The following is a 55,071-nucleotide window of genomic DNA, read 5'->3' on the forward strand; positions in this document are numbered from 1 at the left end:
ACCGCCCGGCGGCCCGTCCCCCGGCCCGACCGCCCATCCGGCAGCACGACCGACGGGACGACCGATGGCACGACCGACGGGACGACCGACGCGGCAACCAGCCGACTCACCGCTCCGCCTTGAGCGGCAGCACGGCGTTGACCCGGAAGCCGCCGCCCGGCCGCGGCCCGGCGTCGAGGATCCCGCCGACCATGCCGACCCGCTCGCGCATACCGATCAGGCCGTGGCCGAGCCCGTCCGCACCGCCCGACTCGTACAGCTCGTGCTGCGCGCCCCGGCCGTCGTCCTCGACGAGCAGATCGAGGTCGTCGGCCCGGTAGGTGAGGCGGACGGTGGCGCTGACGTCGGGGCCGCCGTGCTTGCGGGTGTTGGTCAGTGCTTCCTGGACGATGCGGTACGCGGTCAGCTCGACGCTGCTGGGCAGCGGGCGCGACTCACCGACCACCCGGAAGTCGACCGGCAGCCCCGCGCCCCGGACCTGGTCGATGAGGTCGGCGAGCTGCTCGACGCCGGGCTGCGGCACGTACTCCCCGCCCTCGGCCTGCTCGCCGGTGCGCAGCACGCCCAGCAGCCGGCGCATCTCGGCCAGTGCCTGCCGGCCGGTGCCGGAGATCGTCTCCAGCGCCTGGCGGGCCTGCTCGGGCGCGGCGTCGAGGACGTAGGCGGCGCCGTCGGCCTGGACGACCATCACCGAGACGTTGTGCGCAACGACGTCGTGCAGCTCACGGGCGATCCGGGCACGCTCGGCCGCGACCGCGATCCGCGCCTGGGCCTCGCGCTCCTTCTCCAGGCGGCTGGCCTTCTCCTCCAGTTGGGCCCAGTAGGCACGGCGGGTGCGTACCGAGTCGCCGAGCACCCAGGCCAGCACGAACGGCACGGTGAGCAGCACCGTGAAGAAGACCACCGCCCACACCGGCAGGGCGACGGGGCCGTCCCGGAAGCGCAGCTGGGACAGGCCGGGGGCGATCAGGGCGCCGACCAGTGCGAAGCGTGAGGCCCAGCGGCGGGCCGAGGTCTCGGAGGCGACGGTGTAGATGATCACCAGCAGCGCGAAGTCGCCCGGGTTGGGCGGGATGTCGAAGATCAGCTGGCCGACGCCGAGGGCGGTGGCCAGCAGCAACATCTTGACCGGGTACTTCCGGCGCAGGGCGACGACCAGGCACAGGCCGGTGCTGAAGAACAGGCCGACGAGCTTGCCTTCAAGGCCCGACCGGGAGATGACCCACAACCCGTTGAACCCGAAGAGGAGGAAAGCCCAGAAGCTGTCCACCCCCGTCGGGTGCCTGCGGAAGAAGTCATAGAGGCGCTGCACGTAACCCAGCGTAGGCAGCCCGGACGGGCTGCGGAGTCAACCGGAGGGGCGATCCTCTTCAGTGGGGCCTACTCCCCTAGGTGGAGGCCCCATGCGCCAATTGTGTCGCCCCCGGGGTTGACCCGTGATCACGCGATGCGGAAGCCCGCGTACCGGGCCCCGGAAAACGCCCCCGAACAGGGCTTTTCATTCCCGCCCCGCCTCATACCGCAGGCCGACCGCCGCACCACGGGTCGCCCCCTCGCACCGCGAACCGTCCCCCGTACCGTGGTGCACGTGACGAGAGAGGGACGTGGGTACGTGGCGAACGAGCACCGGCACACCCGACGGGCCGCGGCCGACGACCACCGCCCCGCCGGACCGGCCGCGCCCGGCACCCCCGACCCCGGCCACCCCACCCGCCCCGAGCCTCCCGCCGACGCACCCCACGACACCCCCGGCGCCACCTGGCGCGGCTGGCGGGAGGCGACCGAGCGGGCGCTCTACGGACCCGACGGCTTCTACACCCGCCCCGGCGGCCCCGGCCCCGCCGGCCACTTCCGCACCTCCGTGCACGCCTCCCCGCGGTTCGCCGACGCCGTCGCCACCCTCCTCCGCCGGGTCGACACCGCACTCGGGCACCCCGGCGAGCTGGCCCTGATCGACGTCGGCGCGGGCCGCGGCGAGCTGCTGAGCGGCGTACTGGCCGCCCTGCCCGACGACGTGGCCGCGCGCACCCGCCCGTACGCCGTCGAACGCGCCGCGCGCCCCCAGGGCCTCGATCCCCGGGTCACCTGGCTCGCCGAACTCCCCGCAGCGGACTCGCTCACCGGCCTGCTCTTCGCCAACGAATGGCTGGACAACGTCCCGGTGGACATCGCCGAGACGGACGCCGACGGGGTGCCGCGCCGCGTCGAAGTACGGGCCGACGGCACGGAACGGCTGGGCGCACCGGTCGACGGCCCGGACGCGGAGTGGCTCGCCCGTTGGTGGCCGTCGGCCGCACCGGAGGCCGCCGACCCCGCCCCCGGACTGCGCGCCGAGATCGGCCGCCCCCGGGACGCCGCGTGGGCGCGCGCCGTCCGCACCCTGCGCGCCGGGCTGGCGGTCGCCGTCGACTACGCCCACGACCGCGCCGACCGCCCGCCCTTCGGCACCCTCACCGGCTTCCGGGCGGGCCGCGAGGTCCGCCCCGTCCCGGACGGCAGCTGCGACCTCACCGCACACGTCGCGCTGGACGCCTGCGCCGGACCCGGCGCCGAGACGCTGACCCAGCGTGCCGCGCTGCACGCCCTGGGTGTGGCCGGCCGGCGCCCGCCGCTGTCCCTGGCCACCACCGACCCGGCCGGCTACCTGCGGGCGCTCGGCGCGGCCGGTGCCGCCGCGGAACTGACCGATCCGGTCGGCCTGGGCGGTTTCGGCTGGCTGCTGGAGCCGGTCGGCGGCACCGCCTGTGCCGGTCTGCTCACCTCCGGCGGCACCGCCTGACCTCCCTGGCCCGCCCCTTGAGCGGGCCCGGTCCACACCACGGACCGCCCCCCTCCGCATCGTTCCGCCCTGCGACACTGTCTGCATGACGGAGACGACGGTCGGCATCGGCGGCGCGGCGGAGAGCACCGACATGGTGCTGAACATCGGCCCGCAGCACCCCTCCACGCACGGCGTGCTGCGGCTGCGCCTCGTCCTGGACGGCGAGCGCATCCGGCACGCCGAGCCGGTGATCGGCTACATGCACCGCGGCGCCGAGAAGCTCTTCGAGGCCCGCGACTACCGCCAGATCATCATGCTCGCCAACCGCCACGACTGGCTGTCGGCGTTCTCCAACGAGCTGGGCGTGGTGCTCGGCGTCGAGCGGATGCTCGGCATGGAGGTCCCCGAGCGCGCGGTGTGGACCCGGACGCTGCTCGCCGAGCTGAACCGCGTCCTGAACCACCTGATGTTCCTCGGCTCGTACCCGCTGGAGCTCGGCGGCATCACCCCCGTCTTCTACGCCTTCCGGGAGCGCGAGGAGCTCCAGACCGTCATGGAGGAGATCTCCGGCGGCCGGATGCACTACATGTTCAACCGCGTCGGCGGCCTCAAGGAGGACCTGCCCGCCGGTTGGCTCGGCCGGGCCCGGCAGGCCGTCGCCGACGTCCGCTCCCGTATGGACGTCTTCGACGACCTGGTCCTCGGCAACGAGATCTTCCGCGGCCGCACCCGCGGCATCGGCGTGCTGAGCCGTGCGGCGGTCCACGCCTACGGCGTCTCCGGGCCGCTCGCCCGCGCCTCCGGCGTCGACTTCGACCTGCGGCGCGACGAGCCGTACCTCGCGTACGGCGACCTCCAGGACACCCTCCAGGTGGTCACCCGGGAGGAGGGCGACTGCCTGGCCCGCTTCGAGTGCCTGCTGGCGCAGACCCACAACTCCCTGGACCTCGCCGACGCCTGCCTGGACCGGATCGCGGAACTCCCGCCCGGCCCGATCAACCAGCGGCTGCCCAAGGTCCTCAAGGCCCCCGAGGGCACGACCTACTCCTGGACCGAGAACCCGCTCGGCATCAACGGCTACTACCTGGTCTCCAAGGGCGAGAAGACCCCGTACCGCCTCAAGTTGCGCTCCGCGTCGTACAACAACATCCAGGCGCTGACGGAACTCCTGCCGGGGACCCTGGTGGCCGACATGGTCGCCATCCTGGGGTCGATGTTCTTCGTGGTGGGGGACATCGACAAGTAGCCGGGGCACCGCGGACGTCGGCGCGTCGATGTCCGCATCGACGTCCGCGTCAACGTCGCACCGGCACCGCATCGACGTCGCGCCGGGGGCGAATCGCAGGCGCACCGGCGGCGCGGAGCACGCACCGGCGGGCGCCCGCGCGCACAGCATGACGGCGGGGAGTCCCTCCACAGGTTGTGGACGAACTCCCCGCCGTTCGCTGTGTCCGCGGTCTTCCCGCGCTCAGGAGATGGCGCTGCGCAGTTCGGCGAGATCGAGCTGTTCGGTCTCGTCGTGCGCGGTCAGGTCGATGACCTCACCGGCGCCGTGCGTCGTCTCCCCGTCGGTGGTCGCGCCACCGGACGCCGCGCCGTGGGACGGCTCGTCGCCGTCCGCGGCGGCGGTCCCGTCGGCGGCCGGCGGAAGCGCCGCGCGGGCCTCCGCACGCGCCGACTGCTCGGCGACCGCCTCGTCGCCGACGACGTCCGCCAGGTCCTCCTCCAGCGGGGCGGCCAGCTGGTGGTGCGGCACGTTGGTGTTGCCGAAGAAGTCGAAGCCGCCCAGCGTGCGGGGCACGGCCGGGCGGGGCGGGGCGATCGCGGCGGCGGCCGGCACCGGGCGGAGCTCGGGTCCGCCCACCCCCTGCGCGACGGCCGCCCCGGTCTTCCCCTGGGCGTCGGCCTCGGGCTTCCCCTGGCCGGTCGCCTCGGACTTCCCCTGGGCGTGCGTGCCGTCCTGGCCGGAGCCCTGGGCGGCGGTGCGCTGCCGGGCGGCGTTGCGGGCCAGCTCGCGCAGGGCCCGGTCCGCCTGCGCGAACGTGGCGACCGGACGGGCCGCGGAAGGGTCGTCCGCGCCCTGGGCGGCCGGTGCGGGGCGGCCGCCGCCGGTCGCCGGCTCGCGCCGGGCCGGGACGAGCTCGCCGCCGGAGGACGACTGCCCGGCCTCGATGGCGAGCAGCCGACGGCCCTCCAGGGCACTGGCCCGCTCGGTCTCGGCGGTGGCGTAACGGCGCAGCAGGGCGGCGTGTTCGCTGCGCAGTCTGGCGAGTTCGGCGCGCTTGGCGCGGAGTTTGGCGTCCAGGGCGGCGCGGATCTCGCGCGACTCCTCGACGTCCGTCTCCAGTTCTGCGACCCGCTCCTCGGTGCGCCACTCGTCCCGCGCCCGGGCCCGGGTCAGCTCGGCGACCCGCTTGCCGGCCTTGCGGTCCCAAGTGCGCAGCAGGACGGCGCCGGTGACCGCGGCGGCCGCGGCACCGGCGGCGAGCACCCGTTGCACGAGGTCGTCGCCGACGAACCATGCGCCCGTGGCGCAGGCAAGTGACGCACCGGCGACCGTCGTGGGAGGAAGCAGCCGGTGGAGGGGTGGGGAATGGCGGTGGCGTCCTCGTGGCATGGCCAGAAACTTACCGTGCGTGCGAGACCTATGGGGCCCCGCATACGGATCCGTTTCCCGCTGGTTACTTCTTGACCAGTCCCTTGGACTCCAAATACGCCTGCGCCACATCGGCGGGCTTCAACCGCTCGGCATCGACCTTGCGGTTCAAGTTGATCAAGTCCTCGGTCGTGAGCACGCTCGTGATCTTGTTGAGAGCGGTCTCGATCTCCTTGCCGCCGGCCTTCTCTGCATTCAGCACCGGCACCACATTGTCGGCGTTCTGCAGCTTCTTGTCGTCCTGGAGAAGCACCAGTCCGAAGTTGTCGAGAGTGGCGTCCGTGGTCGTGGTGAGCACCAGTTGGTCGGTGCCGTCCTTGACCGCCTGCTTGGCCTGCGGGGTCCCCACGCCCTTGGGATCGATGCTCTCGACGGCGATGCCGTAGGTGTTCTCCAGGCCGGGCTTGCAGAACACCCGCGTCTCGCACTCCTCGCCCGCGGCGAGTTTGACCTTCTCCTTCGAACGCCCCAGGTCGGAGAGTGTCTTCAGCTTGTGCTCGGCGGCGAATTCCGCTGTGACCGCGAACGCGTTCTGGTCGGTGGCCGCGCCCGCCGTCAGCACCTTCAGACCGCGCGGCTCGGCGAGCTTCTTGAGCTCCGCCACCGTCTTGCCGATGTCGCTGGACGCCACGGGCTTCGCCTTGGCGCCGTTCTTCTTCGCGTTGAGGAATTCCGCGAGGGTGGAGGCATATTCCGGAACGACGTCGATCTGGCCCTTCTCCAGGGCCGGTTCATACAGCTCGCGATTGGTCAGCGTCTGCACCCGCGGCTGGTAACCGGCATCGGCGAGGACCCGCGAATAGATCTCGGCGAGCACCTTCGACTCGGTGAAACCGGCCGAGCCGATGACGATCTCGCCCTTCCCGCCGCCCTTGCTCCGGCCGCCCTTCTCCTCCAGGCTCTGCCCGCCGCACGCGGCCAGCCCGATCGCCAGCGCCACCACGGTCCCGGCGGCGAGCGCGGTACGCACCGCGCGTGCTGTGCTGCTCATGGAATTCCACTCCATCCGTTCGGATCAGGTCGGTTGAGACGTCTCGGTCCGGCTCCGGGCCGGGGCCGGGGTCTTCGCGGGCTGCCCGCGCCGCCGCCCCCGCATCGGGTCGAAGGCGCGGTCCACCAGCACCAGCGCCCCCTCCACCACCAGGGCCAGCAGCGCCACCAGCACCGCTCCGGCGACCACCTGCGCGGTGTCGTAATTGCCGAACCCGGCGGTGATGATCCGGCCCAGCCCCCCGCCACCGGCCAGCGCGGCCAGCGTCGCCGTGGCCACCACCTGGACCGCGGCCGACCGCAGGCCCGTCATGATCAGCGGATAGGCGAGCGGTATCTCCACCCGCCGCAGCAGCTGCGGGCCCGACATCCCCATCCCCCGGGCCGCCTCGACCACATCGCGGTCCGCCTCCCGGATACCCAGATAGACGTTGGTCAGCAGCGGCGGCACCGCGAACAGCACCAGCGCGATGACCGTCGGCCAGTCACCGTGCGTCCCCAGCGGGCTCAGCGTCAGCAGCACCAGGACCGCGAACGTCGGCACCGCGCGCCCCACATTGGAGACGTTGACCGCCAACGCCCCGCCCTTGCCGATGTGGCCCAGCCACAGCGCCACCGGCAGCGCTATCAGGCAGGACAGGAGCAGGCACAGCCCGCTCAGCCAGAGGTGCTCGCCGAGGCGGTGCCACACCCCTTTCTCCCCCGCCCAGTTGGCGGCCGTGGCCAGCCACTGCCAGGCCCCCGTGATCGCGTCCACGCTCACCCCACCGCCTTCGCCACGGCCGCCCCGCGCCGCATCCGGCGCCCCCCGGACCGCGCCCGCGTCCACGGCGTCAGCAGCCGCTGCAGCCCCAGCAGGAGTAGGTCCGCCACCAGCGCCAGCAGCACGCACAGCACCGACGCGGTCAGCACCTCCGCCTTGAAGAAGCCCTCCATGCCGCTGGCTATCAGATTGCCCAGCCCGCCGTAGCCGACGACCGAGCCGATCGTCGTCATCGCCACCGTCGAGACCGTGGCGATCCGCACGCCCGCCACCAACGCGGGCAGCGCGAGCGGGAGTTCCACCTCGAACAGCAGCCGCGCCGGGCCGTACCCCATCCCGCGGGCGGCCTCCCGCACCTCGGCGGGCACCCCCTCCAGGCCGGCGAGGATGTTGCGCACCAGGATCGTCAGCGAATACAGCACCAGGCCCGTGACGACCACCGCCGGAGAGACCCCGAAGACCGGGGTCAGCAGCGCGAACATCGCCAGCGACGGCACCGTGTACAGCACCGTCGTCAGCCCCAGGACCGGCCCCGCGACGCCCCGCCGGTGCCGGGCCAGCAGCGCCAGCGGAAAGGCGACCAGCAGCCCGAGCAGCACCGACACCACCGTGATGCCGACGTGCTGGAGCGTGGCGTCCACCAACTCCTGGCTCCGGGTGCGGAGGTACTCCCCGCAGATCCAGTCGTTGCGCTCCAGGCAGCCGGGCCCGCCGCCCTGCGCCATGGCCTGAGCGCTCGTCAGCACCTCCGCCGCACGCGTCGGCACCTCCACCGCCGTCACCTCCCCCGCTCGCCGATACCGTGGTGACTGTCTGCGACCCTAACCCCCACCACTGACAATCACCTCGGCCCGGCATCCACCCGCAACACCGCGTTCACGGCACCCGCGCACGGCACGTACACAATGGGGGCCGTCCACACAGGGGGAATTCATGATCCGCTTCGAGCACGTCACCAAGCGCTACGCCGACGGCACTACGGCCGTCGACGACCTCTCCTTCGAGGTCGCCAAGGGCGAACTCATCACCCTCGTCGGCCCGTCGGGCTGCGGCAAGACGACCACGATGAAGATGGTGAACCGGCTCATCGAGCCCACCAGCGGCCGGATCCTCCTCGACGGCGAGGACATCGCCGAAGCCGACCCCGTCGAACTCCGCCGGCGCATCGGCTACGTCATCCAGCAGGTCGGGCTCTTCCCCCACAAGACCGTGCTGGACAACACCGCCACCGTCCCGCACCTCCTCGGCCGGCCGCGCAAAGCGGCCCGGACCCGCGCCGCCGAACTCCTCGACCTGGTCGGCCTGGACCCGTCCGTCTACGGCGACCGCTACCCCGACCAGCTCTCCGGCGGCCAGCGCCAGCGCGTCGGCGTGGCCCGCGCACTCGCCGCCGACCCGCCCGTGCTGCTGATGGACGAGCCCTTCGGCGCCGTCGACCCGGTCGTCCGCGAGCACCTCCAGAACGAGTTCCTGCGGCTGCAGTCCACGCTCCACAAGACGGTCCTCTTCGTCACCCACGACATCGAGGAGGCGGTCCGGCTCGGCGACCGCATCGCCGTCTACGGCACCGGGCGGATCGAGCAGCTGGACACCCCGGCGACGGTCCTGGGCGCCCCGGCGACCCCGTACACCGCGGAGTTCGTGGGCGCCGACCGCGGCCTGAAGCGCCTCGCGGTCACCCCCGTCGAGGCCGCCGACCTCGACGAGCCCCCGGTGGTCCGCCTGGACGACCCGGCCTCCCGGGCCGTCGACGCGCTCTCCACCGCCGACGCCCCCTGGGCCGTCGTCCTGGACGCCGAAGGAGCGCCGTACGGCTGGGTGGCGGCCGACGCGCTCACCGACACCTCCGGCCCCGCCGCGGACCGGTCCACCACCGTCCGGGGCCTGGCCCGCCCGATGCCCGCCGCCGTACCGCTCGGCACCCCGCTCCGGCAGGCGCTCAGCACCCTGCTCCAGCACGACGCGGGCTGGCTCGCGGTCCTCGACGGCGACCGCTACCGGGGCGTCCTCACGCCCGCCGGGCTGCACGGCGCCCTGCGCCGTGCCACCACCGCGGACGCCGCCGACCTCCCGCGCGATGAGGTCGCCCTGGACACCGTCCCGAGCGTCTGAACCACCCGCGGCCCGGCCGGACCGGCACGACCCGGCCGGCGCGGCGTCACGCCCGCGCGGCCCCGGGGTCGTCGTCCCCGTCGTCGCCCTCGGGCAGCTTGCAGACCCGCTCCAGGAAGATCGCCGCGGCGATCACCCCCGCACCGGCGAGCACCGAGAGCCCGGCGTACACCGCCTGGGTGCGGCGCGCGTCGTCCACGCCCGACAGCAGCAGGAAGACCCCGACGCCGCCGTAGAGCCCGGCGACCAACGCCGCCACCAGGGCACTCGCCTGGCCGAAGACCACCGCACGGGCGGCCACCAACGGGTCGACGCCCTTCGCGTCGGGCTGCCGCTCGCGCTGCGCCCGCAGTCGGGACCGCAGGGAGAGCGCGGTGGCGGCGAGCACCACGGCGATCAACGCCAGCACGATCGGCGCCGCCACCGGCACGCCGGGCAGCGTGCCGAACGAGTCCCACAGCCGGGCACCCGCCCAGGCCAGGATCCCGGCCACCACGAACAGCCCGACCAGGACCTTGATCCGTAGCTGCTTCACCGAGCGATCGCCCCTCGCACCGTCCCGGCCATCCCTGCTGCGATGACCGAGTCCGCCTCATGGCCGCACCTCTCGGTGCGGCCGCCGTATCCGTCCGGCCGTCCGCGCACGCGTGAGCGCGCCACCGCGACGTCCACACGCCAGTACATCAGCGCATGCGGCGTCCCGGGCGCATTGCCGCCGTAAGCGACCGGCCCGCAACCCTAACGACTACTCGGGCAGCCGCAGTTCCAGGTCCGCCCGGTGGTTCACGCCCTCGATGCCGACCCCGGCCAGCAGGGCGGCCACCGCGCCACGGCCCGGAACCTCCGCCTCCGGGTCGATGTCGTGCCACGGCACCAGGACGAACGCCCGCTCGTGGGCGCGCGGGTGCGGCAGCGTCAGCCGCGGGTCGTCGGAGACCACGTCCTGGTAGGCGAGGATGTCGACGTCGATCGTGCGCGGACCCCAGCGCTCGTCCCGCACCCGCTCGAAGGCTTCCTCGATGGCGTGCCCGCGCTCCAGGAGGGACTCCGGCGGCAGCGTCGTCTTGATCAGCACCACGGCGTTGAAGTACGCGGGCTGCGAGGCGGGGTCGACGCCCCACGGCTCGGTCTCGTAGACCGGGGAGACGGCCTTGACCCGGACGCCCGGGGTGTCCTCCAGCGCGTCGATGGCGCCCTGCAGCGTCTCCAGGCGGTTGCCGAGGTTGCTGCCCAGCGAGATGACCGCGCGCTTGGGGTTGGAGAGCGTGACGTCCGCCGCGTCCACCTGCTCCACCACCGAGGCGGGCACCGGCTGGACGGTCGGGTCGTTGACGGATGCTGCGTGGGAGGTGCGGGAGGTGGCGGGGGCCGGCTGCTGGGTAATTTTCATACTCGGCTCCGAGTGATGGTGATGGTCACGTCATCGAAGGGGACGGTGATCGGTGCGTCCGGCTTGTGGACCACCACTTCCACCTCCTGCACCCCCTCGTGCTTCAGGCACTGGTCGGCGATGCGCTCCGCCAAGGTCTCGATGAGGTCGACGGGCTCGCCTTCGACGACGGCCACCACCTCCTCGGCGACGATGCCGTAGTGGACGGTCTTCGCGAGATCGTCGGAGGCTGCCGCAGGGCGGGTGTCCAGGCCGAGCACCAGGTCGACGATGAAGGTCTGGCCCTCCTCGCGTTCCCGGGGGAACACCCCGTGGTGCCCTCTGGCCTTCAGCCCACGCAGCGCGACACGATCCACGCGAATCACTCCCACTGGTTCGGCGGCGCCCCTGGCGCCACTGTTCGTCGGATTCGGGCAGGCGCCAGAAGTCGGTCGGCGACACTGCCCCATTCGAATCTACCTGCGAGCACCGACAGCACTCGCCCATGGGGGCTATGGACAAGGCCCCGTTCTCCTGCTAGGCCGCGTCGCGCGGGCAGCCTTGCACAGCACGGGAGATCGTCCGCGCGGCCTCTTACCCGCGCACGCCCGCCCCACCCCTACCCATGCCGCACTTGGCTCGAACGGGTGCGCCCCACCCGGGGCGCTGACACCGGGCGCACCAGCTCGCGCGCCCGGCGGCGCGGCGCTTGTGAAGCCACTCACATGTCCGCGGACTGGGATGCGGGCGAGGCTACGGACGGGGCCGCGGGCGGGAATTCACAGCCGCCCGGCCGGCCCGTTCTCCTCGTCCTCGTCGGCGTCGTCGTCCCCGTCGTCGTCCTCGCGGTCCGCGAGCACCGGCGAGCCGTGGTGCGACCAGACCCGCCAGCCGTCCTCGGTCCGCTTGAAGACGTTGGTCGCCACGACCAGTTGGCCGATCAGCGGCCCCACGGAGCCGTCGTCCTCGGCGGGGCCGCCGCTGAGGATGTTCTCCGTGCAGGTGACCAGCGCGGTGTCGCCGATGACGTCGATCTCCACATCGGTCAGGAAGAACTGGATGTACTCGGTGTTCGCCATGATCAGCGCGTACGAACGGAGCACCTCCCCGCGCCCGCGCAGCACCGGCCACCCCGGGTGGACCACGCTCACCTGACCGTCCAGCCACAGATCGGACAGCGCCTCGTGGTCGCCTCGCTCGATGGTCTCGTACAGCGCGGTGTTCGCCTGCTCGACCTGCTCGATGTCCGTCCGTGGGCCCAACCCGCTCACTTCGTCCCCGTCGTCGTCGCCGTACCGCTCGCCCGCACCGCGCCGGACGCCCCGGCACCCCCGGCCGGCCGCGTCGCGCCCTCGACGGCACGGGCCACCCGCACCGCGTCCGCGCTCGCCCTGACCTCATGCACCCGCACCGCCCAGGCCCCCTCTCGCGCCACGATCGCCGACACCGCCGCCGTCGCGGCATCCCGCTCCCGGGCCGGCGGTGGAGCGGCACCCTCGCCGCCTGCCAGCACCCTGCCCAGGAACCGTTTCCTCGATGCGGCCACCAGCAGCGGCCGGCCAAGCGCCCGCAGCCGCCCCAGCTGGGCGACCAACGCCAGGTCGTGCCCGGCCTCCTTGGCGAAGCCCAGCCCGGGGTCGACGACGATCCGCTCCGGGTCCACCCCGCCGGCGATCGCGCGCTCCACGCTCCTCGCCAACTCGTCGACCACCTCGCCGACGACGTCCGCATAGACCGCCCGGTTGTTCATGTCGATCGACTGGCCGCGCCAGTGCATCACCACGAACGGGACGTGGTGGGCGGCGACCACCGGCACCATCGCCGGGTCGGCCAGGCCCCCGCTCACGTCGTTGACCAGACACGCCCCCGCCTCCACGGCCTGCTCGGCCACCGTGGCGCGCATGGTGTCCACGGACACCACCACGCCCGCCGCGGCCAGCTCCCGGACCACCGGGATGACCCGGCGCAGCTCCTCGGCGGCGTCCACCCGGGGCGCACCGGGGCGGGTCGACTCGCCGCCGACGTCCACGATGTCGGCGCCCTGGGCCACCAGGTCCAGACCGTGTTTGACGGCCAGCTCGGTGTCGAACCAGTCGCCGCCGTCGGAGAACGAATCGGGCGTCACGTTCACGACGCCCATCACCGCGCAGCGGTCCCAGTCCGGCAGTCCGGCCACCCGGCCGCGCAAGGTACTCATGGCACCAGCGTAGGCCGTGTGCCGACCGGCCGGATTGCCCCCGCCGACTGCGCGGATCACCCGAGCGCAGCCCCTCGGGGGCGCCCGGTCGGCCCGGCCCCGGCCGGACCGACCGGGACCTCAGGCCACCTTCTCCAGCGCCCCGGCCGCCAGCACCGACTCCTCCATGTGCCCGCACGGCCGCGGCTCGGCGGCCTTCCGGCGGCGCAGCACCCGCGGCAGCTCCAGGTACCCCTCGGCCTGCAACGTCGCCAGGCCGATCCGCGGGATGTCCCGGCTGTTGCGGAACACCACGAACCGCGGCTCCCAGCGTGGCCGGAACTTGTCGTTGAACTTGTACAGCGACTCGATCTGGTACCAGCGGGACAGGAAGATCAACATGCCCCGCCAGACCCGCAGCACCGGCCCCGCGCCCAGCTTCTCGCCACGCTCCAGCGACGAGCGGAACACCGCGAAGTTCAGCGACACCTGCGCGATCCGCAGCTCCGGCGCCGCCTGCAGCGCCGCCACGATCAGCAGCTCGTTCATCCCCGGGTCGGCACTGCGGTCCCGCCGCATCAGCTCCAGCGAGATCCCGTCGCGCCCCCACGGGACGAAGTGCTGCATCGCCTTGAGGTCCCCGAACGGGCCCGGCTCCTCGCCCTCGGCCGGCGCCAGGTGCGCGGTGGCGATCACCGCGTCACCGTCGGCCACGGCGTCGATCCGGCCCAGCGCCATGGAGAAGCCGCGCTCGGTGTCGGTGTCCCGCCAGGCGTCCGCCGCCTTCTGGATACGGGCCAGCTCCTCCGGATCCAGGTCGCGGACCCGCCGGACCCGGGTCTCGTAGCCGTTCCGCTCGATGCGCTTGACCATCTGCCGCACATTGCGCATCGACCGGCCGGTCAGGGTGAAGTCGGCGACGTCCACGATCGCCTCGTCGCCCAGCTCCAGCGCGTCCATCCCGGTCTCCCGGGTCCACACCTGGCCGCCGGTCTCACTGCACCCGGTGACCGCCGGGGTCCAGGAGTGCGCCCGCGCCTCCTCCATGAAGCGCTCGATGGCGCCCGGCCACGCCTCGACGTCCCCTATCGGGTCGCCGCTGGCCAGCATCACCCCGGAGATCACCCGGTAGCAGACCGCGGCCTTGCCGGACGGCGAGAACACCGCGCCCTTGTCCCGGCGCAGCGCGAAGTAGCCCAGCGAGTCCCGGCTGCCGTGCTTGTCCAGCAGCTCCCGCAGCCGCTGCTCGTCCTCGTCCGTCAGCCGGGCCGCGGGGTGCTCCGGGCGGAAGGCGAGATACGCGGTGGTGGCCACGGTCAGCAGGCCCAGCGCACCGAGCGAGTAGCCCACGGTGTAGTCCACGCCGTTGGTGTAGGCGACCGGCCCCTCGAAGCCGAAGAGCCCCCACAGCACGTGCTCGGCGCGCTCCCCGAACGACGGCGAGCCGACGATCTTGTGCGGGTGGGAGCTGACGATCACCATGCCGAGGGCGAAGCTGACCCCGCCCAGGACGACGAGGTTGGCCACCGCCTTCCAGCGGCTGCGCGGATCGGGCAGCGCAGCGAACTCCCGCCGGTGCCGGATCAGGAACCCCAGCAGCACCAGCGACAGCACCGCCCCGAAGACCGAGTGCCGGTACACCAGCTGGGCGGCGATCCCCACCGGCAGCAGCGCCACCGCCGCCACCCAGGCCCGCCGCTTGCGCCGCTTGAGCCCGTGGGCCAGGAGCAGCAGCAGGATGCCGACGACGAGCGAGGCGGAGGCCGCCAGCGGGCTCACCGCGCCCGGCAGCACCTCGGCCACCGCGTGCACCCGGCTGTGCCGAAAACGCGGGAACATCCCGGACACCAGATTCAGCAGGCCGACCACTGCTCCGGCCGTGCCGACCAGCCCCGGTACCGATGCGGGCCGTGGGCCGCGGAGCCAGCGTGGCGCAGACCACGCAACCTTCTCCGACTTTTCGCCATCTAGCCTGTCAGACATCACTTTCCCGTCGCCCCGGTCGAGAGAACGTGCGAGCCTCAGTCGCAGCATCTGGACTTATGCGCCCTGTATGACGGCGTCTCAGGGCTCGGGGTTCCATTTGCGGTCCGGATGGCCCGGCCGCCCGGAAGAAAGCACCACATGGGTCTCACCAGCAAGAAAGTGCTGCTTCTTGCCGTTCTCGTCGCGGTGGCACTGTTCGTTCTCACGATCTGGCTCTGGCCGCGGCTCTCCAAGGGCAACTGGCGCGCAGTGCTCGGCCGCATCGGTCTGCTCTTCGCGACGCAGCTCTCGCTCTTCGCAGCCATCGGCCTCTTCGCCAACAACAGCTTCGGCTTCTACGCCTCCTGGGCCGACCTCTTCGGCCAGGAGCAGGAGCCGGGCGTGGTCACGAACTACAAGACCACCCCGAACGGCACCAACCTCAAGATGCTGGGCACCGAGCGCCTGAGCATCCAGGGCGCCTCCGTCCCGGCGACCGCCGGCCGGCTGGACAAGGTCCTCGTCCGCGGCGAGAAGTCCAAGATCGCCAGCCCGGCGTACGTCTACCTGCCGCCGCAGTACTTCCAGAGGGCGTACGCGCACAAGAAGTTCCCGGCGGCGGTGATCCTCACCGGCTACCCGGGCACCGCCGAGGCGCTCTACAAGAAGCTGCACTACCCGCAGACCCAGTACGACCTGCTCCAGCAGAACCGCATCCAGCCGACCGTCCTGGTGATGATGCGCCCGACCGTGGCCCCGCCCCGGGACACGGAGTGCGTGGACATACCCAACGGCCCCCAGACCGAGACGTTCTTCGCCCACGACCTGCGCCACGACATCAGCGGCGAGTACCGCGTCGGCAAGGACGCCAAGAGCTGGGGCATCATGGGCGACTCCACCGGCGGCTACTGCGCCCTGAAGCTGACCATGCGCAACCCCAAGGCGTACTCCACCGCGGTGTCCCTCTCCGGCGACTACAAGGCGCCGATCGACGCCACCACCGGCGCCCTCTTCGGCGGCAGCAAGCAGCTGGAGCGGGAGAACGACCTCCACTGGCGGCAGAAGCACACACCCGCTCCCCCGGTGAACCTGCTGGTCACCAGCAGCAAGCACGGCGAGAGCAACTACAAGCCCACCCTGAAGTTCATCGAGGGCACCAAGTCGCCCTCCACCGTCTCGTCGATCATCCTCGACAGCGGCGGCCACAACTTCAACACCTGGCGCCGGGAGATCCCGTCCGCCCTGGCGTGGATGGGCGGCCACCTCAAGGCCTGACCAGGCCCCTCACAGCCCGGGAGCGGCCCGGGGCCACGGCGGACTGCCGTGGGCCCCGGGCCGCTCTCCGTTGCGGGCCGTGGCGCCCCTCAGGGCACCCGAAGCGGGCCCCTGGCGTCAGCGGGCCAGTATCAGGCTCATCGCCTCGGCCCGCGTCGCGGGATCGCGCAGCTGCCCGCGCACCGCGGACGTCGTCGTCTTCGCCCCCGGCTTCCGCACCCCGCGCATGGTCATGCACATGTGCTCGCACTCGATGACCACGATCACCCCGCGCGGCTCCAGGATCTTCATCAGGGAGTCGGCGATCTGCGTGGTCAGCCGCTCCTGGACCTGCGGGCGCCGGGCGAACACATCGACCAGCCGGGCCAGCTTGGACAGCCCGGTGATCTTCCCGTCGGTGGACGGGATGTAGCCGACGTGGGCCACCCCGACGAACGGGACCAGGTGGTGCTCGCAGTTCGACACCACCTCGATGCCCTTGACCAGCACCATCTCGTCATGGCCGAGGTCGAAGGTGGTGGTCAGCACGTCCTCGGGCTTCTGCCACAGACCGGCGAAGAGCTCCTTGTACGCCCGGGCCACCCGCGCCGGCGTCTCCAGCAGCCCCTCACGGTCGGGGTTCTCGCCCACCGCGATGAGCAGCTCTCGCACGGCATTCTCGGCCCGCTTCTCGTCAAACGTGCCGATCGCGCCCTCGACGTCCAGCGTCACAGGGTCCGTCATTGGTGCCTCGTTCCTTCTGGGCCCGCTCGAAAACGCGGAATGCCGCGCCCCCCAGGCTAAAACCTCGGGGGGCGCGGCGTGTATTCCGGGGCCTTGCGGCCCGTCGGCTCAGCTCTCCGGACGCGGTTCCTCGGGCGTCTCCGCCTTGTCCATGGAGACCGCCGACGCCGCGGAGCCGTTGGCCGGGGCCAGCTCCTTGGGCGACAGCACCGGCGGGCGGGTCGAGGGCGTACGACGCGAGGAGCCGGTCCACGCCGGGCGGGCCGGACGCTTCACGATGTGCTTGAAGACCTCGGCGATCTGCTCCTTGTTCAGGGTCTCCTTCTCCAGGAGCTCCAGCACGAGGTTGTCGAGCACGTCGCGGTTCTCGACCAGGATCTCCCACGCCTCGTTGTGCGCGGTCTCGATGAGCTTCTTGACTTCCTCGTCGACCAGCGCGGCGACCTCTTCGGAGTAGTCGCGCTGGTGAGCCATCTCACGGCCCAGGAACGGCTCGGAGTTGTCCGAGCCGAACTTGATCGCGCCGAGCCGCTCGGTCATGCCGTACTGCGTGACCATCGCGCGGGCGGTGGCGGTCGCCTTCTCGATGTCGTTGGCGGCACCCGTGGTCGGGTCGTGGAAGACCAGCTCCTCCGCCGCGCGGCCGCCCAGCATGTACGCCAGCTGGTCGAGCATCTCGTTGCGGGTGGTGGAGTACTTGTCCTCGTCGGGCAGGACCATGGTGTAGCCCAGGGCCCGACCGCGGGACAGGATCGTGATCTTGTGGACCGGGTCGGAGTTCGGCGAAGCCGCCGCGACCAGGGCGTGTCCGCCCTCGTGGTACGCGGTGATCTTCTTCTCCTTCTCGGACATGATCCGGGTCCGCTTCTGCGGTCCGGCCACGACGCGGTCGATCGCCTCGTCCAGGAAGTGGTTGTTGATCAGCTTCTCGTCGCTCCGGGCCGTCAGCAGGGCGGCCTCGTTCAGGACGTTGGACAGATCGGCACCGGTGAAGCCGGGGGTGCGCTTGGCGACGGCCGAGAGGTCGACGTCCGGCGCGACCGGCTTGCCCTTCTGGTGGACCTTGAGGATCTCCAGACGGCCCTGCAGGTCCGGACGGTCGACGGCGATCTGCCGGTCGAAGCGGCCGGGGCGCAGCAGCGCCGGGTCGAGGATGTCCGGGCGGTTCGTGGCGGCGATCAGGATCACGCCGCCCTTCACGTCGAAGCCGTCCATCTCGACAAGGAGCTGGTTGAGGGTCTGCTCGCGCTCGTCGTGGCCACCGCCGAGACCCGCACCGCGGTGCCGGCCGACGGCGTCGATCTCGTCGACGAAGACGATCGCCGGGGCGTTCGCCTTGGCCTGCTCGAAGAGGTCGCGGACCCGGGAGGCACCGACACCGACGAACATCTCGACGAAGTCGGAGCCGGAGATCGAGTAGAACGGGACGCCCGCCTCGCCGGCGACGGCCCGCGCGAGCAGCGTCTTGCCCGTACCGGGCGGGCCGTAGAGCAGCACACCCTTGGGGATCTTGGCGCCGACGGCCTGGAACTTCGCCGGCTCCTGGAGGAACTCCTTGATCTCGTGGAGCTCCTCGACGGCCTCATCGGCACCCGCGACGTCCGAGAAGGTCGTCTTGGGGGTGTCCTTGGTGATCAGCTTCGCCTTCGACTTGCCGAAGTTCATCACCCGGGAGCCGCCGCCCTGCATCTGATTCATCAGGAACAGGAAGACGACCACGATGAGCACGAACGGGAGCAGCGAGAGCAGCACACCGACGAACGGGTTCTGCTTCGACGGGGCAACGGTGTACCCGTCCTTGATCTCGCCGGTCTGGTACTTGGCCTGCAGGTTCTTCGCCAGGTCGACGCCCTGGTCGCCGATGTAGCTGGCCTGAATCTTGTTGGAGCCGGAGATCTTGTTGTCGCCGGACAGCTCGATCTTGATCTTGTTCTCGTCGCCGGTGGTCAGCTCGGCGGATTTCACCTTGTTGTCAGCGATCGCCTTGACGACCTGACCGGTGTCCACCGTCTTATAGCCGCCGGACGAGCCGACGACCTGCATCAACACGACCACGGCGAGGACGGCCAGCACGATCCACATGACCGGCCCACGGAAGTATCGCTTCACGTCCATCCATACGGAGCCGCGTAAGGCCCCGTCCCTCCTGCCACAGTGAGGCACAACGCCCTCGGGAGGGCTGGTCGTGCGTACGGTGTGTATTACTGGCCCGAAAACAGATTGCCTTCGGACGGTACCCCAGCATTGTCACCCGGCGCCTGCGCCGGTGGGGAGCAATGAAGCCCGGGATTCCCTCTCGCTGCTCCAACGGCGGGAAGCCCCGAAGGGTTCCCGCCGGGCGACAAGGGCCGTCCGAGCCCTCGTCCGGCACGGTGACCGGCGAGCGCGGAGTGTGCTCTCAGCCGCCGTACACGTGGGGCGAGAGGGTACCGACGAACGGCAGGTTGCGGTACTTCTCCGCAAAGTCCAGGCCATAGCCGACGACGAATTCGTTGGGAATGTCGAAGCCGATCCACTTCACGTCGATCGCCACCTTGGCCGCGTCGGGCTTCCGCAGCAGCGTGCACACCTCCAGCGAGGCGGGCTCGCGCGAGCCGAGGTTCGACAGTAGCCACGACAGCGTCAGACCCGAGTCGATGATGTCCTCGACGATCAGGACGTGCTTGCCCTTGATGTCGGTGTCCAGGTCCTTGAGGATCCGGACCACGCCGGAGGACTGGGTGCCCGCGCCGTAGGAGGACACGGCCATCCAGTCCATCGTGACGGGGTTGGACAGGGCACGCGCCAGGTCCGCCATCACCATCACCGCGCCCTTGAGGACACCGACGATGAGCAGGTCCTTGCCCGCGTACTCCGCGTCGATCTTCGCAGCCAGCTCGGCCAGCTTGGCGTCGATCTCTTCCTTAGTGATGAGCACCGACTGAAGGTCGGCGCCCATGTCCTTGTCGTCCACCCGTGCCACTCTCGCTCGGTTCGATGTGCAGGTCGGTCGTGGAGCTCACGAAGCCGGAACCGGTCGCGAGATCACAAAACAGGGCTCGATCTCCTGCGGCTCAGCCCTGCCGAATGACCAGTCTGCCACCCTGCCGTCGCACACCCACTCGCCCGGGCAGGTTGATGGCCCCCTGCCCCCGCCAGGCCGTGATGAGTCGGTCCACTTCCTCGATGTGCCGGGCGAAGAGCGAACCGGCCGGCGAACCGGCCGCGATGACCGCCCGGCGCAGCACCCGGCGGCGCACCGCGGGCGGCAGCGCGAAGAGCCCGGCAACGTCGAGGGTGCCGTCCTCGTCGACCACCGTCGCCTCGGCGTCGGCGGCCCAGGCGTCCAGCGCGTCGGCGTCGTCACGGGAGAGCTGGGCGGTCCGCGCCAGGGCCTCGACGACGCCCTTGCCCAGGCACTTCTCCAGGGCGGGCAGCCCCTCGTGCCGCAGTCGTGAACGGGTGTAGGCGGGGTCGGTGTTGTGCGGGTCGTCCCAGACGGGCAGGGCCTGGATGAGGCACGCCGTACGGGCGGTCTGCCGGTCCACGTCCAGGAAGGGGCGGCGGTAGCGGCCGTTCGCCCCGGAGGTCGCGGCCATCCCGGAGAGCGAGCGGATCCCGGAGCCGCGGGCCAGCCCCAGGAGGACGGTCTCCGCCTGGTCGTCGCGGGTGTGGCCGAGCAGGACCGCACTGGCGCCGTGGCGTTCGGCAGTGGCGTCCAGGGCGGCGTAGCGGGCGTCCCGGGCGGCCGCTTCGGGGCCGCCGGCCCGGCCCACCTCGACGCCGACCACGTCGACGGGGTCGAGCTTCAGTGCCCGCAGGCGCAGCGCGACCTCCGCGGCACGGAGGTCGGAGCCCGCCTGGAGGCCGTGGTCGATGGTCACGCCCCCGGCGCGGACACCCAGTTTGGGGGCTTCGAAAGCGAGGGCGGAGGCGAGCGCCATCGAATCGGCGCCGCCGGAGCACGCGACGAGCACGAGCGGCGCACCGTGCCGGTCCTGCGCGCAGTGGTGGTTGAGCACGTCGTGGAGTACGCGGCGGACCGCCAGGCGTATCGCGGCGACCGCTGGATGGGGACCCATGTCCGTTTCCAATCGTTCAGCTGGGGGCGAGCCTCGGGCCGTGGACGGCACTTCGTCACACAGAGTGCCTAGATGGTGACAGAGGCGAGCAGTTCCCCGAGCATTGCACGCCTATCCATCGGTCACGGTCCCTCAGACGGGTGATTGAAGGGGCGCTCTTCTGCCGCCCGGCGTGCCCAGCTCACGTTCTGCGCTTACGGTGCCCCGTCCGTCTTGCGGTGCACCCGCGCGACCCAGTCCGCCGGTTTGGCGATCTCCTGTTTGGTGGGGAGGGTGTTCGGCGACGTCCAGACGCGGTTGAAGCCGTCCATGCCGACCTCCTCCACGACGGACCGCACGAACCGCTCGCCGTCACGGTACTGCCGGAGTTTCGCGTCCAGTCCCAGCAGCTTCCGCAGCGCCTGGTCCAGCCGGCCCGCGCCGCTGGCCCGCCGCTGCTGGAACTTCTCCCGGATCTCCGCCACCGAGGGCACCACCTCGGGCCCCACCCCGTCCATGACGAAGTCGGCGTGGCCCTCCAGGAGCGACATCACCGCGGTCAACCGGCCGAGGATCTCCCGCTGCGCGGGCGTCTGCACCAGGTCCACCAGCGACCGGCCCTCGTCGCTCTCCTCGCCCTCCGGCTTGGCCCCGGCCAGCGACTGGGCGGCCTCCCGCAGCCGCTCCAGCAGCGTCCCCGGGTCGATGTCGGTCTCCGCCAGGAAGGACTGGATCTCCCCCTCGACGTGGTCCCGCAGCCAGGGCACCGCGCTGAACTGGGTCCGGTGGGTCTCCTCGTGCAGGCACACCCACAGCCGGAAGTCGTGCGGCGCGACGTCGAGCTCCCGCTCCACGTGGACGATGTTCGGCGCCACCAGCAGCAGCCGGCCGCCCTGCGTCCCGGCCGGCAGGCTCCGCGAGGCCGGGGCGAACGTCTCGTACTGGCCCAGCACCCGTGAGGCCAGGAACGACAGCAGCATGCCCAGCTCCACGCCGGTCACCTTGCCGCCGACCGCCCCGAGCACCGCACCGCCGGGCGTCGAGGACCGCCGGTCCTCCATCTTGGCGAGCAGCGGCTTGAGCACCGCCCGGAACCCGGCGACGTTGGCGCGGATCCAGCCGGGCCGGTCCACCACCAGGACCGGGGTGTCGTGCGGCGCCGCCTCGCCCTGCGCACCGGGCTGCGCCATCCGGGTGAACCCGCGGACGTGCGCCTCGGACGACTTGGCGTGCTTGCGCAGCTCGGCGACGATCGCCCGCGCCTCGTCCCGGCTCACCTCCGGGCCGGGCCGTACGAACCGGGTCGCGGTCGCCACCGCGAGATTCCAGTCGACCATCTCCACACCACCGATGCTCGTCATGGGTTCACCGTACGGGGACGCTCCGCTGTGGGGTAGCCGACTGGGGTGGTCGGTCCACGTTGTGGACCGCCCCGCCGTGGCACCCGCGGCGGGCGGTGTCCGCCGCGGGGCCTTCGGGGTACGGCGGGCGGGTGGTCTTCCGGGTCGGCGGGCTGGTGGCCTGTCTAGCGGCAGCCGCAGTTGGCCACCGTGGAGGCCATGCGGTCCAGGGCCTTCTGGGCGGCCTGGGGGTCGGTGGTCCCGGTGGTCATGAAGGCGAAGGCCAGCAGGCGGCCGTCGGCGTCGACGACGGTCCCGGCGAGGCTGTTGACGCCGGTAAGGGTTCCGGTCTTGGCGCGCACCATGCCGGCGCCCGCGGTGTCGCCCACGTAGCGGCCGCTGAGGGAGCCGGTGAAGGCGGCCACCGGGAGGCCCGTGACGATCGGGCGGAGGGCGGGCTTGTCGGGTGCGGCGGCGGCCAGCAGGAGGTGGGAGAGCAGGTTCGCGGAGACCCTGTCGTCCCGGTCCAGGCCGCTGCCGTCCTCGAAGACGGCGCCGGCCAACGGGAGGTGCTGGGCGGCCAGCGCGTCCCGCACGGCCTTGGCGGCGCCGTCGAAGCTGGCGGGCCGACGGGCGGCGAGCGCGGTCTGGCGGGCCAGCGCCTCGGCGATGTCGTTGTCGCTGTAGGTCAGCATCCGCTCGACGAGGGCGGAGAGCGGCAGGGAGCGGACGACGGCGATCCGCTCGGCGCCCTTGGGGGCACGGGCCTCCCCGGGATCCCCCGTGACCGTGATCCCGCGCTCCTTGAGGAGGCCCGCGAAGGTGCGGGCGGCGTCGCCCGCGGGGTCGGTGGAGCGCGGCGCGGTCCCGTGGTCGCTGTCGTCGAGGCGGGCCTCGTCGGTCATCAGGGCGGCGACCGGGGCGATGTTCTCGTTGGGGCCGATGGGGTGCTCGACGGGCCCCGCGTAGGCGGAGGCGTCGTAGCCGAGGCCGACGGTGGTGAGCTTGCGCTGCTGCAGGGCGTGGGCGGTGGCGTCGGCGAGGTCCCGCAGACTGGCCGGCCGCTCGCCGGGGCCGGCGCCGGACGCCCGGGCGGTGAGCGTCGGGTCGCCGCCGCCGACCAGGACGATCCGGTCCTTGGCGGCCAGCACGACGCCGGTGTCGATGCGGTGGTCGGCGCCGAGCCGGGAGAGCGCGGCCACCGCGGTGGCCAGCTTGACCGTGGAGGCGGGGGTGGCCGCCTCGTCCGGCTTCTCGCCGAAGACCTGCCGGCCGTTGGCGACGTCCACGACGGACGCGGTCCGCAGCGGGCCCAGCGCCGGGTCGGCCAGCAGCGGCGTGAGGGCGTCGGCCAGCCCCGCGTCGGTGGGCACCGGCGCCGCGCCCCGGTCCGCCGTGCCGCGCGCCGGCCCGCCGAGCGCGGTCAGCACGGCCGGCGCGCTGGGCGCCGGGCCGGGCGCCCGGCCGTCATCGTGATGCTCGCCACCTGTTGCCGGAGCGGGGACCGCCGCCGCCCGCTCGGCCGTACGCTGACCCGAGTCCCACGGCCCGGCCGCCGCCACCGCGACGACCGCGACCGACAGACCGGTGGCGGCGGACAGCGCGGTCAGTTGCCAGGTCTGCCGCGTATGCCGCGGTGCGGCCTGCCACGTCTGCTGTGCGGCGTTCGATGTCGCGTACGCAGCGCGCTGTGCGGCCCGTGCCGCGGTCCGTGCGGAACGCCCGGCCAGGCGTGCCGCCACCCGCGCGGAACGCTGCGCCGACTGCCATCTGACCTGCCACGTTCGGGTCTCGGGCACTTCGGACCAGCCCCTTTCGCCACCACACACCTGCGTGGGGGACACTTAATCACCAGACGTATGTGTTGATCATGGAGGAGCCACCCGTGGAGTTCGACGTCACCATCGAGATCCCGAAGGGTTCGCGGAACAAGTACGAGGTGGACCACGAGACCGGTCGGATCCGCCTGGACCGTCGACTCTTCACCTCGACCAGTTACCCGGCCGACTACGGCTTCGTCGAGGACACCCTCGGCGAGGACGGCGACCCGCTGGACGCCCTGGTCATCCTGGATGAGCCGACCTTCCCGGGCTGCCTCATCAAGTGCCGCGCCATCGGCATGTTCCGCATGACGGACGAGGCCGGCGGCGACGACAAGCTGCTGTGCGTCCCCGCCTCCGACCCGCGTGTGGAGCACCTCCGCGACATCCACCACGTCTCGGAGTTCGACCGCCTGGAGATCCAGCACTTCTTCGAGGTCTACAAGGACCTGGAGCCCGGCAAGTCCGTCGAGGGCGCCGACTGGGTCGGCCGCACCGACGCCGAGGCCGAGATCGAGCGCTCGTACAAGCGCTTCGAGGCGCAGGGCGGGCACTGACCCGACCGGAGCCGGACCGGCGGGCGGGCGGGGTTCCGCGGAGCCCCGCACACCCGCCGACGCGCTCTGATTTTCATACGCGAACGGGCGGCACCCATCTGGGGGCCGCCCGTCGTGCGCGTCGCGGGTCCGCCGACCCGGAGCCCTAGAAGCCGCGGGTCCGCTTGGCCGCTCGACGCCCCGCGCCCGCCTCGGTGAGCCCGGGCGCCCGCAGGAACAGCCGCGCGACCTCGCCTCCGAGGTTGACCCCGACGGCGATCGCCAGCGCCAGCGAGGCGGCCTTGATCAGCGACGAGAAGCCTTCCAGCAGATTTCCCTGGGCGAAGTTGAGCAGCCCGAAGTACGTCGCGCTACCGGGGAGCAGGGGGCCGATCGCCGCGGTCACATAGGGCAGCGCCGAGGCGTAGCGGTATCTGGAGAGCAGCTGGCCGAAGAGGCCGACGAGCCCCGCGGCGATGGCGGTGGAGGGCACCGCGTTGAATCCGGCGGTGACGGTCAGCGCCCCGTACACCACCCACGCGACCCCGCCGTTTATGGTCGCGAACGCCACCGTGTGCCGCTCCTGTTGGAGCAGGACGCAGAACGCCAGCGCCAGCAGCATCGCGGCCACGGTCTGCACCAGCGGCTCGTTGTACAGCCGCAGCGCCTGCTCCGGGTTGAGCCGCTTGAGGCCGGGATCGGCCTGCAGCCCGAGATAGAGCACGGACAGCACGCCGACCACGATGCCGACGATCAGGTAGCCGACCTCCAACAGGCGCGCGGAGGCGGTGATGTAGTAGCCCGTCAGCCCGTCCTGCACCGCGGCGACCAGGGCCCGCCCCGGGATCAGCGCGAACAGCCCACCGGTGATCACCGCGGAGGACTGCACGTTGGAGTGCGCCAGGGCGAAGACCACCCCTATCGCGGCCGGCGGCATCGCCGCGACCACGAACTGGTAGAACTCCGGCAGTCCGCGCGCCGACGCCAGCCAGGCGATCCGGTCACCGAGCATCGAGCCGATCGCCGCCGCGATGAACACCAGCGTCCCGCCGCCGACCAGCATGCTCGCCGCGCCGGACAGCAGCCCGGAGGCCAGCGTCAGCCCCCAGCTCGGGTACGGGTGCCGGTTACGACGGATCTCGGCCAGGCCGCGGTACGCCTCTTCGAGGCTGATCCCCTCGGAGGTGATCTCGTCGACCAGCCGGAAGACCGCCGACAGCCGGTTGTAGTCGACACCGCGCCGACGCACCGTCCGGCTCGCGGTGACCGGGTCGTCGACCAGGGACGGCTGGTACGAGATCGACAACAGGGTGAAGGTGACGGTCGGCTCGACCCGCTCCAGCCCGTAGGCGTGCGCCACGCCGAACATCGCCGCCTCGACGTCCTCGGCGCCCTCACCACCGGCCAGCAGGATCTCGCCGATACGCAGCGTCAGGTCCAGGACGCGCGGCACGGCGGGGCCGGCGCCCTCCTCCTCGGTGCGCTCCGCGCGCTCGGGCACCGGCCGCTCGTGGATCGGCATCCGCAGCATGGTGCGCATCCGGTCCTGCCACGGCGCTTCCTTGGTCAGGCTGAGTACCGGTATGCCGTGCGGCGGCGTGAACGTGGGGAGCGGGGTCTGACCGGTGGTGCCCCCCGGCGGCGCGAACGCCGACCCCTCCGGCTCGGCCGGCCCCTCCGCCCGGAGCCCGTCGGGCAACGCGAACTCGGAGGTGGGGTGCTCCTCCTCAGGTGGCGCGGGCAACGGAACGCCCAACGGCGGGGTGAAGGCGCTGCGCGCCTCGTCCGACTGCGGCTTGCGCTCCTCCGGAGGACCGGCCTGCTCCGAGGTACCGCTGCCATTGCTCCTACCGCTGCCGCCATTGCCGCTGCCGCGTGGTGGATCCGACGCCACGTCTCTCCGCTCCTCTTACCTACGCCTCCTGCCGACCGGTCATGCACACGATGCCGTATAGGGGGGCGCGGCGCTTCCCCGGGGGCCCTTCGCTGCGCTTGGCTGCCCCGCACGTTGTCGGCTGGCCCGCCGTGGGGCTTGCTGTTTTTGCGCCTGCGGCGCGGGCGTTGCTGCTGTGCGGCGTCGTTTCGCCTGCGGCGGGCCGGTCCGCTGCGCGGGGCTGGTCGGCCGCGGTGCCGGGCCTGTGGGGTGGGGGTGTGCAGGACGTAAAGCGCAGCAGTCCTGCACACCGACCCCTCCGACCCGACACCGCACCCAACAGCCCCGCGCAGCGGACAATGGCTCGCCGCCAGGCGACACGACGCCGCACGGCGGCAGCGTACGAGCGGGCCCGCGCCGCCAGGCGCAACGGCGAGCAACCCCCACGGCGGGAAAGCCAAAAACGTCCGGCCAACCAAGCGCGTCAGCGCCGCGCGTGCCGCCCCCGCCCCTGCGTGCGGGCCGTCGTGTCCGCCGCCGCGCCGCCCGGCTCCTTCTTCGCCTTGCCGCGGGCTCGCAGGAACTCGATGGCGACCGGCACCACGGAGATCAGCACGATCGCCACGAGGATCATCTCGATGTTCTTGTGCACGAACGCGACGTTGCCCAGCGCGGCGCCCAGCAGCGTCACGCCGGCTCCCCACAACGTCCCCCCGATGACGTTGAAGAGGATGAAGGAGCGGTACTGCATCCCGCTCACGCCCGCGATGATCGGCGTGAAGGTCCGAACGATCGGTACGAACCGGGCCAGGATCAGCGACTTCGGACCGTGCTTCTCGAAGAAGGCGTGCGCTTTCTCCACGTTCTCCTGCTTGAACAGCCGGGAGTCGGGCCGGCTGAAGAGCGACGGGCCGACCTTGCGCCCGAAGAGGTAGCCGGCCTGGTCGCCCAGCACCGCCGCCAGCACCACCAGCGCGCACACCAGCCACAGCGGCTTGTCGATCTTGTTCGTCGTCACCATCAGGCCGGTGGTGAACAGCAGCGAGTCGCCGGGCAGGAAGAAGCCGATCAGCAGCCCCGACTCCGCGAAGACAATGAGCAGGACGCCGATCAGGCCGAAAGTCGTGATCAAGTAGTCCGAGTTCAGCCACTGGGGGCCGAGCGCGAGAGTATTCACGGGGTGAAGGCTCCTGGGTCGAGGGCGCCCGGCTCGCGCGGTGCGGCGAGCGGAAGCGGGGATGCAGGCGCAGTGTGCGGCCCAAAGCTATCAACGGAATATGACGCCCAGCGGTTCCAGGCGTAGCCCCGACCCCGGCCCCCGCCCGCCCCGGACCCCGGCGGCGAACACCCGCCACCGGCCCCACCACCGCCGCCTCGGCCCCCCTTCCCACCCGACCGCCCCCGACCGCTGGCCGCCCCCGCCGACCCGGGTGATCCTGGCCGGAAGGACAGGAGGTGCGGACCATGGGCATCGAGGAGTACGGCGGCGGACAGCACGCGCAGTCCGACGTCCTGGTCGTGACGACCAACGACGTACCGGGGTTTCACGTGAAACAGGTCATCGGCGAGGTCTTCGGCCTCACCGTCCGCTCCCGGCATCTGGGCAGCCAGATCGGCGCGGGCCTGAAGTCGATGATCGGCGGCGAGCTGCGCGGCCTGACCAAGACCCTCGTCCAGACCCGCAACCAGGCCATGGAACGCCTGGTGGAGCAGGCCCGCTCGCGCGGCGCGAACGCGGTCCTGATGTTCCGCTTCGACGTCACCGAGGCCGCCGACGTCGGCACCGAGGTCTGCGCCTACGGCACGGCCGTCGTCGTGGAGCCCCAGGGCTGACCGGGGCCGGCAGCACCGCCCGCGAGCCCTCTGCGAGCGCCTCACCGGCGCCCCGCGCCCCCGCCCCTCACACGTTCCGCACCGCGTTCGCCAGCATCGCGTCCCGCATGTACACCGCGAGCCCCGGCCGGATCGCCTCGTAGGTGGCGGTGAACCGCTCGTCCGCGACGTACATCTCGCCGAGCCCGGTGTGGATCTCGTAGGTGCAGTCGTAGTACGCCCCGCCGATGAACCGCCGGTGCTCCTCGGCGACGTCCATCGCCGCCTCGGAGTCCGCCGGCACCCCCTGCCCGAGCAGCTCCGCCATCCTGCGGTGGATGGCGTCGAACTCCGCCGTCAGCCGCTTCCAGTCGTCCTTGGTGTACGCCGCCGTCCGGCGCCGCGACTCCTGGTAGGCGTCGGTGCCGCCCCAGCGCTCCGCCGCCTCGTCGGCGTACCGGTCGGGGTCGAAGCCGCCGAAGACCTCGAACTTCTCCTCCGGTGTGAGCCGTACGTCCATCCTGCGTGCCTCCATTGCGTGTGCGACGGCGGCGGCCATCTTCTGGAGCGTCCCGATCCGCGCGGTCAGCAGTTCGTGCTGGCGCCGCAGATGCGCCTGCGGGTCCGCGTCGGGGTCGTCCAGGAGGGCCGCCATCTCGTCGAGCGGAAAGCCCAGTTCCCGGTAGAACAGGATCTGCTGGAGCCGGTCCAGGTCGTGGTCGCCGTAGCGCCGGTGCCCCGCGTGACTGCGTTCGCCGGGCACCAGCAGTCCGATCTCGTCGTAGTGGTGCAGGGTGCGCACCGTGACTCCGGCGAAACCGGCGACCTGGCCTACCGAATAGCTCACTTCCGCTCCCTCGTCGGTCATCGGTACGTGCTTCACGATGGCTCCTCACGTCACGTGAGGTGCAAGTCCGGATTCTGAAAGCCGGGTGAGGCGGTGGGCCCGCGGGTGAGATCCTCCGCCCATGCTCGGAATAACGGATCTGTCCACGTATTTGGCGGGCCTCGCCCTGATTGTCCTGCTGCCGGGGCCGAATTCGCTCTACGTCGTCTCGGTGGCCGCCCGGCGCGGCCGCCGGGTGGCGTACCGGGCGGCGGCGGGTGTGCTGTGCGGCGACACGGTACTGATGACGCTGTCGGCGGGCGGGGTGGCCTCGCTGCTGAAGGCCAGCCCGGTGCTGTTCGGCATCGTGAAGTTCGCCGGCGCGGGCTATCTGACGTGGCTGGCGGTCGGGATGCTGCGCGGCGCCTGGTCGCTGTGGCGCGGCGGCCGGGCGTCGCACCGGGCCGTGCGGGACGGGTCGGCCGAGCAGCCGGCCGGAGCGGCCCCCGCGGCGGCCGGCACGGCACCGAAGGAGACCGTCGAGCGGCCGTTCCGCCGGGCGTTGGTGGTCAGCCTGCTCAACCCGAAGGCGATCCTGTTCTTCATCTCCTTCTTCGTGCAGTTCGTGGACCCCTCGTATGCGCACCCGGTGCTGTCGTTCCTGACCCTCGGCGCCTGGGCGCAGCTCTTCAGCTTCAGCTACCTGTCGCTGCTGATCTTCAGCGGCACGTACCTGGCGGCGACCTTCCGCCGCCGCAAGCGGCTGACGGCCGGACTCTCCGCGGGCGCCGGCGCCGCCTTCCTCGGTTTCGCCGCGAAGCTGTCGCTGGCCAGCACGAGCTGACCGCTGCGGAGCGGTGCCCGCGCGGCGCCGCCCCACGACCGGGCCGGGTCCCCAGGGGCCCGGCCCGGTCGCGCTTCCACTGGGCGAACCCTGGAGGCCATGCACCCCTTACGCCCCTATTGTCGGGTTCCAGGAGGTGTATCCATGCCCGCGCACGACGTCAACGTCGCCGTCATCTACTACTCGTCGACCGGCACCGTCGCCGAACTGGCCCGGCTGATCGCCGACGCCGCCGAGCACGCGGGCGCCGACGTACGGCTGCGCCGGGTCGCCGAACTCGCCCCGCAGTCCGCCATCGACTCCAACCCGGCCTGGGCGGCCAACGTCACCGCCACCGCCGACATCCTTGAGGCGACCCACGACGACATGCTCTGGGCGGACGCGGTGCTCTTCGGCACCCCCACCCGCTTCGGCAACGTGACGTCCCAGCTCAAGCAGTTCATGGACACCCTGGGCGGCCTCTGGCAGCAGGGGCGGCTGGCCGACAAGGTCTACAGCGGCTTCACCGCCTCCGCCACCAGGCACGGCGGCCAGGAGTCCACCCTCCTGGCGCTGTACAACAGCGTCCACCACTTCGGCGGCGTCCTCGTCCCCCCGGGCTACACGGACCCGGCGAAGTTCACCGACGGCAATCCCTACGGCACCTCGCACGTCGGCGGCCCGGACACCCCGGTCGACGCCGACGCCCGCACCGCCGCCCGCATCCAGGCGGAGCGCGTGGTGCGGCTCACCAGAGCCCTCAAAACCGGTATGGCCGCCACCCGTTGACGAAAGGCCTCAGCAGATGACCCTCCACAAAGGCGGCACCGAACGGGCCCGCGAACGCCGGCCGCACCCGGTGAACCCCTTCTACGGCGAGGCCGACCCGGTCGCCGGGATGGAGACCGCTCCCCCGCGGTACACCCTCCCCGAAGGGCCGATCTCCCCGCACAACGCCTACCAGTTCGTCCACGACGAGCTGATGCTGGACGGCAACGCCCGGCTCAACCTCGCCACCTTCGTCACGACCTGGATGGAGCCGCAGGCCGACGTCCTGATGACGGAGTGCCGGGACAAGAACATGATCGACAAGGACGAGTACCCGCGCACCGCCGAGTTGGAGCGGCGCTGCGTGGCGATGCTCGCCAACCTCTGGCACGCCCCCGACCCGGCCGCCGCCATGGGCTGCTCCACCACCGGCTCCAGCGAGGCCTGCATGCTCGCCGGGATGGCCCTCAAGCGCCGCTGGGCCAGGCGGAACCACGACCGCTATCCCGGCACCGCCCGGCCCAACCTCGTCATGGGCGCCAACGTCCAGGTCTGCTGGGAGAAGTTCTGCAACTTCTGGGAGGTCGAGGCCCGCCAGGTCCCCATGGAGGGCGACCGCTTCCACCTCGACGCGGACTCCGCCGCCGCGCTCTGCGACGAGAACACCATCGGCGTCATCGCCGTCCTGGGCTCGACCTTCGACGGCTCCTACGAGCCGGTGGCGGAGATCTGCGCGGCACTCGACGCGCTCCAGGAACGCACCGGCCTGGACGTCCCGGTCCACGTGGACGGCGCCTCCGGCGGCATGATCGCACCGTTCCTCGACCCCGACCTGCAGTGGGACTTCCGCCTCCCCCGGGTCGCCTCCATCAACACCTCCGGCCACAAGTACGGCCTGGTCTACCCCGGCGTCGGCTGGGCACTCTGGCGCAACCAGGACACGCTCCCGGAGGAACTGGTCTTCCGCGTCAACTACCTGGGCGGCGACATGCCGACCTTCGCCCTCAACTTCTCCCGCCCCGGCGCCCAGGTCGCCGCCCAGTACTACACCTTCCTGCGGCTGGGCCGGGAGGGCTTCCGCGCCGTCCAGCAGGCCACCCGCGACGTGGCCTGCTCGATGGCCGAACAGATCGGCGCACTGGGCGACTTCCGCCTGCTCACCCAGGGCGACCAGCTGCCGGTCTTCGCCTTCACCACCGCCGACCACGTCACGTCCTTCGACGTCTTCGACGTGTCCCGCCGTATGAAGGAACGCGGCTGGCTGATCCCCGCGTACACCTTCCCGCCCAACCGCCAGGACCTCTCCGTCCTGCGCGTGGTCTGCCGCAACGGCTTCTCGCTGGACCTCGCCGACAACTTCGTGGCCGACCTGGAGCAACTGCTCACCGAACTCCGCCGGCAATCCGCCCCGTTGGGCCGCCCGGAGAACGTCGCCACCGCCTTCCACCACTGACGGCCGCGGCCCCCGGACGCCCCGCCGTCAGCCGGCGTCCGGCCCGTCCCCGCCCGTCCCGTCGCCGTCCCGCGTCGCGTACGGGTTCGGCTGCCCCTCCGCGAGCACCCCCACGAACGGCTCGCCCTCGCCGGCGAAGACGTACGCCCCGCCCTCGATCCGCTCGATCAGCCCGCGGGTCCACTCCGCGCCGCTGTCCGCCTCGTGCAGCCACATATGCATGATCTCGCCGATATGACCGAACTGTCCGGGCCCGCCCTCGGGCATGTAGTACGAGGTGACCGACGTCCGCCACTCCGCGAGCGCCCGCACCCGCTCCTTGAGCAGCGCCACCGCCTCGTCCCGCGGCAGATCGACGATGAAGCCGATACCGGCGCTGAGCACGTCGGTCTTGGGGTCGCGCTGCGCCAGCGCCGCCCGCAGCAGCCGGAAGTACTCCTCCTCGCCCGCCGGGGTCAGCTCGTACTCGGTGCGCGGCGGACCGCCGGCGGTGCTCGGCGCGATGTCATGGGCGAGCAGCAGTTCCTGCTTCGCCATCTGTTTGAGCGCGTGGTAGATCGACCCCGGCTTGGCGTTGGACCACTCGTGCGCGCCCCAGTACTCCAGGTCGTTGCGGACCTGGTAGCCGTGCGCCCGGCCGTGCTGCCGCACGGACCCCAGCACCAGCAGTCGGATCGCCGACATCGCCACCTCACTCCCGGGGCGCATCCCGCAGGCGCCCGGCCGCCAGCCTAGGGCCTGTCCGGGACCGGAGACCGGGCGCGGCGACCACCCGCTACCCCTCCCGCGCCTGCCGCTCCTCGTCCACCAGCGCGAAGGCCGTCTTGCCGTCCAGGGTTTCGCGGACGATGTCGGCATGGCCGGCGTGCCGGGCGGTCTCCTCGATCAGGTGCAGCACCAGCCACCGCATCGACTGCCGGGCGTCCTTCGGGAACCACGAAGCCGGGGGCAGCGGGAAGGTGTCGTCCAGGCTCGGCACGGAGCGGATGAACTCCTCCGTCTCGGCCGCGACCTTGTCCCAGAACTCCAGCATCCCCTCGACGGTCTCGCCGTCCTGCAGCTGGAAGCCCAGGTGCCAGGTGCTCTGATCGAGCTGGATGGCGTGCTCCCGCTGCTGCGCGAGCTCCAGCCAGCGCTGCTCGACCTGCGCGACGTGCTTGACCAGCCCGCCCAGGGACAGCTCGCTGGCGCTCGGCTGCGCCTTCGCCTGCTCGTGGGTCAACCCCAGGACCGCCCGCCGCAGCCCGCCGCGCTGCGCCTCCAGGAAGGCCAGCAGCGCCCCGCGCTCGTCACCGGAAGTCTCGGTCTGAACAAAAGTGGGCATGGGTTCCGCCTTTCGTCACGCCTGCGGCAGGACGCCGCGGGCTGGCCGGCACCGGGCCGTCCGGCCGTTTTCCGACACCTTCCACGCTAGGGAGCAGCTAGGACGGTTGGTGTCCTAGATCCCCGCGGACCGCCCGTGTGCCGCCACGGATTCCCGCCCCGCCTCAGAGCGGGAACGGCGTCCGCCCGTGCTGGATCGACACCCACTTCTGCGTGGTGAACGCCTCGACCGTGGACTCGCCGTTCAGCCGCCCGATACCGGAGAACTTCTCCCCGCCGAACGCCACCTGCGGCTCGTCGTGCACCGTCCCGTCGTTGACGTGGACCATCCCGGTCTCGATGCGCTGGGCGATCCGCACCCCGCGCTCCACATTGGCCGTGTGCACCGCGCCGCTGAGCCCGTACGGGGTGTCGTTGGCGATCCGCACCGCCTCGTCCTCGCCGTCGAACGGCACCAGCAGCGCCACCGGCCCGAACAGCTCCTGGCCGTGCAGGGCGGAGTCCGCGGGCAGCCCGGCCAGCACGCTCGGCTCGACGAGGTTGCCCTCCGTACGGCCGCGCAGCAGCGCCGTGGCGCCCTCGGCTATCGCCCGGTCCACGAGCGAGGTCAGCGCCTCCGCCTGGAAGGTGTTGATCAGCGGGCCGATCTGGGTGCGCGGATCACGCGGGTCACCGGTCCGCAGCGCCGCCACCCTGGCCACGAACTTCTCGGTGAACTCGGCCTCCACCGCGCGGTCCAGCAGCACCCGGTTGGCCGCCATGCAGACCTGCCCCTGGTAGACGAACCGGCTGAAGACCGCGGCGTCCACCGCGTAGTCGACATCGGCGTCGTCCAGCACGATCAGCGCGCTGTTGCCGCTGAGTTCGAGGACCACCCGCTTGAAGTGCCCGGCGCTGACCGCCGCGACGTGCCGGCCGACCTTGTCCGAGCCGGCGAACGAGATCACCCGCGGCACCGGGTGCTCGATCAGCGCGTCCCCGATCTCCGCGATGTCGGTGATCAGCACGTTGAGCAGGCCGTCCGGCAGCCCGGCTTCCTGGAACAGCCTGGCGATCAGCCCGCCGCCGGAGATCGGGGCGTTCTGGTTGGGCTTGATGACCACGGCGTTGCCCAGCGCCAGCGCCGGCGCCACGGACTTCAGGGAGATCAGGAACGGGAAGTTGAACGGGCTGATCACGCCGATGACGCCGACCGGCCGGGTGTAGACGCGGTTCTCCTTGCCGTCCACCGGCGAGGGCAGTATCCGCCCCTGCGGCCGCAGGGCCAGCTGGATCGCCTCGCGGACGAACTCCTTGGCGAGCCGGACCTCGTACTCGGCCTTGATACGGGTGCCGCCGAGTTCGAGGACGAGCGTCTCGACGATCTCTTCCTCGCGCTCCTCGATCAGCCGCAGCAGCCGTTCGGTGACCTGCCGCCGTTCGTAGGGGTTCCGCAGCGCCCAGTCCCGCTGCGCCCGCTCGGCGGCGCGGTAGGCCGCGTCGACCTGGTCCACGCCGGCGACCGTGATCGACGCCAGCTTCTCCTGGTCGTAGGGGTTGAAATCGATGATGTCCCACGAGCCGCTGCCGGCCCGCCACTCACCGTCGATGAACTGGTAGGCCAGGTCTGCGAAGAAGGACATGGCATCCCTACTCTGTGCGGCACTGCTCTGCGGGGGGGGGCTGATCCGGCGTCATCCTACTGCCGGGTCAAGTGAGTTGGAGTAGACCACGCAGAAGATCCCTGGTCGCGGCGGGATCCGGGCTGTCCTCCTGCAGTCGCTCCATCGCCCGCTCGTACTGCGCGACCTCCTCCGGCTTGTCCACATAGAGGGCGCTGGTGAGCTGCTCCAGATAGACGACGTCGGAGAGATCCGACTCCGGGAAGCGCAGCATGGTGAACGCGCCGCTCTCCCCCGCATGCCAGCCGTAGTTGAACGGCACCACCTGGAGCCGCACGTTGGGCCGCTCCGAGATGTCGATCAGATGCTTCAACTGCCCCCGCATCACCGCCCGTCCGCCGTACTGGCGGCGCAGCGCGGCCTCGTCCAGGACGCAGTGCAGCTGCGGCGCGCGTTCCGAGATCAGCAGCTTCTGCCGCTCCTGGCGCAGCGCGACCCGGCGCTGGACGTCGGCGGCCGGCGCACCCGCCATACCGCCGGAGACCACGGCGTGCGTGTACTCCTCGGTCTGCAACAACCCGTGGACGAACTGGACTTCGTAGGCGCGGAGGAGCGATGCGGCTCCCTCCAGGCCCACATACGTCTGGAACCACCCGGGAAGCACATCGCCGTAACTGTGCCACCAGCCCGCGACGTTCGCCTCCTTGGCCAGTGAGAGCAGCGCCTCGCGCTCCTGCTCGTCGCTCACGCCGTAGAGCGTGAGGAGATCTGCGACATCGCGTGCCTTGAAGCTCACCCTGCCCAACTCCATGCGGCTGATCTTCGATTCGGACGCACGGATCGAGTAGCCGGCCGCTTCACGGGTTATCCCGCGCGACTCACGCAGCCGGCGGAGCTGAGATCCGAGCAGGATCCGCCGCACCACCGACCCGCCCGACTCACTTGCGGACACCTCTCTGACCCTCCCGTGACCCCACCCCGTCCAACAGTGGGCCGCAGTCTGCCACGTCCAGGCTTCGTTGAGTGCTCATCTGGTTACTGATATGTGCAGCCCCCGCAAGCCCTCCACAAGAAATCACAGGAAGAATACGGCGCTTATGTGGCCAGCCCTACGCAATCGCGTCAGCTGCACGTGCATCTGCCCTTGCATCTGCCCTACGCATTGGGAACCATAGGCGTCGCACGCATGCACGCTCGTGAAAGATCCGCCAGATCCCCGGCTGACCGGCCTGGGTCATGACGTCCGCGAACGCCAGGAGTGCCTCGCATGGGGACCAAGGTTTCGACCATGCTCGATTTCGAGCCGTTATGGCAGGGCTTCCCTCCCGTCGACCCCTTGGCCGTCTCCGGATCCGTGTCCTGCCCGCTCCCGCCCCGCTACGAATCGGTCGGCGGCGCCCGCAGGTTCACCCGCGAAACGCTCATCGGCTGGGACCTGGAAGACCTCTTCGACGGCGTCGCCCTGGTCGTCTCCGAACTCGTCACCAACGCCCTGCGGCACGCGGTCCTCGCCGCCCCGGAGCACCCCGGGTTCGGCGCGGACTTCACCGACGGCTGCCTGCCCGCCCGGCTCCATCTGATGCGCTGGTCCTCCCGGCTGGTGTGCGCGGTCCGGGACCCCAGCGACGCCTCACCGGAGGCCGGCGAGGCGGACTCCGCCGACGAGTCGGGCCGCGGGCTCTACCTGGTGGACTCCTTCAGCGACAGCTGGGGCTGGCACCGGCTGTCCGGCGGCCGGCACGGCAAGATCGTGTGGGCCCTCTTCCGGCTGCCGTGACGGCCGCGGCACCACCCGTCCGACCGCCCTCATACGTCGGGCGCCCGCACTTTCGCGGGCGCCCGTTTTCCGTGTCCGGGCCGCGCCGACCGGCCCCGGAACCGCCGTGCGCTCAGTCGCGCACCAGGTGGTCGAACTCCCCGTCCTTGATGCCCAGCAGCATCGCCTCGACCTCGGCCGGCGTGTAGACCAGCGCCGGACCGTCCGGGAAACGGGAGTTGCGCACCGCTACGTCGCCCCCGGGCAGCTTCGCGAACTCCACGCAGGAGCCCTGCGAATTGCTGTGCCGGCTCTTCTGCCATGTCACATCGCGGAGATCCGCTGCGGCCATGCCGTTGTATGCGTGGGGCACAGGGCTCTCCCGGTGGTGAACGCGGTGGAAAACGGTGTCAACTGCCCGGGATCATAGCTGCGTTCACATGCAGATGCATGCGCAGATGCACGTGCACGACAGGGGGTGCCGGGGCGGTCACATTTTGTTGAGCACCTTCCCCAAACCCTCCGTCACAATCGACCGCCAGCCGCCCCCCATGATGCGGTGCGCCTGCACCTGATACGGGTCGTCGGGGTCGAAGCCCTCGTGGACGAGGAAGAGACGTGTGCCGCGGCCTTCGGGTTCCAAGGTCCAGGTGAGGGTCCAGTCGGCGCGGTTGCGCTGCCCCTCGTCGGCGTCCCGCCAGCGCAGCCGCAGCATCCTTCCCCAAGCTCTTGAGGAGCAGGGGAGACCCCATCGGCTCGTAGCCGAGCACCTCGGCGACGACCGTGCCGGAGAAGTTGGTGTTCGGCCGGGGCGGCGTCCGCATCTCGTAGCGGTGGCCGACCTCCAGCCGGAAATCGCCGGGCATCATCCACTGCGCGATCAACTCCGGCTCGCTCAGCGCCCGCCAGACCTTGGCGGGCGGATGTGGCAGGAAGTGGTCGAGGCGGATCGTCGTCGCGTCCGCCGGGTCGTCGTCGGGGACCGGCATGCCGTGGGTGTTCATTGCGCCTCTTCGTGGGGGATGCGGTCGAGCAGCTCGCCCAGGCCCGCGAGCTTCGCGCGCCAGAACCGCTCGTAGGGTCCGAGCCAGTCCTGCACCTCGCCGAGCGGCGCGGCCTCCAGGCGGTAGATCCGCTGCCGGCCGGCCCGCCGCTCGCTCACCAACCCCGCCTGACGCAGCACCTTCAGGTGCTCGGACAGGCTCGGCCGGCTCATCTCGAAGTGCTCGGCCAGGTGCTGGACGGGCTGCGGCCCGTCGTCGCGCAGCAGCCGGAGCACCTCGCGCCGGGTGGCATTGGCGAGCGCCGCGAAGACCCGGTCCTGATCCGGTGCGGACAGGAGGGGTGGCGGCGGTACGGGAGTGGCGTTCACACCCCCAAAATACGTAGGAGATTCCCTACGCGTCAAACGTAGGGAATCTCCTACCGATCACGAGGGGCGACGCCGGCCACCGCGAGCGCCACCCCCTCGGGCCTTGCGCCACCGCGTCACCGCATCACCGCGAGGCGTACGGCAGCAGCGCCATCTCCCGGGCGTTCTTGATCGCACGGGCCAGCTGCCGCTGCTGCCGGGCGGTGACCCGGGTCACCCGAAGGCCCCGGATCTTGCCGCGGTCCGAGAGGAACTTCCGCAGCAGATCGGTGTCCTTGTAGTCGATATACGTGATCCCGGCCGCGTCCAGCGGGTTGGGACGGGGCACGGCCTTGCGCCGCGGGTCGTTCCGACGGGTCATGACAGAGCTTTCTTCTCAGGGTGGAGGGACCGGTTCCGGGCGGGAAAACGGCCGGTTCCCGGGTGGCTCTCTACGGGCCGGCGGCCCAGGGCGTCACGACACAGGGTCGAGCAGGGCGTCGAAGGCCGGCGGCAGGCCCTTCCAGCCCGCCGGACCGCCCGCATATTCGGCATCGGTGAGCAGGCAGGACTCCAGCAGGGCGCGGAGCCCCTCGCGGTCCAGTCCGGGCGAGGTGAAGGTCAGGTACTGGCCCCGGTCGCCGTGCTCGGGGTGCCAGTCCAGCGCGGCCGCGGCCCGGCGCACCGGCGGCACCAACTCCCAGGCGGCGTCCGGCAGTGCGGCCAGCCACGGCCCGGCGTTCTCCACGCAGAGCGCGCCGCCCGCGGCGTCCCAGGCCAGCAGGGTGTCCGGCCGGTCGGCCAGCCAGAACCGCCCCCGGCTGCGCGCCGCCGCACAGGTCAGGTCCTCCAGTGCCGCGTAGAGCCGCTCCGGATGGAAGGGTCGGGCGCCGCGCCAGACGAACGTGCCCACGCCGGCCGCCTCGGCCTCCTGCGGCAGCAGCGCGCAGGCCGGGTGCTGCCGGCTCGCGGCGGCCTCCACGTCGAAGCCGGCCAGCGCGGCGGCGGCCAGCTCCTCGGAGTCCACGGCCACCTGGCGCGCCATCGGGTGCAGCTGCGCCAGCAGCGCGTGGTCGGCGTCGTCCGCGGCCTCCTCCCCGGTGGCCAGCGCCAGCACCGGTGCGTACTCCAGCTGCCGGGCCCAGGTGTCGGCGACCGTCCGCCGGTCGGAGGCGGCGGCCGCCAGCCCGGCCTCGGCCAGGTCGTCGCCGCAGCCGAGGTAGGGCAGCAGCAGCGCCGGGTCGACCGCCGTGATCACGCCGGTCAGCGCCAGGTTCGTGCTGCCGCACGAGGTGACCACCTCGGCCATCGCCTTCGGCTCGACCGAGTCCCACAGCTCGACGATCGCCAGCCGGCAGGTCCGGCCGGCGGCCAGCCGCTCCAGTTCGGGCACCAGGTCCTCGCGCAGCGCACAGCAGGCGCAGTCGTTGACCAGCGGTGCCTCCCCGGTGTCCAGCGTGCCGCCGGCGTCGCGGACGGTGCGCCGCACGGTGCCGTCGGCCGCGGAGGCCAGGTCGTGGTGGAGGGCGACGCTGCCGGGGACGGTCCGCAGCAGCCGCTCGACGGCGGCCCGCCGGGCGTCCGCGTGCAGCCCGCCCACCAGCACCACGCTCAGCCGCTCCATCAGCGGGCCCCGCGCTTGCCGTACCGGCGCTCGAACCGCTCGACCCGGCCGGCGGTGTCCAGCACCCGGGCGGCGCCCGTGTAGAAGGGGTGGCTCGCCGAGGAGATCTCGACGTCGATGACGGGATAGCTGTTCCCGTCCTCCCACTCGATGGTCTTGTCGCTCGTCGCCGTCGAGCGGGTCAGGAAGGCGAAGTCCCCGGCCCGGTCGCGGAAGACGACGGGTCCGTAGGCGGGGTGGATTCCGGGCTTCATCGCGCTCAGCGCTCCTCTCGGAAGGTCACGTGCCGACCGACCACGGGGTCGTACTTGCGCAGTTCCAGGCGGTCGGGGTCGTTGCGGCGGTTCTTGCGGGTGACGTACGTGAACCCGGTGCCGGCGGTGGACCGGAGCTTGACGACCGGACGTATCTCGTTGCGGGCCATGCCAGGTAGTATACGCAAATGGTTTCCATTTTCAATAAGCTCTGACAGAGCCCGACCACCGAAGGGACCGCACCATGTCCGCCCACTGCCAGCTGACCGGCCGCAAGCCGGGCTTCGGCAAGACCGTCTCCCACTCGCACCGCCGCACCTCGCGACGGTTCGACCCCAACGTCCAGCGCAAGCGCTACTGGCTGGAGAGCGAGAGCCGCCACATCCGGCTCACCCTCAGCGCCAAGGCGATCAAGACCGTCGACACGATCGGCATCGAGGCCGCCGTCGCCCGTATCCGCGCCCGAGGGGAGAAGGTCTGATGGCCAAGAAGAGCAAGATCGCGGGGAATGAGCGGCGCCGCGCCACGGTCGCCCGCTACGCCGCCCGCCGAGCCGTCCTCAAGGCCGTCATCCGCGACCCGCGCGCCTCCGACGACGAGCGCAGCACCGCCCGGCGGGAGCTGTCCCGCCAGCCGCGGGACGCCAGCGCCACCCGCGTCCGCAACCGCGACAGCGTCGACGGCCGCCCGCGCGGCTACCTCCGCGCCTTCGGCCTCTCCCGGATCAACCTCCGCGACCAGGCACACAAGGGCCACCTGCCGGGGGTCACCAAGTCCAGCTGGTGACCCCCGCCCCGGCTGCCCGCCCCTGGACGCGACCCCTGGGCCGGGCAGCCGGGCCGTTCGGGTAATACTGGGCAGACCCCCACTGCCACCCGACGAAAGCGAGAGCGCCCATGCTGCGCAACGCCCTGGAGCCCTGGCACCTGTTCCTGATCCTGGCCGTCGTCGTTCTGGTCTTCGGATCCAAGAAGCTCCCCGACATGGCGCGCGGCCTCGGCCGCTCGATGCGCATCCTCAAGTCGGAGGCCAAGGCCCTCAAGGACGAGCGCCCCGCCGAGGCCGCCCGCGCGGAGCAGCCCGCCGGCCACTGACCCGGCCCGCCCGGACCACGCTCAGTGGTCGCCGCCCTCGTCGATCAACCGCCGCACCTCGCGGTCGATCAGTCCCAGCCGGGCCTCCGCGACCAGCGGCACCGCCCGCCGCTGCCGCCGCGCCTCGGACGGGTCGATCTCCACGGTGACCAGCGCCGTCTCCCACTTGGGCGCCTGGGCCACCACCGCGCCCCGCGGGTCCACCACCCGCGAGCCGCCCCAGAACGACGCCCCGTGCTCGTTGCCGACCCGGTTGACGAAGACCACCCAGCACTGCAGCATCCGCGCCGTATAGGACAGCAGCGTGTCCCAGTACAGCCCGGTGTCCATCGCCTCCGGGTCCAGGCTCGCCGCGCTGTTGGTCGGCACGAACAGCACCTCGGCCCCGTCCTGCACCGCCAGCCACGGCAGCACCGGCTGCCAGGCGTCGTTGCACACCAGCGTCGCCCCCCGCCCGCTGCTCGCCGACTGCGCCAGCTCGTACGCGCGCAGCGACTGCCCCGGGCTGACGTGCTTGCGCTCCTCCCACGCCAGGTAGTTCGGCAGGTAGAGCTTGCGGTGCGCATGGACCAGCGCCCCGTCCCCGTAGTACGCGGACGTGTTGTACGCCCGCAGGCTGGTGTGCTCATGGAAACCGACCAGCACACCCGGCCCCAGCGTGCTCAGCTCCCGCAGCCGCGGATCGTCCGCCTCGATGGACTCGTCCCGCTCGAGCGCCCCCAAGTGATAGCCGTGCAGGCTGAGTTCGGGAAACACGACGAGCTCCGCCCCCTGGACCGCCGCCTGCTCGATCTGCTCCCGGGCGACCCGGAGGTTCTCGGCCACGTCCCCCAGCACGCAGTCCGTCTGCGCCAGCGCGATCAGCATGCCCCACTCACCCTAGAAAAATTACTTTTAATAGCCTTTACGGTCTTTCTCCAAAGTCTTCCCCAAACATCCGGTTAAGACGCATCCCACCAACGAGCGAAAGAACGATCCTTCCCGTGCCGGGCACCGCCATCACGCGTTGATCCGCACGATCCGTCGTACCCCCGGGCGACTTCCAGCCGCAGCTCCGCCCGGCACCAGCGGTACGACGGCCGCGGTCGGGACGTCCGGCGCCCCCGGCGCCACCCCGACCGGGCGGCCCTGGCCGAGCGGCCCGCCGCATCCGCTCGGCCGGCCGCCGCAACCGGGCCACCGCCGGGCCCGCTCACCCCCGACGCCCGCGAGCCCGGTGCAGCAGCACCACCCCGCCCAGCACCAGCCCGCCGCCGGCCCCGGCGACCAGCCCCAGCCGGCGCGCCCCGGTGGACGCCAGCAGCGCCTCCCCCGCCGACTTCCCGGCCCGGGCCACCGCACCCATCCGCGGATCATGGTCGGTACGCACCCGCACGCCCCGCCCGGCCTCCCGCTCGAACACCCCGGCCTGCTGATGTCTCCGGTGCTTCTCCGGCCCCGTCGCGTGCCGCACCGGGGCGGCCCGGTGGCCGTCCGGCGGCCGCGCGACCAGCAGCGGCCGCGGCGACGCCGCACCGTGCCCGCACCCGTTCCCCAAGGCGGGACCCAACAGCCCCACCCCGTCGGCCGCGTTGCCGCACGCGGCGACCGGAGCGCGCACCTCCGCCCTGACCGAGTTCCCGGACAGCACGCCGGGCGAGCCCGCCGCACCCCCCTGCGCACCGGCGTCCGCGAACGCCGAACCGGCGCCCACCCCCAGCACACCCGATGCCACCGCAACGAGCACGCATGTCTTCAGGCTCTGTCGCATGTCCCCTCACTCCGCAGTCCTCGCGCACGGGCGCCCCGCCCGCACCCCCCGTGGTGCTCGCACGACCGGGCGGCCGACGGCGCATACGCCCGCCGGTCGCCCGGTGTCGCAAGCGATGGATCGGCCGCGGCCGACTGCCGTCAGCGGTTCTTGACCCCGTTGCCCGAGAGGATCGGAATGTCGTCCAGGATGTGCGACAGCGCCTCGTCGCCCTTGGCCTGCGTCGAGTTCTTGGCGCACTGCTGATTCTGCGGCGAGGACAGGACGTTGATGTCCTGCACCGTGACGGGAATTCCGCCGATCAACGAGCCGGCGTTCGCCTTGGCGGGCAGGCCGACGCACAGGTCGTTCAAGCTTCCCTGAAGGAGCCCGAGCTGGGTGCTGCGCTTGCCGTGCGTCTTGGAGTTGCCGTACACGGACTTGGTGCCGTTACCGTTGACCGTGCTGGTTCCGTCATGGTCACCGACCGCCAGCGCCTCTTGAGACGCTGCGGCCGAAATTCCGACGAGCGACGCCGCGATCGCCGTGGCCGCCATCATCCTCTTCATCGCGCTGAACCCTTCAGGAGCAGAAACTCCCGGCGCGGGAGCCCTGTTTCAACAACAAACCGCGGCCGCCCGAGTTCCGCACCGTCACCCGAACAGATGGCGGTCACCCTCCCGAAAAACTCTCCGGCACACCACAGGGGCCCAGGAAATCACAAGGAAATCTCCCGGGCCCCGCACGCATTTCCGGCCGGCATGCCAATGCCCTGGCGGCCCCATCATTCTCGCAAGGGCATTGGCATGCATCCCTCCACACACCCTCATAACGAGCACACCGAACCATCGGCAGTCACGAGCGAATAACAATCCAAAAACCAGCGGCGCAACAAAACGAGAAACCCGGACCACCCAGAACCGGAAATTCTGGGCGGCCCGGGCATCAGTCGCCCGCTCAGCGGTTGTGCACGCCGTTCGCGGAGAGGACCGGAATGTCGTCCAGGATGTGCGACAGCGGCTCGTCGCCCTTGGCCTGGGTGGAGTTCTCGGTGCACTGCTGGTTCTGCGGCGAGGACAGGACGTTGATGTCCTGAACCGAGACCGGGACCACGCCGCCCAGCGAACCGAGGTTCGCCTTGGCGGGCAGACCGACGCAGGGCTTGTTGAGCGACCCCTGGATCAGCCCGATCTGCGGGCTCATGTAACCGTACGTGGTCGAGTTGCCGAAGTACTGCTTCGAGCCGTTGCCATTGACCGTCGACGTACCGTGCTGGTTACCCGTGGCCATCGCCTGGGGGGCGACAGCTGCGGCTACCCCAACAATGGAAGCAGCCGCGGCTGCGGTTGCGAGAGCCTTCTTGATCATTGTTGATCCTTCGTGTTACGGGATGCCCTTGGGCCGGGCAGTATGACCAACTCACAAAGGCACATTTCGTTGTGCTCGTTCACTCAAATGAGCTGATTATCCTGATCTCTTATTGCCGATCAGGCATCCCGTCCGAAATCCCGCAACCACGATTCACCGTCCGGACCGGCGTCACCCTCGAATATCTCTCGGAGCGCACGCCGATCCGGCGGCCAAGGCTTCATACAGCCGCACCGAATTCCCCGGGCGGTCCCTTGAGGCAGCCAAACGCCGGTTCGCCGACCCGTTACTTGCCGAGCGGCAGACCACCAAGCAACGGAAGTTCCTTGGTGGCCCCCGTGGCGCCACCGAGAATCTGCTTCGGGTGCTTGGCGGTCTTCTCCGCGCCCCGGACGGTGTCGACCAGCGGCTTGACCTGACGACCGTCCAGCTGCCGGTTGTTCAGCGCGTCCGTCAGCCCACCGTTGAGACTCATGTGCGGCGAGGGCATGTTCGCCGCACCGGCATCGGCGGCGAAAGCGGGCACGGCCGCGCCCAGAGCCATGACGGAGCCGGCAACAGCAACGGCAGACTTCGCGTACTTCACGTCCCACTGTCCCTTCTGGTGCGGTGTTCGATGGAGTCGCGACATCAGTGCCGCGTGAGCAATCACTTCGCTGCTCGGATCACCGCTTTCCCTCTGGCTAACGAGGTCCGCCACCCGGAGAAACTGTGAAGTTACGATTCTTCAGGCACGCCACCCGAAAGATTCCGGGCCACCCAGAAAATGATCACGAAGGACCGAAAGACCGCCGTCCCCGACGCGCAACGCCGGCAAGCCGGGGACGGTCGCATTAAAGCGAATCGAATTTCTTCGATCAGCGGTTGATGCAGCGGTTCCCGAACGCCGGGCTGAGGATCCCGACGATGTCGACAGTGTTTCCGCACACGTTGATCGGGACACTGACCGGCATCTGGATGACGTTGCCGGAGAGGACACCCGGGGAGTGCTTGGCGCCGCCCTTGGCGTGCGCACCGGCGAAAGCCGGCGCAGCAGCGCCCACTGCCATGAGCGTACCGGCGGCGACAACTGCGACCTTTGCGTACTTCACTTCGGCCCTTCCTGCAGCGGGATCCCTAGCACACACGGCTGTCGTGTCGCACGGGCGCGGATCGATCTCGCCCGTAACTCCGCTGCCGATATTGGTAACGATTTCTCCACACTCGCGAAACTCCCGCGGGGAAGTTTTCGGAGAAATCGCCCGAACGCCGCAAGACTATTTCCGGTGAGCCCCGTACATATAACGCGGAAACAACACGGAAATCAGAACGGGCGAGATGCCCACCGAATGTGAATTCCTATCGGCAAGGGATCGGGCTTTTCGGCCCGATGGTTCGCGACACGGTGCCGCAGGCCGGGTGATCGGCCGGGACGGAACGGTTGCCGTTGACCGTGGAGGTGCCGTGGCGATCACCGACCGCCATCGCCTGCGGGGCGGCCGCGGCCGCGAGGCCGACCATGGAGGCGGCTACTGCCGTCGTGGCCAGGACCTGCTTGATCACTGTTCACCCTTGCTGGAAGCGGATCGCCCGTATCCGGAGCGCACTGGTCAACTCGCTTCCTGGGGCCCGGTTTCGCGGATTCACCCGAATGCCACGCAGTCCATAGGCACATATCACTGCGCCCGGCCGCCAACACCAGCCGTTCAGCAGGCCCATGACGGATTCTCCCCTTAAGTCCCTTACTCTCGTGGTGAATTCACCATAGGAAAGGCCCGCCCTGAACCAGGGCGGGCCTCGTTCACCTGACGGCGATCAGCGGTTGATGCAGCGGTTGCCGAACGCCGGGTTGAGGATCCCGACGATGTCGACGGTGTTGCCGCACACGTTGATCGGGACGTGGACCGGCATCTGGATGAGGTTGCCGGAGAGCACGCCGGGCGAACCCACAGCGGCACCCTTGGCACTGGCACCGCCGTGCCCATGGGCGCTGGCCACGCCAGCGCCTCCCACGACGGCAATGCCCGCGGCGGCGGACAGGACGACGGCCTTGGAGACAAACTTCACGGTGAACCTCTTCACTGAGCAGCATTCAGGTTTCTGTGCGCGCCGCCTGGAGCGACAAGCAGTTCAACGCAACAAACCGGGCAAAAGTAGCGGGCCAAACGGGTGATGGTTGACCGCAAGTGCCTTACGGGGCAGGTGTGGTGTCCGTGGCGGATGCCCGGCCGCGGCGGCCGGTTGTCCGGTCCACCGCGCCTCGTCCCGTCATCGTCACACGCCATCGGTCACGCACCGGTGATTGCCAGTTGCGTGGTGTGCCCTGGCGTCAGGAGGCCGGCTCACGCACGGGTGTCGGCCTGACAGGCGCTGGCGCGCCGGGAGTTGAGCGCGGCCGATCGACGCACGGCGGTGGGCCGGAGCGGCGGCCGGAACTCGGCGTCGGTGACGGCGACCGCGTCCGTGACCGGCCCGAAGGCGCTGGTCGGGGCCATTGTCAGACCCTGGTGCAAGACTCGGGGCATGAGATGGGTGGTGGCGGAGACGGGCGACGGGGGTGCTCGTCTCTGCCCGCTCACTCAGGACGGCCGGCCCGCCGGGCCGGTGGTGCGGGAGTCCTCGCTCGCCGAGGCGGTGCGGTCGCGCCCCGAGGTCGAGCGGTGGGTGTGGCGGTCCACGGCCGAGATCTACCGTCGGCTGCTGGCGGCCGGGGTGCGGGTCGAGCGCTGCTACGACGTGGAGGCCGCCGAGGCGCTGCTGATCGGCCACGAGGAGGGGCAGTCGGGCCAGCCCCACTCGCTGGCCGCCGCCTGGGCACGGCTGCACGGCCTGCCGGTGCCGGCGGATGCGCCCGCGCGTGCCGCCGAGACCCAGCCGTCCCTGTTCGAGCCGGGCCCGGTGCCGCTGCCGCCCGACACCGACGAGTTCACCGCGCTGTTGGAGGTCTACGCCGGCCAGGTGGCCCGTACGGCACGGGCCGAGCACCCGGACCGGATGCGGCTGCTGCTGGCGTCCGAGTCGGCGGGCATGCTGGTCGCCGCGGAGTTGTCCCGGACCGGCATTCCCTGGCGTGCGGACGTGCACCGCGAGGTGCTGGACGGCCTGCTGGGCGAGCGTTTTCCGGGCGGACTGGAGCCGCGGCGCATGGCGGAGCTGGCCGACGAGGTGTCGCGGGCCTTCGGGGAGAGCGTGCGGGTCCGCCCCGATCTGCCCAACGACATCATCAGGGCCTTCGCCCGCGCCGGGATCGCCCTCTCCTCGACGCGCAAGTGGGAGCTGCAACAGATCGACCACCCCGCGGTGGCCTCGCTGCTGGCGTACAAATCGCTCTACCGCCTGTACACCGCCCACGGCTGGTCCTGGCTCCAGCAGTGGGTGCACGACGGCCGGTTCCACCCCGAGTACCTGCCCGGCGGCACGGTCTCCGGCCGCTGGACCACCAATGGCGGCGGCGCCCTGCAGATCCCCAAGGTGATCCGGCAGGCGGTCCGGGCCGACCCGGGGTGGCGCCTGGTGGTCGCCGACGCCGACCAGATGGAGCCGCGGGTGCTGGCCGCGGTCTCCCGCGACGGGGGTCTGATGGAGGTGGCCGGCACGGGCCAGGACCTCTATGCGGATCTGGCGGCCCGCGCCTTCGGCGGCGACCGCGACCGGGCCAAGCTCGCGCTGCTGGGCGCCATTTACGGCCAGACCTCGGGCGACGCCCTCAAGCACATGGCCGATCTGCGCCGCCGCTATCCGGCCGCGGTGGCGTACGTCGACGACGCGGCGCGGGCCGGAGAGGAGGGCCGCCTGGTGCGCACCTGGATGGGCCGCACCTGCCCGCCCGCCTCGATGGCGCCGCCCGACGAGGCGGGGCTGCCCCAGGAGGAGGAGCGGCCCGGCGGCTACGGCAGCACCGCGGCGGCCCGCGCCCGCGGCCGTTTCACCCGCAACTTCGTGGTGCAGGGCAGCGCCGCCGACTGGGCCCTGCTGGTGCTGGCCGCACTGCGTCACGCGATGGCCCGGGCCGGGCTCCGCGCCGAGCTGGTCTTCTTCCAGCACGACGAGGTGATCGTGCACTGCCCCGCGGAAGAGGCCGGAACGGTCGCCGAGGCCATCGCTACGGCGGCCGCCACCGCGGGCCGGATCGCGTTCGGCCCGACACCGGTGCGCTTCCCGTTCACCACGGCCGTGGTGGAGTGCTACGCGGACGCCAAATGAGTCCGGTGGGCCGTTGCGCCGTCAGTCGCCGGCAGCCGCTCCCCGAGGGTCCCGTCCGGCTCCCGCTGGGAGCAGGCCGCGGGTGAGGCGGGTCATCGCGGCCACCAGGACCGCGCGGGGGGTTCCGGGGCGGTCCAGCCACCACAGCGCGAGGCCGTAGAGCGAGCTGCGGATCGCCTCGCCCAGGGGCTCCAGTTCGGCCTCCGGGATGTCGGGCGCCATCTCGCGCAGCAGGACGATGTCCGTCTCCCGCTGCCTGCGCTGGAGTTCGCGGTGGAACGCCTGCACCTCCGGGTCGCCGGTGGTGTCCCGGAACATCATCCGCCAGGTGTACGGATGGGTCTGCACATGGCCGAACCAGGCGTCGTACATCGCCTCCAGGCGGGCGTTCAGATCGCCCTCGCCGTGCAGGAGTTCGCGGATGGGGGCGGCGGCCAGCTCGTCGCGGTGGCGTTCCAGCAGGGCGAGGTGCAGCTCCTGCTTGGAGTCGAAGTGGCGGTAGAGCATCGGCTTGCTCAGGCCCGCCTCGGCGGCGATCTCCCCGATCGTGGTGCCCGCGAAGCCGCGCTCCGCGAACAGCCGGGCGGCCGCGTCCTCGATGCGCGTCCTGGCCTGCGTGCGGGCGGCGCGGCTCCGGTCGATCTCGTTCATGGGGCGTCCTCGTGGCTTCGTGACTTCCGTGGTTTCCGTGGCTTCGTGGTCCTGGCGGTCCCCGTGAATCCGCGGTCCTTGCGGTGCCTCGTGCAGTGTCGCCGCCGCCGGCGGGTGCGGGCGCCCGGCCCGGTGCGGGTACAGATGCGGGAATCTGGCGCGTTTTTACCGTGGTGTTCGGCTCGCAATTGTCTCTTCACTGAAGGATACTCGATGGTGTACCACGCGGTATACGCATGAGTAACTTCAGTCATCGCCGCGCGGGCACGACGGACGGGGGTTCGACATGATCGTTTCCTTGCACATCTCCGAGCTCGGCATCAGTGGCACCCGCGCCGCTCTCGGCCGGTCCCCGCAGCCGGGCAAGGTCCCCGGCCTGCGGTTCGCCACCACCACCCTCACCGGCGCCCTCGCCGCCGGCCCGCCCAGACTGCGCCCCGGTCGGGCCGCGCTGCTCGCGTCGTGGGACGACGACACCGCCCTGGACCGCTTCCTCGCCGAGGACCCACTGGCCGGACGGCTGGCCGGTGGCTGGCAGGTGCGGCTCCGGCCGGTGCAGGTCCTGGGCGCGTGGAGTCCACTGCCGGTCGAGACCGACCCGGGCGCCACACTGTCCGACGAGGACGGACCGGTCGCCGTGCTCACCCTCGGCTCACTGCGGCTGCGCCGCGCGGTCCCGTTCCTGCGCGCCAATTCCCGCGCCGCGGGGCGAGCCGCGGCCGATCCGTCGATGCTCACCGCCGTCGCCCTGGCCAGACCGCCCCGCTTCGTCGCCACGTTCTCGATATGGCAGAACGTCTCGGCGATGAGCCGCTACGCGTACGGCACGGCGCACCCGCAGCACAAGGAGGTGGTCCGGGAGCACCGCGCCCAGCCGTTCCACCACCAGGCGGCGTTCGTCCGCTGCCGCCCCTACGGTGCCCGGGGCACGCTCGGCGGGAGCGAGCCGACAGCCGCCCCTAAACTCGCCGGATAGGGGGCCGTCAGCAGGCGAACGGCCGAGGTCCGAGCCATCTGAGCCATCCGAGCCACGGAGGGACCAGCGTTGACCGACACCGAGGGCGCCGCCACCGCCCCCAGCGCACCCTTCGAACCCACGGCGCGTTGGCGCGGCAACGAGCAGGTGGCGACGGAGGAGCCGATCTGCGCGACCGGGGTCAAGCGCGCCCTGACGGCCGCCGCCCGGCGCACGGTGCTGCTCGCGGACCACGCCGAGTTCGGCCGTCAGGCGCTGTACGAACTGGCGCCGCCGGCCGACTTCGATCTCGCCATCTCCGATGAACATCTTCCCCGGGAGGAGCGGGACGCGCTTCAATTCCTGGGACTGCGTGATCAGTTGGCGACGGAGAGGAACGGTCGGGAATGAGCGACGGCAACGGCAACAGCAGCGGTGTGGAGCGCATCAACCCGCCCCACCTCGCGCCGCCGACCGGATTCAGCCATGCCGTGCGCACCACCGCGCCCGGCACCCTGGTGTTCCTCGCCGGGCAGACCGCCCTCGACAGCACGGGGCGGATCGTCGGGGACGGCATCGTCGAGCAGTTCGAGCGGGCGCTCGGCAACCTCCTGGAGGTGGCGGCCTCGGCCGGCGCCGGCCCGTCCGACCTGACCAAGCTCACCGTCTTCGCGGTCGATGTCGCCGACTACCGCCACCACGCCAAGGAGCTCGGCCGGGTGTGGAAGCGGCTGGTCGGCAGCGACTTTCCGGCCATGGCCGTGATCGGTGCCAGCCGCCTGTGGGACGAGGAGGCCCTGGTGGAGATCGACGGCATCGCGGTGGTGCGGTAGGCCCGCCACGGTCGCGCGGGTGCGCTGCGCGCGGGCAGCCGGCTCACTCCCCGTACGTCGCCACCAGCGTCTCGGCGTCCGCCGCGGAGAGCGTGATCCCGAACTCGGTGTCCAGCAGGCCCGGAATCTCCTCCGGCGCGACCTCCCGCACCTCCCGCGACCAGTCCGGCCGGGTCAGTGTCAGCTCCCGGCCGACCAGGGTGCGACGCAGCTCGTACCCCGGCTTCTGCACCACGATCCTGCCGGTGAACGGCGACCGCGGGTGGGTCGATATGTAGTGGTTGAAGACGGCGTAGTCGACCGGGAAGCGCCGCTCGTCCCCGAAGGCGTAGAGGTCGAACCAGCCGTCCTCATGGCGCGACCGCAGCACCCACGACTCGGTCTCCTTCGCGCGGACCAGGCCGAAGGTCCAGGCACCCTGCCGTTCCTCGGCGCCGTCCCGCAGCGGGATCGGTGCGAGCAGCGCCTCGCCGCCGAAGCCGACATCGGTGATCCACTCGGTGCCGTCCAGCTCCACCTTCAGCAGGGCGTGGGTGACCGGACGCACCTTGTCCTCGCCCATCTGGATCCGGGCGCCGAGCCCGGAGACCCGGAAGCCGAGGCGCTCCAGCGCGGCCGCGTAGAGGAGGTTCTGCTCGTAGCAGTAGCCGCCGCGCCGCTGCCGGACCATCTTGGCCTGCAGCGCCTCCACGTCGAGCAGGATCGGGCGGCCCAGCACGATCTCCACGTTCTCGAAGCCGATGGCGGCGCTGTGCGCGGCGTGCAGCGTCCGCAGTGTCTCCAGGGTCGGCCGGCGGTCGCCCTCGTAGCCGATGCGTGCCAGGTAGGCGTCCAGGTCGAGCTGTTCGCCGCCCCATGTGGATCCGGTCATGGTGGCTGTCCCCCTTCGTCATGGCGTCCTCCCTGCGGAGAGCCGCAACGGAGCTTATGAGACACCAAGGCCGAAACGGATCGGCTTTCAGGACGATGCCCGGCGGCGGCCGGACCTAGGACCCGCGGCCGAGGCACCGAACCGAGGGGCCGGCGAACGGCGTTGCGGCCACGGCCCCGACCCCGGCAACCCTCGGTCCGCCGCCCCTCACCGACGCTGCCGCGCCATCCCCACCGGATCCGGCTTGAACGCCCAGGCCATCTTGGGCTCCATGGCGAACCGGAAGATCCGCTGCACCGGCGGCGTGCACAGCAGCGTGACGATGGTGCCCGCGATCAGGGTCAGCAGCACCTGGCCCCACGGCGTGTGCAGCCAGGCGTTGTCGTACCAGTGCCAGAAGCGCGACCCCTTGGCGAGGAACCCGTGCAGCAGGTAGCCGTAGAGGGTGCCCGCGCCCAGCGCCGTGTACCACGTCCGGCGGCCCGGCACCCAGGCGAAGAAACAGGCCACCAGCACCAGCGAGCAGCCGAACATCGCCAACGTCATCACCACCCCGCTCCACCAGGGGGCGCCCAGTTCCTGCGCGCTGTCGCGGTGGTAGAACCACGCGGCGTTCATCCGCGGCGCTGCCCAGTAGGCGAAGACCAGTGCACCGGCGACCACCGGCAGGGCGGCGATCCGCACCGACCGGCGGCGCACAAGCTGGAAGTGTTCCGGCCGCAGGGTGAGTCCCACGACGAAGAACGGCAGGAACTGCAGCACCCGTTGGAGGTTCAGATCGTCACCGATCTCCGGCGAGACGGCAGCCAGGACCGCGACGGTCAGGGCGAGCGGCAGCGGCCAGCGCACGATCTTCCACAGCGGGGTGGTCAGCCGCCAGATGAAGAGCGCGACCAGGAACCACGTCAGGTACCACGGCTGCAGGAGGGTGATCGGGTACCTCGGATCGTCGTCCGCCCAGCGCTTGAAGAAGGTGTAGGCGACCTCGAAGAGGACGTACGGGACGGCGACGCCGGTGATCAGCCGCTGCAGCCGGTCCTTGCGCATGTCGAAACTGCGCGAGAAGTAGCCGGAGATGATGATGAACGCCGGCATGTGGAAGGCGTAGACGGTGATGTAGAGCGCCGCCGCCGACCGGCTGCCGGAGCGCAGCGGCTCCCAGGCGTGCCCCATCGCCACCAGCACGATGGCCAGGTACTTCGCGTTGTCGAAGAACGCGTCGCGGCCCTTGGCCGGGGCCGCCTCGGTCGCCGCCCGGCCGGTGCCGGCCGCGGTCCGGCCCACCCGCCCCTTGGCGTGCCGTCCGCTCCCGCTTGCCGCCCCGCCCTTGTCGTTCGCCGGCGACGCGTCCGGGGTGAGGGTGGCTGTCGTCGCGCCCGCCCCGTCCGCCCCGTCGGCCGCACCTGCCGCCTGGGGCGCGTCCTTCGGAATCTGCCGCGGCGCGGGCAGCGGAACCCGCCGCTCGCCGTACGCCGGAAACTCGTTCGTCAACGGCCCTCCCGGAACGCGCCGGTAGGAGGAGCCGGATGTGGCGAAGCGCCGGGTTCCACAACGGAACCCAAAGGCCAAATCCAGCGTCTTAGTTCATTTACGGGGAGTGTGGCGTCGAACATCCCTGGCACCTTAGCCGCGCCGACGGAATCCCGTAAATCCCGCTCGGCCGGGGCCGCCCGCCGGGCCGTTCCCCTTCACCGCACCATCACCCGACTCGGGCGAAACCCCGCAAAATACGGGCGGGAGATTACACCCGCAGACCCCGGACGAGCAGCCGCAACTCCGGCACACACCAAAAAACCCACCCGCCTGCGAACAATCCCCGCGTCCCCGAACACCGCCCTCCCCACCCCACAACCAACGGGCCCGCACACCCCCCTCGCCGCACACCCACGAAAGGGGCGACCCTTCGCCCCTTCGAGCGATCAGTCGATAACGCCTTCCACACCGCGCCCCCGGACCGCCCGCACCGTCGCCGTCGCCCCCACGTCCCACGCATAGATCTCCAACCGCCGCCCGTGCGGCCCGTGCAGTCGGTGCACGGCCCGGGCCCACCGCGAACCGACGTCGGACATACGGGGATTGATCTGATCGGCGAAGCGCGCATAACGCCGCAGTTTGTTCACCGGGGGCCGCCCCAGAATCCCCGTACGCACCTGCGGCATCAGCTGGTGCACCCGCTTTACACACCGCACACAGAAGCTCTGAATCACCAGCCGATTACTGATATGCGCGGGATTCAGCCAGCCCAACGCCCGTAGTTCACGAAGGGTCTGCAGCTCGATTCCCGGATATTGCTCGGGCACCTTGAGCTCCAGCAGCAACCCCTGCTGATTACGGTCCAACCTGCGCAGATAGTCGGCGAGCGTGGGCACCCGCTCACCCGCGAACCGTTTCCCGAACCAACTCCCGGCGTCCAGCCGCGCGATCTCCGCCGCGGTGAAATCCCGCACCCGCCACGGCGCCCGACGCGGAAACACCTTCGCGGCGTTGGTGGTCCGGTTCAGGGTGGTGTCGTGCATCACGATCAGCCGGCCGTCCTTGGTCCGCTGCACGTCGTTCTCGACCCACACCAGCCCCCGGCGGTGCGCCGAGTCGACCGCCGCAAGGGTGTTCTCCGGCGCGAACCGGGACGCACCCCGGTGGGCGATCACGAACGGCGCGCTCTGCCCCGCCTGGAGGCTCACGAACGTCCCGCCCCGGGTGGCCAGTCGCTGATTCCCGTCCGGCCCGGACGCCAGCGCCGACGACGCCACGGTCACCGTGACGACGAACGCGAACGCCCCGGACGCGATCCGCAACGGCCTCCGGATCCGCACCGATCTCCGAAGCATGCGGGGCCTCCCGGTCACTCGGCCGCAGATGCTGCCATCTACGTCAGGTAAGCCCCCTAGGGCCACCCGAGCTGCCCTGGCTCCCGACCTTGCCCCCATCCGGGCACCACCGCCACGCGAACACCCCCGCCGCCACCCCGCCGAAGGCCCGCTCCCCCACCCTTTCCGCAGGTCAGCGCCTTCTCACAGCCCCTCGCCCGCGAAACCCCCATCCGTGCCCCACCCCGAGGCCACCCCCACCCCGCCCACAACAAAAAACCCAGGCCAGAGAATCTCTGACCTGGGTTCCAGCTGAGCCGCCTTCGGGATTCGAACCCGAGACCTACGCATTACGAGTGCGTTGCTCTGGCCAACTGAGCTAAGGCGGCGTGGTGCGCGGCCCAGTCTACACAGGAGCGGGGGGTGCTCTGTACTCGGTTCGGGGGCTGGTCAGGGGGAGTGGGCCGGGTCACGTGCAGCTCTTGTTCTTGGCGGGTGGGGTGCCTTCGAGGAGATAGGTGTTGATGGCGGTGTCGATGCAGTCGCTGCCGCGGCCGTAGGCCGTGTGGCCGTCGCCGACGTAGGTCAGGA

Annotated in this window: 61 protein-coding genes, 1 tRNA gene and 2 pseudogenes (1 of these 64 cut by a window edge); 17 read left to right on the forward strand and 47 right to left on the reverse strand. The window is 71.2% G+C overall.

The genetic code is table 11. The features are described from left to right. Positions 1-106: 106 nt before the first annotated feature. Complete coding sequence (locus CG747_RS28815; RefSeq protein ID WP_100604774.1) at positions 107-1,312, reverse strand: sensor histidine kinase; 1,206 nt, start codon at positions 1,310-1,312, stop codon at positions 107-109. Between the two features lie 276 nt (positions 1,313-1,588). On the opposite strand from CG747_RS28815, the gene CG747_RS28820 reads away from it, so the two are divergent. Together CG747_RS28820 and CG747_RS28825 are read left to right on the forward strand one after the other, a co-directional pair. Further along, positions 1,589-2,779 (forward strand): SAM-dependent methyltransferase, encoded by a 1,191-nt coding sequence (locus tag CG747_RS28820; RefSeq protein ID WP_257980813.1) that lies wholly within the window; start codon positions 1,589-1,591, stop codon positions 2,777-2,779. An 85-nt stretch (positions 2,780-2,864) separates the two neighbouring features. Then, complete coding sequence (locus CG747_RS28825) at positions 2,865-4,007, forward strand: NADH-quinone oxidoreductase subunit D (protein ID WP_100604775.1); 1,143 nt, start codon at positions 2,865-2,867, stop codon at positions 4,005-4,007. A gap of 222 nt (positions 4,008-4,229) precedes the next feature. On the opposite strand, the gene CG747_RS28830 is transcribed toward CG747_RS28825, so the two are convergent. The 4 genes from CG747_RS28830 to CG747_RS28845 all read right to left on the reverse strand — a co-directional run bounded on the left by CG747_RS28830 (position 4,230) and on the right by CG747_RS28845 (position 7,895). After that, positions 4,230-5,378: a hypothetical protein gene (locus CG747_RS28830; protein ID WP_257980814.1), complete on the reverse strand. Its 1,149-nt coding sequence runs from the start codon at positions 5,376-5,378 to the stop codon at positions 4,230-4,232. 64 nt (positions 5,379-5,442) lie between these two features. Next, complete coding sequence (locus tag CG747_RS28835; protein WP_100604777.1) at positions 5,443-6,408, reverse strand: ABC transporter substrate-binding protein; 966 nt, start codon at positions 6,406-6,408, stop codon at positions 5,443-5,445. Between the two features lie 24 nt (positions 6,409-6,432). After that, positions 6,433-7,164: an ABC transporter permease gene (locus CG747_RS28840; RefSeq protein WP_100604921.1), complete on the reverse strand. Its 732-nt coding sequence runs from the start codon at positions 7,162-7,164 to the stop codon at positions 6,433-6,435. A 2-nt stretch (positions 7,165-7,166) separates the two neighbouring features. Then, positions 7,167-7,895 carry an ABC transporter permease gene (locus CG747_RS28845; RefSeq protein ID WP_100604922.1) on the reverse strand — a complete coding sequence of 243 codons (729 nt, stop codon included), beginning with the start codon at positions 7,893-7,895 and terminating at the stop codon, positions 7,167-7,169. A gap of 208 nt (positions 7,896-8,103) precedes the next feature. Here CG747_RS28845 and CG747_RS28850 point away from each other — a divergent pair, with 208 nt between their 5' ends. After that, the gene (locus CG747_RS28850; protein ID WP_100604778.1) at positions 8,104-9,282 is read left to right on the forward strand and encodes an ABC transporter ATP-binding protein; all 1,179 of its coding nucleotides are present in this window, start codon (positions 8,104-8,106) and stop codon (positions 9,280-9,282) included. A 46-nt stretch (positions 9,283-9,328) separates the two neighbouring features. Here CG747_RS28850 and CG747_RS28855 read toward each other — a convergent pair whose 3' ends face one another. The 6 genes from CG747_RS28855 to CG747_RS28880 all read right to left on the reverse strand — a co-directional run bounded on the left by CG747_RS28855 (position 9,329) and on the right by CG747_RS28880 (position 14,810). Next, entirely contained in the window at positions 9,329-9,817 is a 489-nt protein-coding gene (locus CG747_RS28855; protein ID WP_100604779.1) for a DUF3180 domain-containing protein, read from the reverse strand. Between the two features lie 210 nt (positions 9,818-10,027). Then, the gene (gene folK / locus CG747_RS28860) at positions 10,028-10,672 is read right to left on the reverse strand and encodes a 2-amino-4-hydroxy-6-hydroxymethyldihydropteridine diphosphokinase (protein ID WP_100604780.1); all 645 of its coding nucleotides are present in this window, start codon (positions 10,670-10,672) and stop codon (positions 10,028-10,030) included. Then, positions 10,669-11,028, reverse strand: a complete 360-nt coding sequence (folB, locus tag CG747_RS28865) for a dihydroneopterin aldolase (protein ID WP_016574864.1) — start codon at positions 11,026-11,028, stop codon at positions 10,669-10,671. Before folB ends, folK begins: the two co-directional genes overlap by 4 nt. 402 nt (positions 11,029-11,430) lie before the next feature. Beyond that, complete coding sequence (locus CG747_RS28870; RefSeq protein WP_100604781.1) at positions 11,431-11,913, reverse strand: nuclear transport factor 2 family protein; 483 nt, start codon at positions 11,911-11,913, stop codon at positions 11,431-11,433. Positions 11,914-11,918: 5 nt separating this feature from the next. Continuing rightward, on the reverse strand, positions 11,919-12,848 hold the full coding sequence (gene folP, locus CG747_RS28875) for a dihydropteroate synthase (RefSeq protein WP_180985736.1): 930 nt from the start codon (positions 12,846-12,848) through the stop codon (positions 11,919-11,921). A 120-nt stretch (positions 12,849-12,968) separates the two neighbouring features. Beyond that, positions 12,969-14,810, reverse strand: coding sequence for a phosphatidylglycerol lysyltransferase domain-containing protein (locus CG747_RS28880; RefSeq protein ID WP_100604783.1), 1,842 nt, complete (start codon positions 14,808-14,810; stop codon positions 12,969-12,971). Between the two features lie 141 nt (positions 14,811-14,951). On the opposite strand from CG747_RS28880, the gene CG747_RS28885 reads away from it, so the two are divergent. Next, a complete protein-coding gene (locus CG747_RS28885) occupies positions 14,952-16,067 on the forward strand; it encodes an esterase family protein (protein WP_100604784.1) in 1,116 nt (371 codons plus the stop codon). A gap of 117 nt (positions 16,068-16,184) precedes the next feature. Here the strand turns inward: CG747_RS28885 and folE are convergent, their stop codons facing one another. The 6 genes from folE to dacB form a co-directional block, all read right to left on the reverse strand. Continuing rightward, complete coding sequence (gene folE / locus CG747_RS28890; protein ID WP_100604785.1) at positions 16,185-16,790, reverse strand: GTP cyclohydrolase I FolE; 606 nt, start codon at positions 16,788-16,790, stop codon at positions 16,185-16,187. 108 nt (positions 16,791-16,898) lie between these two features. Continuing rightward, entirely contained in the window at positions 16,899-18,905 is a 2,007-nt protein-coding gene (gene ftsH / locus CG747_RS28895) for an ATP-dependent zinc metalloprotease FtsH (RefSeq protein ID WP_100604786.1), read from the reverse strand. A 283-nt stretch (positions 18,906-19,188) separates the two neighbouring features. Continuing rightward, a complete protein-coding gene (hpt, locus tag CG747_RS28900) occupies positions 19,189-19,728 on the reverse strand; it encodes a hypoxanthine phosphoribosyltransferase (protein WP_039641113.1) in 540 nt (179 codons plus the stop codon). Positions 19,729-19,843: 115 nt separating this feature from the next. Further along, a complete protein-coding gene (tilS, locus tag CG747_RS28905; RefSeq protein WP_100604787.1) occupies positions 19,844-20,851 on the reverse strand; it encodes a tRNA lysidine(34) synthetase TilS in 1,008 nt (335 codons plus the stop codon). A gap of 194 nt (positions 20,852-21,045) precedes the next feature. After that, positions 21,046-22,191, reverse strand: coding sequence for a zinc-dependent metalloprotease (locus CG747_RS28910; protein ID WP_100604788.1), 1,146 nt, complete (start codon positions 22,189-22,191; stop codon positions 21,046-21,048). A gap of 164 nt (positions 22,192-22,355) precedes the next feature. After that, positions 22,356-23,969: a D-alanyl-D-alanine carboxypeptidase/D-alanyl-D-alanine-endopeptidase gene (gene dacB / locus CG747_RS28915; protein WP_100604789.1), complete on the reverse strand. Its 1,614-nt coding sequence runs from the start codon at positions 23,967-23,969 to the stop codon at positions 22,356-22,358. 86 nt (positions 23,970-24,055) lie between these two features. Here dacB and CG747_RS28920 point away from each other — a divergent pair, with 86 nt between their 5' ends. Continuing rightward, positions 24,056-24,547 carry an inorganic diphosphatase gene (locus tag CG747_RS28920; RefSeq protein WP_100604790.1) on the forward strand — a complete coding sequence of 164 codons (492 nt, stop codon included), beginning with the start codon at positions 24,056-24,058 and terminating at the stop codon, positions 24,545-24,547. Between the two features lie 145 nt (positions 24,548-24,692). Here CG747_RS28920 and CG747_RS28925 read toward each other — a convergent pair whose 3' ends face one another. Continuing rightward, on the reverse strand, positions 24,693-26,420 hold the full coding sequence (locus tag CG747_RS28925; RefSeq protein ID WP_100604791.1) for a threonine/serine exporter family protein: 1,728 nt from the start codon (positions 26,418-26,420) through the stop codon (positions 24,693-24,695). Between the two features lie 463 nt (positions 26,421-26,883). Beyond that, complete coding sequence (locus CG747_RS28930) at positions 26,884-27,576, reverse strand: DedA family protein (protein WP_100604792.1); 693 nt, start codon at positions 27,574-27,576, stop codon at positions 26,884-26,886. 287 nt (positions 27,577-27,863) lie between these two features. Between CG747_RS28930 and CG747_RS28935 the strand changes: the two genes are divergently transcribed. Continuing rightward, complete coding sequence (locus tag CG747_RS28935) at positions 27,864-28,232, forward strand: YbjQ family protein (RefSeq protein WP_100604793.1); 369 nt, start codon at positions 27,864-27,866, stop codon at positions 28,230-28,232. 67 nt (positions 28,233-28,299) lie between these two features. Here the strand turns inward: CG747_RS28935 and CG747_RS28940 are convergent, their stop codons facing one another. Then, positions 28,300-29,058: a MerR family transcriptional regulator gene (locus tag CG747_RS28940; protein WP_100604923.1), complete on the reverse strand. Its 759-nt coding sequence runs from the start codon at positions 29,056-29,058 to the stop codon at positions 28,300-28,302. 121 nt (positions 29,059-29,179) lie between these two features. Here CG747_RS28940 and leuE point away from each other — a divergent pair, with 121 nt between their 5' ends. From leuE to CG747_RS28955, 3 genes are all read left to right on the forward strand, one after another. After that, on the forward strand, positions 29,180-29,881 hold the full coding sequence (gene leuE / locus CG747_RS28945) for a leucine efflux protein LeuE (protein WP_100604794.1): 702 nt from the start codon (positions 29,180-29,182) through the stop codon (positions 29,879-29,881). 144 nt (positions 29,882-30,025) lie between these two features. Then, positions 30,026-30,649, forward strand: a complete 624-nt coding sequence (wrbA, locus tag CG747_RS28950; protein ID WP_100604795.1) for an NAD(P)H:quinone oxidoreductase — start codon at positions 30,026-30,028, stop codon at positions 30,647-30,649. 16 nt (positions 30,650-30,665) lie between these two features. Next, positions 30,666-32,081 carry a glutamate decarboxylase gene (locus CG747_RS28955; RefSeq protein WP_100604796.1) on the forward strand — a complete coding sequence of 472 codons (1,416 nt, stop codon included), beginning with the start codon at positions 30,666-30,668 and terminating at the stop codon, positions 32,079-32,081. Between the two features lie 27 nt (positions 32,082-32,108). On the opposite strand, the gene CG747_RS28960 is transcribed toward CG747_RS28955, so the two are convergent. From CG747_RS28960 to CG747_RS28975, 4 genes are all read right to left on the reverse strand, one after another. After that, a complete protein-coding gene (locus CG747_RS28960) occupies positions 32,109-32,765 on the reverse strand; it encodes a PadR family transcriptional regulator (protein ID WP_100604797.1) in 657 nt (218 codons plus the stop codon). 91 nt (positions 32,766-32,856) lie between these two features. Beyond that, positions 32,857-33,405 (reverse strand): DinB family protein, encoded by a 549-nt coding sequence (locus CG747_RS28965; protein ID WP_100604798.1) that lies wholly within the window; start codon positions 33,403-33,405, stop codon positions 32,857-32,859. Between the two features lie 163 nt (positions 33,406-33,568). Then, entirely contained in the window at positions 33,569-35,026 is a 1,458-nt protein-coding gene (locus tag CG747_RS28970) for an aldehyde dehydrogenase family protein (RefSeq protein WP_100604799.1), read from the reverse strand. A 67-nt stretch (positions 35,027-35,093) separates the two neighbouring features. Continuing rightward, positions 35,094-35,957 carry a helix-turn-helix transcriptional regulator gene (locus tag CG747_RS28975; RefSeq protein WP_100604800.1) on the reverse strand — a complete coding sequence of 288 codons (864 nt, stop codon included), beginning with the start codon at positions 35,955-35,957 and terminating at the stop codon, positions 35,094-35,096. A 315-nt stretch (positions 35,958-36,272) separates the two neighbouring features. Between CG747_RS28975 and CG747_RS28980 the strand changes: the two genes are divergently transcribed. Further along, entirely contained in the window at positions 36,273-36,782 is a 510-nt protein-coding gene (locus CG747_RS28980; protein WP_100604801.1) for an ATP-binding protein, read from the forward strand. Between the two features lie 112 nt (positions 36,783-36,894). On the opposite strand, the gene CG747_RS28985 is transcribed toward CG747_RS28980, so the two are convergent. The 8 genes and pseudogenes from CG747_RS28985 to rpmG form a co-directional block, all read right to left on the reverse strand. Beyond that, the gene (locus tag CG747_RS28985) at positions 36,895-37,134 is read right to left on the reverse strand and encodes a DUF397 domain-containing protein (protein WP_100604802.1); all 240 of its coding nucleotides are present in this window, start codon (positions 37,132-37,134) and stop codon (positions 36,895-36,897) included. 117 nt (positions 37,135-37,251) lie between these two features. Further along, on the reverse strand, positions 37,252-37,476 hold the full coding sequence (locus tag CG747_RS51060; protein WP_374701831.1) for an SRPBCC domain-containing protein: 225 nt from the start codon (positions 37,474-37,476) through the stop codon (positions 37,252-37,254). Positions 37,477-37,600: 124 nt separating this feature from the next. Then, a pseudogene (locus tag CG747_RS51065) lies at positions 37,601-37,765 on the reverse strand (SRPBCC domain-containing protein); the annotation flags it as partial. After that, positions 37,762-38,133, reverse strand: coding sequence for a helix-turn-helix transcriptional regulator (locus CG747_RS28995; RefSeq protein ID WP_257980816.1), 372 nt, complete (start codon positions 38,131-38,133; stop codon positions 37,762-37,764). The pseudogene CG747_RS51065 and the gene CG747_RS28995, both read right to left, overlap by 4 nt. 124 nt (positions 38,134-38,257) lie before the next feature. Beyond that, on the reverse strand, positions 38,258-38,494 hold the full coding sequence (rpsR, locus tag CG747_RS29000; protein ID WP_100604803.1) for a 30S ribosomal protein S18: 237 nt from the start codon (positions 38,492-38,494) through the stop codon (positions 38,258-38,260). A gap of 93 nt (positions 38,495-38,587) precedes the next feature. After that, the gene (locus tag CG747_RS29005) at positions 38,588-39,736 is read right to left on the reverse strand and encodes a GTP-binding protein (RefSeq protein WP_100604804.1); all 1,149 of its coding nucleotides are present in this window, start codon (positions 39,734-39,736) and stop codon (positions 38,588-38,590) included. Then, positions 39,736-39,990, reverse strand: coding sequence for a type B 50S ribosomal protein L31 (locus tag CG747_RS29010; protein WP_100604805.1), 255 nt, complete (start codon positions 39,988-39,990; stop codon positions 39,736-39,738). Before CG747_RS29010 ends, CG747_RS29005 begins: the two co-directional genes overlap by 1 nt. 5 nt (positions 39,991-39,995) lie before the next feature. Beyond that, complete coding sequence (gene rpmG, locus CG747_RS29015) at positions 39,996-40,160, reverse strand: 50S ribosomal protein L33 (protein ID WP_100604806.1); 165 nt, start codon at positions 40,158-40,160, stop codon at positions 39,996-39,998. A 74-nt stretch (positions 40,161-40,234) separates the two neighbouring features. Here rpmG and rpmB point away from each other — a divergent pair, with 74 nt between their 5' ends. The 3 genes from rpmB (at position 40,235) to tatA (ending at position 41,084) form a co-directional block, all read left to right on the forward strand. Then, on the forward strand, positions 40,235-40,471 hold the full coding sequence (gene rpmB / locus CG747_RS29020; protein WP_100604807.1) for a 50S ribosomal protein L28: 237 nt from the start codon (positions 40,235-40,237) through the stop codon (positions 40,469-40,471). Beyond that, the gene (rpsN, locus tag CG747_RS29025; protein ID WP_100604808.1) at positions 40,471-40,776 is read left to right on the forward strand and encodes a 30S ribosomal protein S14; all 306 of its coding nucleotides are present in this window, start codon (positions 40,471-40,473) and stop codon (positions 40,774-40,776) included. Before rpmB ends, rpsN begins: the two co-directional genes overlap by 1 nt. 110 nt (positions 40,777-40,886) lie before the next feature. Continuing rightward, positions 40,887-41,084 (forward strand): Sec-independent protein translocase subunit TatA, encoded by a 198-nt coding sequence (gene tatA, locus CG747_RS29030; RefSeq protein WP_100604809.1) that lies wholly within the window; start codon positions 40,887-40,889, stop codon positions 41,082-41,084. A gap of 21 nt (positions 41,085-41,105) precedes the next feature. On the opposite strand, the gene CG747_RS29035 is transcribed toward tatA, so the two are convergent. The 9 genes and pseudogenes from CG747_RS29035 to CG747_RS48255 all read right to left on the reverse strand — a co-directional run bounded on the left by CG747_RS29035 (position 41,106) and on the right by CG747_RS48255 (position 46,655). Beyond that, positions 41,106-41,951: a nitrilase-related carbon-nitrogen hydrolase gene (locus tag CG747_RS29035; protein ID WP_100604810.1), complete on the reverse strand. Its 846-nt coding sequence runs from the start codon at positions 41,949-41,951 to the stop codon at positions 41,106-41,108. A 325-nt stretch (positions 41,952-42,276) separates the two neighbouring features. Beyond that, complete coding sequence (locus tag CG747_RS50760; RefSeq protein WP_100604811.1) at positions 42,277-42,834, reverse strand: chaplin; 558 nt, start codon at positions 42,832-42,834, stop codon at positions 42,277-42,279. 140 nt (positions 42,835-42,974) lie between these two features. Further along, the gene (locus tag CG747_RS29045; protein WP_100604812.1) at positions 42,975-43,382 is read right to left on the reverse strand and encodes a rodlin; all 408 of its coding nucleotides are present in this window, start codon (positions 43,380-43,382) and stop codon (positions 42,975-42,977) included. Positions 43,383-43,770: 388 nt separating this feature from the next. Beyond that, a complete protein-coding gene (locus CG747_RS29050; protein WP_100604813.1) occupies positions 43,771-44,181 on the reverse strand; it encodes a rodlin in 411 nt (136 codons plus the stop codon). Between the two features lie 286 nt (positions 44,182-44,467). After that, on the reverse strand, positions 44,468-44,881 hold the full coding sequence (locus CG747_RS29055; protein ID WP_257980817.1) for a hypothetical protein: 414 nt from the start codon (positions 44,879-44,881) through the stop codon (positions 44,468-44,470). 157 nt (positions 44,882-45,038) lie between these two features. Continuing rightward, complete coding sequence (locus CG747_RS29060) at positions 45,039-45,272, reverse strand: chaplin (protein WP_100604815.1); 234 nt, start codon at positions 45,270-45,272, stop codon at positions 45,039-45,041. Between the two features lie 328 nt (positions 45,273-45,600). Further along, positions 45,601-45,723 (reverse strand): annotated as a pseudogene (locus tag CG747_RS29065) (RdlA protein); the annotation flags it as partial. A 252-nt stretch (positions 45,724-45,975) separates the two neighbouring features. Beyond that, positions 45,976-46,227, reverse strand: coding sequence for a chaplin (locus tag CG747_RS29070; protein ID WP_100604925.1), 252 nt, complete (start codon positions 46,225-46,227; stop codon positions 45,976-45,978). Between the two features lie 275 nt (positions 46,228-46,502). Continuing rightward, on the reverse strand, positions 46,503-46,655 hold the full coding sequence (locus CG747_RS48255; RefSeq protein WP_180985737.1) for a hypothetical protein: 153 nt from the start codon (positions 46,653-46,655) through the stop codon (positions 46,503-46,505). Between the two features lie 28 nt (positions 46,656-46,683). On the opposite strand from CG747_RS48255, the gene CG747_RS29075 reads away from it, so the two are divergent. Beyond that, positions 46,684-48,363, forward strand: coding sequence for a bifunctional 3'-5' exonuclease/DNA polymerase (locus tag CG747_RS29075; RefSeq protein WP_100604816.1), 1,680 nt, complete (start codon positions 46,684-46,686; stop codon positions 48,361-48,363). Positions 48,364-48,384: 21 nt separating this feature from the next. On the opposite strand, the gene CG747_RS29080 is transcribed toward CG747_RS29075, so the two are convergent. Beyond that, on the reverse strand, positions 48,385-49,014 hold the full coding sequence (locus tag CG747_RS29080) for a TetR/AcrR family transcriptional regulator (protein WP_100604817.1): 630 nt from the start codon (positions 49,012-49,014) through the stop codon (positions 48,385-48,387). 286 nt (positions 49,015-49,300) lie between these two features. Here CG747_RS29080 and CG747_RS29085 point away from each other — a divergent pair, with 286 nt between their 5' ends. From CG747_RS29085 to CG747_RS29095, 3 genes are all read left to right on the forward strand, one after another. Continuing rightward, a complete protein-coding gene (locus CG747_RS29085; protein ID WP_100604818.1) occupies positions 49,301-49,990 on the forward strand; it encodes a spheroidene monooxygenase in 690 nt (229 codons plus the stop codon). Between the two features lie 69 nt (positions 49,991-50,059). After that, positions 50,060-50,380 carry a hypothetical protein gene (locus CG747_RS29090; protein WP_257980818.1) on the forward strand — a complete coding sequence of 107 codons (321 nt, stop codon included), beginning with the start codon at positions 50,060-50,062 and terminating at the stop codon, positions 50,378-50,380. Next, entirely contained in the window at positions 50,377-50,802 is a 426-nt protein-coding gene (locus tag CG747_RS29095; RefSeq protein WP_100604819.1) for a RidA family protein, read from the forward strand. Before CG747_RS29090 ends, CG747_RS29095 begins: the two co-directional genes overlap by 4 nt. 43 nt (positions 50,803-50,845) lie before the next feature. Here the strand turns inward: CG747_RS29095 and CG747_RS29100 are convergent, their stop codons facing one another. The 5 genes from CG747_RS29100 to CG747_RS29120 form a co-directional block, all read right to left on the reverse strand. Then, entirely contained in the window at positions 50,846-51,673 is an 828-nt protein-coding gene (locus CG747_RS29100; RefSeq protein ID WP_100604820.1) for an arylamine N-acetyltransferase, read from the reverse strand. Between the two features lie 207 nt (positions 51,674-51,880). Further along, the gene (locus CG747_RS29105) at positions 51,881-53,164 is read right to left on the reverse strand and encodes an acyltransferase family protein (RefSeq protein ID WP_100604821.1); all 1,284 of its coding nucleotides are present in this window, start codon (positions 53,162-53,164) and stop codon (positions 51,881-51,883) included. Positions 53,165-53,592: 428 nt separating this feature from the next. Beyond that, positions 53,593-54,501, reverse strand: a complete 909-nt coding sequence (locus tag CG747_RS29110; RefSeq protein ID WP_100604822.1) for a glycerophosphodiester phosphodiesterase family protein — start codon at positions 54,499-54,501, stop codon at positions 53,593-53,595. 294 nt (positions 54,502-54,795) lie between these two features. Continuing rightward, positions 54,796-54,869: transfer RNA gene (locus tag CG747_RS29115), tRNA-Thr, on the reverse strand. 80 nt (positions 54,870-54,949) lie between these two features. Continuing rightward, positions 54,950-55,071, reverse strand: the 3' end of a protein-coding gene (locus CG747_RS29120) for an alpha/beta hydrolase (RefSeq protein ID WP_100604823.1). It continues 1,483 nt past the right edge of the window; the window shows 122 of its 1,605 coding nt (coding positions 1,484-1,605); its start codon lies off the right edge, out of view; it ends in the stop codon at positions 54,950-54,952.

Source organism: Streptomyces sp. CB02959 (genome assembly GCF_002803155.1).
Classification (GTDB): Bacteria; Actinomycetota; Actinomycetes; order Streptomycetales; family Streptomycetaceae; genus Streptomyces.

Coding starts and splice junctions, on each gene's coding strand:
- hpt (WP_039641113.1), bottom strand. CDS start 19,728: ATGGGCGCCGACCTTCAGTCGGTGCTCATCACTAAGGAAGAGATCGAC.
- tatA (WP_100604809.1), top strand. CDS start 40,887: ATGCTGCGCAACGCCCTGGAGCCCTGGCACCTGTTCCTGATCCTGGCC.
- CG747_RS29045 (WP_100604812.1), bottom strand. CDS start 43,382: ATGAAGAGGATGATGGCGGCCACGGCGATCGCGGCGTCGCTCGTCGGA.
- CG747_RS29075 (WP_100604816.1), top strand. CDS start 46,684: ATGAGATGGGTGGTGGCGGAGACGGGCGACGGGGGTGCTCGTCTCTGC.
- tilS (WP_100604787.1), bottom strand. CDS start 20,851: ATGGGTCCCCATCCAGCGGTCGCCGCGATACGCCTGGCGGTCCGCCGC.
- leuE (WP_100604794.1), top strand. CDS start 29,180: ATGCTCGGAATAACGGATCTGTCCACGTATTTGGCGGGCCTCGCCCTG.
- CG747_RS28835 (WP_100604777.1), bottom strand. CDS start 6,408: ATGAGCAGCACAGCACGCGCGGTGCGTACCGCGCTCGCCGCCGGGACC.
- CG747_RS28970 (WP_100604799.1), bottom strand. CDS start 35,026: ATGTCCTTCTTCGCAGACCTGGCCTACCAGTTCATCGACGGTGAGTGG.
- rpsR (WP_100604803.1), bottom strand. CDS start 38,494: ATGACCCGTCGGAACGACCCGCGGCGCAAGGCCGTGCCCCGTCCCAAC.
- CG747_RS28955 (WP_100604796.1), top strand. CDS start 30,666: ATGACCCTCCACAAAGGCGGCACCGAACGGGCCCGCGAACGCCGGCCG.
- CG747_RS28830 (WP_257980814.1), bottom strand. CDS start 5,378: ATGCCACGAGGACGCCACCGCCATTCCCCACCCCTCCACCGGCTGCTT.
- CG747_RS50760 (WP_100604811.1), bottom strand. CDS start 42,834: ATGCGACAGAGCCTGAAGACATGCGTGCTCGTTGCGGTGGCATCGGGT.
- CG747_RS29110 (WP_100604822.1), bottom strand. CDS start 54,501: ATGCTTCGGAGATCGGTGCGGATCCGGAGGCCGTTGCGGATCGCGTCC.
- ftsH (WP_100604786.1), bottom strand. CDS start 18,905: ATGGACGTGAAGCGATACTTCCGTGGGCCGGTCATGTGGATCGTGCTG.
- rpmB (WP_100604807.1), top strand. CDS start 40,235: ATGTCCGCCCACTGCCAGCTGACCGGCCGCAAGCCGGGCTTCGGCAAG.
- folK (WP_100604780.1), bottom strand. CDS start 10,672: ATGAAAATTACCCAGCAGCCGGCCCCCGCCACCTCCCGCACCTCCCAC.
- CG747_RS29010 (WP_100604805.1), bottom strand. CDS start 39,990: ATGAAGCCCGGAATCCACCCCGCCTACGGACCCGTCGTCTTCCGCGAC.
- CG747_RS28825 (WP_100604775.1), top strand. CDS start 2,865: ATGACGGAGACGACGGTCGGCATCGGCGGCGCGGCGGAGAGCACCGAC.
- CG747_RS29095 (WP_100604819.1), top strand. CDS start 50,377: ATGAGCGACGGCAACGGCAACAGCAGCGGTGTGGAGCGCATCAACCCG.
- CG747_RS28880 (WP_100604783.1), bottom strand. CDS start 14,810: ATGTCTGACAGGCTAGATGGCGAAAAGTCGGAGAAGGTTGCGTGGTCT.
- CG747_RS48255 (WP_180985737.1), bottom strand. CDS start 46,655: ATGGCCCCGACCAGCGCCTTCGGGCCGGTCACGGACGCGGTCGCCGTC.
- CG747_RS28935 (WP_100604793.1), top strand. CDS start 27,864: ATGGGCATCGAGGAGTACGGCGGCGGACAGCACGCGCAGTCCGACGTC.
- folP (WP_180985736.1), bottom strand. CDS start 12,848: ATGAGTACCTTGCGCGGCCGGGTGGCCGGACTGCCGGACTGGGACCGC.
- CG747_RS29080 (WP_100604817.1), bottom strand. CDS start 49,014: ATGAACGAGATCGACCGGAGCCGCGCCGCCCGCACGCAGGCCAGGACG.
- wrbA (WP_100604795.1), top strand. CDS start 30,026: ATGCCCGCGCACGACGTCAACGTCGCCGTCATCTACTACTCGTCGACC.
- CG747_RS28850 (WP_100604778.1), top strand. CDS start 8,104: ATGATCCGCTTCGAGCACGTCACCAAGCGCTACGCCGACGGCACTACG.
- folE (WP_100604785.1), bottom strand. CDS start 16,790: ATGACGGACCCTGTGACGCTGGACGTCGAGGGCGCGATCGGCACGTTT.
- rpmG (WP_100604806.1), bottom strand. CDS start 40,160: ATGGCCCGCAACGAGATACGTCCGGTCGTCAAGCTCCGGTCCACCGCC.
- CG747_RS29050 (WP_100604813.1), bottom strand. CDS start 44,181: ATGATCAAGAAGGCTCTCGCAACCGCAGCCGCGGCTGCTTCCATTGTT.
- CG747_RS29100 (WP_100604820.1), bottom strand. CDS start 51,673: ATGACCGGATCCACATGGGGCGGCGAACAGCTCGACCTGGACGCCTAC.
- CG747_RS29035 (WP_100604810.1), bottom strand. CDS start 41,951: ATGCTGATCGCGCTGGCGCAGACGGACTGCGTGCTGGGGGACGTGGCC.
- CG747_RS29005 (WP_100604804.1), bottom strand. CDS start 39,736: ATGGAGCGGCTGAGCGTGGTGCTGGTGGGCGGGCTGCACGCGGACGCC.
- CG747_RS28960 (WP_100604797.1), bottom strand. CDS start 32,765: ATGTCGGCGATCCGACTGCTGGTGCTGGGGTCCGTGCGGCAGCACGGC.
- CG747_RS28845 (WP_100604922.1), bottom strand. CDS start 7,895: ATGGCGCAGGGCGGCGGGCCCGGCTGCCTGGAGCGCAACGACTGGATC.
- CG747_RS28980 (WP_100604801.1), top strand. CDS start 36,273: ATGGGGACCAAGGTTTCGACCATGCTCGATTTCGAGCCGTTATGGCAG.
- CG747_RS28885 (WP_100604784.1), top strand. CDS start 14,952: ATGGGTCTCACCAGCAAGAAAGTGCTGCTTCTTGCCGTTCTCGTCGCG.
- CG747_RS29085 (WP_100604818.1), top strand. CDS start 49,301: ATGATCGTTTCCTTGCACATCTCCGAGCTCGGCATCAGTGGCACCCGC.
- CG747_RS51060 (WP_374701831.1), bottom strand. CDS start 37,476: ATGCTGCGGCTGCGCTGGCGGGACGCCGACGAGGGGCAGCGCAACCGC.
- rpsN (WP_100604808.1), top strand. CDS start 40,471: ATGGCCAAGAAGAGCAAGATCGCGGGGAATGAGCGGCGCCGCGCCACG.
- CG747_RS28910 (WP_100604788.1), bottom strand. CDS start 22,191: ATGACGAGCATCGGTGGTGTGGAGATGGTCGACTGGAATCTCGCGGTG.
- CG747_RS28965 (WP_100604798.1), bottom strand. CDS start 33,405: ATGCCCACTTTTGTTCAGACCGAGACTTCCGGTGACGAGCGCGGGGCG.